This window comes from Thalassospira sp. HJ (assembly GCF_000948415.1).
Classification (GTDB): domain Bacteria; phylum Pseudomonadota; class Alphaproteobacteria; order Rhodospirillales; family Thalassospiraceae; genus Thalassospira.
This window is the reverse complement of sequence record NZ_JYII01000012.1, coordinates 401,939-459,609: the sequence shown is the minus strand read 5'-3', so window position 1 is coordinate 459,609 and position 57,671 is coordinate 401,939. Positions and strand designations below refer to the sequence as shown.

Sequence of the window (57,671 nt, the reverse complement as noted above, 5' to 3'; positions counted from 1 at the left end):
GCGCGTTTATTGATGGCTCCATGCCGTTTCGCGCCGAGACCATTCATGGCTATGTCGAAGGCATTCATCAGCTGTATTTAAGCGAGAATCTTAAACGTGATGTCGGAAGTTCTGATACCGGCCAGCCGCTGCGGATTGAAACGCGTTTTCGCTATAATCAGGATTTCAAAAGCATCTATGCCATGGTGCCGTCTGTGATTGCGCTGTTGCTGGTGTTTATCCCCGCCGTCCTGATGGCAGTCGGTGTGGTGCGCGAAAAGGAACTGGGATCGATTACCAACCTTTATGTGACGCCGGTGTCCAAGCTTGAGTTTTTGTGGGGCAAGCAATTGCCCTATGTGGCGCTTGGCCTGATCAACTTTTTCCTGATGAGTGCGATGGCGCTGTTCTGGTTTGAGGTACCGTTGCGTGGCAATGGCCTGACCCTTTTGACCGGGGCGATCCTGTTTGTTACCGCGACCACGGGCTTGGGACTTTTGATTTCGTCCTTTACCAGCACCCAGATCGCAGCCCTTTTTGGCACCGCGATTGCGACCATGGTGCCATCGGTGATGTTTTCCGGAATGATGCAGCCGGTTTCCTCGCTCGAGGGCGTCTCGGCGCTGATGTCGAAGGCGATTCCGACATCGCATTTCATGTCGATCAGTGTCGGCACATTCACCAAGGCGCTTGGCTTTGCGGAGCTTTATCCCGAACTGATCAGTCTTTTGATCTTCTTCCCGGCATTGACCCTGCTTTCGATGCTGCTTTTGAAAAAGCAGGAGGCGTAACCCATGCTTGGCAGACGGATCAGTAATATCTATCGCCTTGGCATCAAGGAGCTTTTCAGCCTCCGGCGCGACATGGTGCTGATTGCGCTTATTGTCTGGGCGTTTTCCTTTGCGATTTATAATTCGGCAACCGGCTTTTCGCATGACTTGCGGCGTGGTTCGATCGCGATTGCCGATCAGGATGGCTCGGCGCTTTCGCTTCGGATTTCGGATGCATTTCTGGAACCCTATTTCCAACAGCCCGCGCGCATTAACGAGCGCGATATTGATGCGGCGATGAATAGCGGCGCATTCACCTTTGTGCTGGTGATCCCGCCGCGTTTCGAGGCCGATGTGGTTTCGGGCCGCGATCCGGAAATGCAGCTTAATATCGATGCCACTGCGATGATGCAGGCCGGGATCGGTCAGGGCTATGTCAGCAATATCATCGCCCAGGAGGTTTCGACATGGCTTGGCGGCAAGTCGGCCTGGGCCGGGCAAAACCGCAGTGAGGCGGCGTCGATTGTGACGCGTTATGCCTATAACCAGAACGTCAAAAGCGAATGGTTTACCAGCACGATGGAGATCATCAATGCGATCACCATGCTGTCGATCATTCTGTCGGGGGCGGCGCTTATTCGCGAACGCGAACATGGCACGATCGAGCATTTGCTGGTGATGCCGCTCAATCCCTATGAGATCATGCTGGCGAAGGTCTGGGCCAATGGGCTTGTGATCCTGATTGCCTGCATGCTGTCGATGATTTTTGTCGTTCAGCTGGTGCTTGGCGTGCCGATTGCGGGATCGAAGCTTTTGTTCATGGGCGGTGTGGTGATCTATCTGTTCTTTGCCACGGCACTGGGCATTTTCCTTGCCACCATGACGCGTTCCATGCCGCAATTTGGCCTGCTGTTCATTCTGGTGGTGTTACCGTTGCGCTTGCTTTCGGGCGGCAGCACGCCGCTTGAAAGCATGCCCGAGGAGCTTCAGAACATCATGCAGTTCTCGCCCGCCACACATTTCGTCAAATATGCGCAAGCCATCCTGTTCCGGGGTGCGGGTATTGAAGTCGTCTGGCCGGAGTTTCTTCTGGTGTTTGCGATCGGGGTTGGCTTCTTTGCCTTTAGCGCGATGCGGTTCAGGAAGAGTATCGCGCAGATGCGTTAGGATGATCGGTCGATAACCTTGTGCTGATCACTACGGACAAAGTGAACGGCACCCGCCATAAGTTTGGTATCACCATATTCGATCCAGCACCTGACAACACCTTCCGCAGGCACATTGAATCCCGGGAATTTCATATCTGCAGTTAGCTTGTAACCGACAACCCCGACAACCTTCTTGTCTTTCAGCGCCTCTCGGACTTGGGCCTCTGTCAGAGAATGCGATGCCAACGGTTCGCTGAGCCAAGATGCGTCGACAACAATCCGATAGTTTCGAATTTGTGGGTCCAAACCCAAATGTAAATCTGTAACAATACAGAACAATGGCAGATTTATGGGCATCTCAGGAAAGAAAACACTTCCTCCAAGCACCCCCATCAGGCTGCGGCGTCCACCTTCTTCTGCACGAATGTCCTCACAGAACGTCGCGACAGCAAACGGGAAGCTATACTCTTTAAAGCCTTCATCCATATCCGAGACTCTCTTTTCCCGCTTAACTCAGTTTGAAAGACATGTTCTGCGTTTTGATCTCCGAATTCGCGCTAGCAACATTCACCCTTGGAGGACAGTTATCACCATGAGTGACGTCATCTTTCCGCTCAAATGTCTCAAAAACGTAGTCACGATCCATCGCCCATAGAAGCTCCAGAATAGACCTCAAAGTTAGGTTTGCCCCATCATTGATCCTACGGTTAATCACTGAGCGATTTACACCAAGCTCCTCAGCGATTTTAGCCTGACTCAACTCAGGGTCTTTTTCGCATGCTTCGACGTAGCTTTTACGTATTTCGTGGCGAAACTTTTCAACCCCATCCGAAACAAACTCGCTCTTCGGATCCAGCTCAAAAAGAAATGACATCCTGTAACTCTCCATCCACGAACTTGGGCTCACTAAGTGCCATTCGATCTCGTACAGCAACACACTGATCACGATAACCAGCATATAGATTAAATTCTTTAATACGCGAGGCATCATCAACTGCATCGCAAATGAATACATCGTAAAGTGGAAACCAACCGAACAATCGCATATCTTCGGTCTTTAGTTCCCAAACACCTAGATCTGAAGGATTGATATCTCTAATATCATTTCCATCTCCGTAACTTAGCTCATTTCCGCAAACAAACCGCTTGAACAGGGAGTATACTTGTTCATAAGGAGTGGCTTCACTCATTTGCGTTTGCGGTAACTGCGGCAAAGTTTCCACAATGTATTCATGCGCTCTCGGAGTTGCATAAAGATAACGCGATGGCGCAGAACAAACTCGAATTGGCAAATTTATAGGTACCAAAGCGTCGCTACGCACCAACTCCTGCAAATTCTCAAAAGTTGCCATTTAAGTCAACACAGTTAATAATATTAACGTTTACCGGTAAATATATACCCCTATAAAAAACATAAGAAGTTTTTTATGCAGCCGCAAATTGTGACCAGTAAGACTGGTATCTATGCGTGTTTGTGAACTAAATACAAAATACATAACAAACACAAAACCCCGCGCGGGAACCCGGCGGGGTGGGAATGGTGGGCCTAACAAGACTCGAACTTGTGACCTCTCGCATGTCAAGCGAACGCTCTAACCAACTGAGCTATAGGCCCCTATGGGTGGGAAAGATGGTGGGCCTAACAAGACTCGAACTTGTGACCTCTCGCATGTCAAGCGAACGCTCTAACCAACTGAGCTATAGGCCCGCAAATCCATCTTTCAGAAGACCAGGCCTTCGTAACCAAAAACCATGATCTGTGCCGTTTGCGTCGGCGAGGCGGTATTTATCCCAAGGCGGACCTTGGCGCAACCCCAGAAATGGTTTTTTGACAAAAAATGTTCATCAATTCCGTGGCAATTCCCATATGCTACAAGATAGTATGCGAATGGATCGCAGGAGCTTGACGAAGCGCTACACCGTATCTTGACGGTGCCATAAGGGATGGACTTTACGAAAGACAATGAACCAGTTGCCTTCGGAACTTACCACAACCGGCCCCGCCACCGTTATCCTGCCACCACGGCAAACCCTGCCTGTGGTGTTTGCATCGCCGCATTCAGGCCGCCAGTACCCGCAGGATCTGATTGACCGGGCGCGGATCGGCGCGTTTGAGCTGCGCGCATCCGAGGACGCCTTTGTCGATCAGCTGTTCACTGCCGCCCCCAAGCTTGGCGCACCGTTGCTGTGTGCGACATTTCCGCGTGCCTATGTGGATGTGAACCGGGCGGCCATGGAACTTGATCCGCGGATGTTTGATGGCGATCTTCCCGATGACAACGAGATCAATTCGATGCGTGCGCTTTCGGGGCTGGGATCGATCCCGCGCGTGGTCAGTGGCGGGGTCGAGATTTACAAGACCCGCCTGCCCGCTGAAGAAGCGCTTTCGCGGATTGATACCTATTACCGGCCCTATCACAAGGCATTGCAAAAACTGATTGATCAGACGCGGGCCACGTTTGGCTATTGCATCCTGATTGATTGCCATTCGATGCCCGGGGATTCGTGCGACAGCATGAAAAACCGCGTTGATCTGGTGCTTGGCGATTGCTATGGAAGTTCCTGCCACCCGTCATTGACGCGGTTTGTGGAAGATTGTTTTCGCGATATGGGCTTTGCGCCCGCGCACAATGATCCATATGCCGGGGGTTATTGCACACGCCATTACGGTCGCCCGCAAGAACATGTGCACAGCCTTCAGATCGAGCTTTCACGAGCGCTTTATATGGATGAAACGACAATCAGCCCGCATCGCGGCTTTGACGTTCTGCGCGACCAGATGACCGATCTGATATCGCGCTTCCATGATCTCGACGGGAACCCGTTCTAATGACTGACGCCACCACCGCCACCAGTAACGCCACCGATACCAGTGACGTTTTGAGCGATCTGGTCATTCGCGATGCCGAACCCGAAGATTTTGAACGCATCACCGAGATTTACGGCCATCACGTTTTGCATGGCCTGGCATCGTTTGAAGAACGCGCGCCCGAAATCGCCGAACTGACATCGCGCTGGCAACATGTGCGCGAACGCGGCCTGCCTTATCTGGTGGCCGATGTTGACGGCCGGGTTGAAGGCTTTGCCTATGCCGGGGCGTACCGTACACGGCCCGCCTACCGTTTCACGGTCGAGGATACGATTTACATCGCCCCCGAAGTCGTCGGTAAAGGGGCTGGCAGCGCCTTGCTTTCGGAACTGATCAAACGGGTCACCGCCCTTGGCTATCGCCAGATGGTTGCCGTGATCGGCGATAGTGCGAATGTCGCGTCGATCGGGCTGCATGCGCGGCTGGGCTTCCGGGTTGCCGGTACGCTTCAGTCGGCCGGCTTTAAAATGGGCCGCTGGGTCGATAGCGTGATCATGCAGCGCGGCCTCGGTGACGGGGACAGCGACACCCCGGATGGCAATCCCACGCGCGAGAAATAGGCGCGAAACGGCTTGCAAACATTTCAAGGGGCGTTGTCACGGCATATCGGACAGCGCCCTTTTTCTAGGCGCCTGTGTCAGATGACCATGAGTTGATTTGCGCCGCACCATTTCACCAATTCCAAATAACATCAGTTACTCATCGGCTGAGCAGATGCTTGAAACTTGTCTAATTGGCTGAATTTAGGCAAAAAAGAAGGCCGCCTGTGACAGCGGCCCAAGTCTAGGGAGGAAACGTCCAAGAAACGAGCGACAAGTCGCTCGCCGGAATGCACTGCGTCCTACCGCAGCGCACAAATGGAGATTACTGATTCGATGGGGAGGGCGCAATAGCTTTTTGACTATTTTTTTGTCAAAAATATTACTGCTTCTTTTTTGCGCATTATTTTAAGGCATTGCCCCTCAAACGCCCGAAAATTTCACATCTCGCGGCTATTTTTTGATCATCGAAGAAAACAGAATTTTCGAAATAGAGCAGAGAATCGACGCGAATCCGAACTGCTTTGAGTCGGTCTGAAGCGGATTCCGGACCCATTTTGCGTATCGATTCCACCTTTCATGCGACAGGCGCGCTATGGTGTGCGGGGCTTAGCAAGCCTGACACGCTGATGGTCCGGACTGCTCATGCAGCTGCATGAGCGAGAGCGATGTCAGGGAGATTTCAGAGAGAATGGTGGCGTGGGCTGCGGCCGCTTTGGGCGCGGCTAACCGGCAGCAGGCCGTTTAGTTGACGCTGCGGTCGACAGACGGGGCGTTTGAGGCTGACGGGGTGGCCATGGCGCTGACGGTGTTGCGGCGGCCGGAATAGCCTTGGGCGACGAGATCATCGCGATCCCGGCGTTTTTTGGCGTCATACATGCGCTGATCGGCAAGATCGATCAGGTTCTGCGGCAGAGCAATGGCATCTTCGATGCGTTCGGACAGGCCAACACTGGCGCACTGCACCTTCCCGCTTTCAAGCATTGCCAGCCCCGGCGCCATAACGCGTTCAAGCACCTCGGCCGCGCGGGTACGGTCGAGTTCCGGCAGCAGAACAAGGAATTCCTCCCCGCCCCAGCGCACGACCATATCGGAACGGCGGAAGCGATGGATCAGGTTGTTGCCGACTTCGCCCAAGATGCGATCACCATAATCATGGCCGTAGCGGTCATTGATCTGCTTGAAGTCATCAAGATCAATGAAGGCAATGGTGTATGGGACCTTTTTGCGAAGCGCACCTTCGAAACTGACGCGGATCATTTCCATGCCAAAGGCGCGGGTATAACAATTGGTCAGCGGATCAATGGCGATTTCGTGCGCCGCCGTGATGGTGCGATAAAGCTGCACAAGGGCAGACACCAATGCCAGCGGCAGCAGGAAGGCTAGCAGCATTTCAAACGGCACAAAGCCGGTTTCAAGGCCGGATTGCGCACCAATGGCAAGCAACACCACAAAGGGCAGGGAAAGCAGCCCCGCCTCGACCAGGGTGACCGGCATGATGGCAATCATCATCACCAACCCGATCAAAAGGAAGCTGTGCGAGCTGTGCATATGGTCGGTTGCCAGCGGATCATTGCCGGCAAAGACACACAGCAAACTTGCCGCGACAATCAACATCAACATCGGAAGATACGGTAAGCGCCGCCTTAAGCGCGCACTGACCGCGCGATTGGTGAGAACCGCAAGCGCAACGCCGGCGACCAGAAGGCGCAGAATGAAGGTCTGCGAGGACCACATTTCAGAGGCAAAGGACCCATCCCAGAACGGGACGGCAATCATCAGAACAATAACGAAAAGAGCGGCAAAACGGGCGGAGAGCTGAATCGATTCCTTGCGACGCAGATGCAGAAGCTCTGCATGCCGTGGCGTGTAGAGAAAATCCCGATAGCAACATCGCCAGGTCTTTTTAGGCGGGCTGCTATTTTCCTGAGGGCCTGTATCCACGCGAACCGCTCCAACCAGATGATATCAGGCCAATTTCAGCCCGTTTTTTAGCAGGTTCATCGTTCCCTTATTTGGTCGAAGACACAACTATACATTAGGGTGGCGTAATGCAGCATAAGGATCAGAATACAGTTTAAAAACGGCAAATTTCGACCGCAAGATATTGATTCGTAAACAAAAAGTTAACGCGAAACCCACCATATCTGGCGGTAAAAAAAATTTCCTCGGGTCTTTCTACCGTGAGTCGAAAAATGACGTGCGGGATTTTTTATCGCAGAAACTGAAACGGCGCACCGGGTTTGCGGTGCGCCGTCCAAATTCACCCCAATTACAGGGTGGCTATGCCGTGGTATAGCGTCGTGATCGAAGCGAAGCAGATCAGCCCCAAAGTTCGCGATCAGGCAGACCCATGACACCGTTTTTAAATGTCAGGGCATGGTCGCGGTCCTTGGCCATCCAGATCGGCCCATCGAGATCGACAATGCGCGACATCGCACCGGTGATCATGGCCGGTGCCATGGCAAGCGATGTTCCGACCATGCAGCCGGTCATCAGTTGCATGCCGGCCTTTGATGCCGCCTCTGCCAGTTCGAGCGCGCCGGTGAGACCACCGGTCTTGTCGAGCTTGATGTTGATCATGTCATAGAGATTGGCCAGACGCGGAATGTCGGCCATCGTATGAACAGACTCATCAGCACACAGAAGCACCGGGCAATCGATATCGATCAGACCACCATCCTGCCCGGCAGGCAGCGGCTGTTCGATCATCTCGACACCAAGGCCGTCAAGTTCGGCACCGATATCTTCGAGCAGATCAAGCGACCAGGCTTCGTTGGCATCAACAATGATGCGCGCCTTGGGCGAGCCTTCACGCACAGCGCGGACCGACTCAAGGACATTTTCGCCATTGAGCTTGACCTTGAGCAGCGGCGCATGGGCAATCTTGCGGGCAGCTTCGCGCATATTGTCCGGCGTATCGATCGACAGCGTTTCCGCCGTGATCAATCCTTCCGGTGCCTTGTGCCCGATCAATTCCCAAACACGACGGCCCATACGCTTGGCTTCCAGATCCCAATAGGCACAGTCGACTGCATTACGTGCAGCGCCGGCCTTCATGGCGTCCTGAAGTTCCTTGCGGGTCATGCCACGGTCAAGGGCGTCTGCCTGTGCTTCGATGTCGGCAATGACACCTTCGACCGTTTCGTTATACCGGGCATAGGGAACGCATTCCCCGTACCCGGTATGTGTGCCGTCGCTAAGCGTCACCTTGACCACATGTGCCTCGGTCCGTGCCCCGCGCGAGATCTTGAAGACCTGTGCGAGAGGGAAGACTTCGGAAATCACACTGAGTTTTGGCAACTTAGATCTCCTGGAGTTTGTCGACCAGCGGCGCGACACCGGTACGAACCGGGTCAACAGCCGGAAGACCGAATTCGGCTTCGATGTCCGCGAGAAGCTTTTTGGCTGCTGCGTCGTCAAGCGCCTTGGTGTTGATCGCGAAACCGACAACCTTGCAATCCGGGTTGGTCAGTTTTGCGTGTTGCAGGTTGACCTCGAGGCAGGTTTTCAGATCCGGCAGCTTGTAACCCGGCAGACCACGCATGTGTGCGCGGGTCGGCTCGTGGCAGACAACAAGTGCGTCCGGCTGGGAACCGTGGATCAGGCCCATGGAAACACCGGCGAAGGATGCGTGGAACAGGCTGCCCTGCCCTTCCATGACGTCCCAGTGATCGGCGTCATTGGCCGGTGCGATGGTTTCAACAGCGCCCGAGATGAAGTCGGAAATCACGGCGTCAACCGAGATGCCTTCGCCCGCGATAAAGATACCGGTCTGGCCGGTAGCACGGAAATCAGACTTGATGCCGCGCTTTTTGAATTCGGCGTCAATCGCAAGGGCGGTGTACATTTTACCAACCGAGCAGTCGGTACCAACTGCCAGAACGCGCTTACCGGAACGTTTTTCACCGTTACCGACCGGCACCTTGCCATCGAAGTGGCGAACGTCAAACAGGCTGACACCTTTGGCAGCAGCGGCTTCGACCAGTTCCGGAATGGTGGTAAGACGGGTGTGCAGACCGTTGGCGATGTCCATACCGGCATCGATTGCAGCCAGCAGGGTTTCCATCCATGCCGGGCCGATGATGCCGCCACGGTTGGCAACGCCAAGCACCAGGGTTTTAACGCCTGCTGCCTTGGCTTCGGCGATCGACATTTCCGGCAGACCAAGATCAGCCTGACAGCCCGGCAGGCTCAGCTGACCGACGCACCATTCCGGGCGCCACTGCTTGATGCCGATTGCGGTTTTTGCAGCCAGTTCGTCCGGCGCGTCACCAAGAAACATAAGATACGGATGTGCGATTTTCATAATACCTCCTTGACCAGCATCCAAACGCTGCTCTTAATATTGTGGCGGGACTATAGCGCAATCTGGTAGGATCGTTCCAGAGATATGAAACGATATCTTCGACGATCCAACCGATATTTCGTCTATAATTCTAAAAAACACGACAATAACGAAATTAAATACAATAGTCTTCGAAGACCAACATCCTTTCTTGTGAATTTGTTCGGGAATGGCCCGAAAAACGCAAGAAAATGCAATTTTGAAGGACTGGCGTGAAAGCGCCCGACTACACATGAGCACCGATCTCAAGACGTGGCTATCCGAGCGAAAAATCGAAGAAGTCGAATGCATTGTTCCGGACATGTCCGGCGTTGCCCGCGGCAAGGTTCTTCCGACACAGAAGTTCCTGAAGGGGCTGGAGGCCAAAAGCCTTGCCATCCCCGAAGCAATTTTCTGCCTGACGGTGACCGGCGGCTACCCGGAGGAGACCGATGCGTTCCTTGACCCGGCCGAAAAGGACGTGGCCATGGTGCCGGACCCGGACACCGTACGCGTCGTGCCGTGGTACGAGGAGCCAACGGCCCAGATCATCTGCGACTGTTTCCATTTTTCCGGCGAAGAAGTTTCAACGTCCCCGCGCGGCGTGCTGAAACGCGTTCTCAAGGCTTTTGAGGAACGCGGCATGAAGCCCGTGATTGCGCCCGAACTTGAATTTTATCTGGTGGCAAAGAACACCGACCCCGACAACCCGCTTGAGCCGCCGATTGGCCGTTCGGGTCGTCCGGAACGTGCATCGAACGCCTTTGGCATTGATGCGATCAACGAGTTCGATCCGCTGATTGAAGACCTTTATGACTATTGCGAGGCCATGGATATCGATGCCGATACCATGAGCCACGAGTCGGGCCCGGCCCAGCTTGAAATGAACTTCAACCATGGTGATCCGCTTGAACTGGCCGACCAGGCCTTCCTGTTCAAACGAACCCTGCGTGAAACGGCACTCAAGCACGGTGTCTATGGCACGTTCATGGCCAAGCCGATGGGCAACCTTCCGGGCAGCTCGATGCATATCCACCAGAGTCTTCTTGATATCAAAACCGGCAAGAACCTGTTTGCCGATGATGACGGGGAAAACTCCAAGCTGTTCCTGAACTATATTGGTGGTCTGCAGCGTTACCTACCGGCTGCCATGCCGCTTCTGGCACCGAACATGAACAGTTATCGCCGTTTGCAGCCCTGGTCGGATGCGCCGATCAACATGCACTGGTCGCTTGATAACCGTACGGTCGGCTTGCGCCAGCCAAACGGCCCGCCCGCAGCACGCCGTATTGAAAACCGCTTGCCGGGGGCGGATGCCAACCCGTATCTGGCGGTTGCCGCATCGCTTGCCTGTGGTCTTTTGGGGATTCTCGAAGAAGTCGATGCCACCTCCCCGATCGAAGGGTCCGGCTATGATCGTGCGCATTCTCTGCCGCGTCACATCCATGAAGCACTTGCGAAATTCCAACGTTGCAAGCCACTCAAGGAGCTTCTGGGCGAGGAATTCGCCGCCGCCGTCATCGCGGTGAAGGAGGCGGAATGGGATGCCTATCAGACCGTGATCAGCGCGTGGGAGCGTGAGCACCTACTGCTGAACGTATAAAAGACGCCTGTCGAATTTTGCGCCGGGTATTGCCGCCCAGCGCAAGAATATTGCATGTTAAATGCACAATTTTCTAATTGATGCGAAAAATGCACATTTTTCCATCTTGTATTTGACAATATCCCAAAGCATTCGAAGGATATTGACATTATCCCCGGGTTCTGGGGGAGCAGACAACAGAACCGTAAACTTTCAAACGCTGCCACATGGGAGGCTCAGCGAAATGAAATCTCTTCTTAAAACATCAAGTCTTGTTGTGTTTGCGGCAGCCGTATCCGGCTTTGCCACGAGCGCATCGGCACAGGAAGTTCTCAACGTTTATAACTGGTCGGATTATATCGGCGAGAACACGATTGCGAATTTCGAAAAGGAATACGGCGTCAAGGTCAACTATGACGTTTATGATAGCGTTGAATTGCTTGAGGCCAAATTGCTGGCAGGCAATTCTGGCTATGACATCGTCGTCCCGACCCTCGCCGATGCTGAACGCTTGATCAAAGCTAAAATGTTCCAGCCGATTGATAAATCCAAACTGTCAAACTACGGCAACCTTGATCCAGCGATTCTCAAGCAGCAGGCAAAATCCGACCCGGATAACACCTATGCAGTACCGTATTTCTGGGGCACGAACGGTTTTGGCTATAACGTTGCCAAAGTTAAAGAAGTACTCGGAGACGACGCCCCTGTCGACAGTTGGGCTCTGGTCTTCGACCCTCAATATGCTGAAAAGATATCGGAATGCGGCTTTAGCCTGTTAGATAGCGCAAGTGAGGTTGTTCCACTGGTCAATTTCTATCTGGGCAATGTGCCAGAGGGTGAACCGACGAAGGAATCGATTGAAAGCTCCTTTACACAGCTTGAAAAAATCCGCCCATATGTGACTTACTTCCATAGCTCTCAGTACATTAACGATTTGGCCAATGGCAATCTCTGTGTTTCCATCGGTTGGTCTGGTGATGTTGGTCAAGCAGCAACACGCGCCGAAGAAGCCGGCAACGGCAACGAGATCAAATATGTCATTCCGAAGGAAGGCACCCTGATCTGGTTTGATACCATGATGATCCCGGAAGATGCACCGAACCCGGATCTGGCGCACAAGTTCATCGACTATGTGCTGCGCGCCGATGTCGAGGCTGATATTGCGAATTACGTGGAATATGCCTCGCCAAATATCGCAGCTCTGCCATTAATCGACGAAGATTTACGCAATGATCCGGGCATCTACCCACCGCAGGAAGTAAAAGAACGCCTCAGGTCCAAGGTCGAGCCTGATTCCCGGTTGCTGCGCACCCGCACCCGTCTGTGGACGAAGCTTAAAACCGGTCAGTAAGATCGCCTAGGAATGTGATCTTTAATCTTTGCGAAGGGCGCGACATGGTTCGCGCCCTTTTGCTTTTACCGCTGACGTCAGCCCGCCAGTGACTCGCACTCAACGGCATCGACAGGGTACATATGAAGCCATTTCAGCGCCTGCCACTCTGCATCAGATTGCACATTTTCTGAACACTCCATACCGTTTTACTGCCAATTTAGGCATCAAATGGCGATGGATGTTCAAAATATCGCACACTACTCTTTACAGATTGCAGAATTGCTTCATCCTGTTATCAGGAAGAACCGACCTTATCAGCAGTGCAGCAACATCAAACGATTGCGCACCAGGTCATCAGGGGCTGACGTCTGGTTTAATCGGTTCATCTTGACATTGAACAAGGGGAGAATGCTGGTGTCAGAGGCGGTTTTGGAGCGCGTGCACGAGGATGTGCACAAGACGCAACCTTGGAACAATCCGGACGCGGTTCCCTATATCCGCTTTGAGAATGTGACCAAGAAATTCGGCGACTTCTATGCCGTCGATGATGTTTCCCTTGATATCTATCGCCATGAATTGTTTGCCCTTCTGGGCGGATCAGGTTGCGGCAAAACCACGCTTTTACGCATGCTGGCCGGGTTCGAAGAACCGACATCGGGCAAAATTTATATCGATGGCGTCGATATGGCCGGTGTTCCGGCCTATGAGCGCCCGACCAACATGATGTTCCAGTCCTATGCCCTGTTCCCGCATATGAGTGTCGAGCAGAATGTTGCCTTCGGCCTTGTCCAGGACGGGGTTTCGCGCAGCGAGATCAAGGAACTGGTCGCCGACATGCTTGACCTTGTGCAGATGACCAAATTTGCCAAACGCAAACCCCATCAGCTTTCGGGTGGTCAGCGCCAGCGTGTGGCGCTTGCGCGCTCTCTTATAAAACGGCCAAAAGTGCTGTTGCTTGACGAACCGCTGGGTGCGCTTGACAAGAAACTGCGCGAACAGACCCAGTTTGAACTGGTCAATATTCAGGAAAAGGTCGGCACCACCTTTGTCATGGTGACCCATGACCAGGAAGAAGCCATGACCATGGCATCGCGCATTGCCGTGATGAATGAAGGGGTGATCAACCAGATCGGCACCCCGTTCGAGCTTTATGAATATCCCAACAGCCGCTACACCGCGAACTTCCTGGGTCAGGTCAACCTGATCGAAGGGGTTCTCGTTGATGACGATGAAAAATATGCCGTCATCAAATCCGAGGAAGCCGGTTGCGATATCTATATCGACCATGCGGTTCAGGGCCATCAGGGCATGACATTCTGGGCGGCCCTTCGCCCAGAACGCCTGCGCATCACCAAGGAAGCGCCGGCAGATGCCAAATACAATTGCGTATCGGGCAAGGTTGAAGAGATCGGCTATCTTGGCGGTATTTCGACCTATCACGTACGCCTTGAGAGCGGTAAACGCATCAAGGTGACCGAGCCGAACTCCACCCGCCAGATCGAGCCACGCTATACGTGGGAAGACACGGTTTGGGTATCGTGGGAGGCCGGGGCTGCTTCGGTTCTGAACAAATGAGCAGTGACAAGCTAAGCTTAAAGCAAAAATTTGATCGCTGGATGATCAAACACGGCCGGGTGCTGGTGATCGGCATTCCGTATTTCTGGCTGTTTTTGTTCTTCCTTGTGCCGTTCCTGATCGTTCTCAAGATCAGCTTTTCCATGGCCGAATATGCGCAGCCGCCTTACACGTCGCTGTTCGAATGGATTGATGAAGGCATCACGATCACGCTTAATTTCGGGAACTATCTGTTCCTGCTATCTGACAGCCTTTATGCCACGGCATATCTGAACTCGATCCGGATTGCGGCGATTTCGACCATCATCACGCTTCTGATCGGCTATCCGATGGCGTATGGCATTGCGCGTGCGCAAGGATCGATGCGCAGTGTGCTTCTGATGCTTGTCATCCTGCCGTTCTGGACCAGCTTCCTGATCCGTGTTTATGCATGGATCGGCATTCTGGATCGTGAAGGTCTGATCAACGCATTCCTGCTGTGGGCAGGGATTATTTCCGAGCCGCTGATCATGCGTCAGACCGAATTCGCGGTCTATGTCGGCATTGTTTATACCTACCTGCCCTTCATGATCCTGCCGCTGTATTCCACACTCGAAAAGATGGATGTCAGCCTGGTCGAAGCTGCCCTTGATCTGGGCTGCAAGCCCTGGCAGGCCTTTGCCAAGATCACGCTGCCGCTTTCGATGCCGGGCATTCTCGCAGGATCGCTTCTGGTCTTCATTCCGGCCGTTGGCGAGTTCGTCATTCCGGAACTTCTGGGTGGCCCGAACACGCTGATGATTGGTCGAACGCTTTGGAACGAGTTCTTTGCCAACCGTGACTGGCCGATTGCATCGGCGGTGGCGATTGCGATGCTGCTGTTCCTTGTCGTTCCGATCATGTGGTTCCAGCATATCCAGACCAAGCAGGAGGAAGGCCAGCAATGAGCAGCAAACGTTCAACCTTCCTGATTTCGGCCTTGGTGTTTGGCTTTGCCTTTCTTTATGTGCCGATCCTGCTTGTCATCATCTATTCCTTTAACGAGGGCAAGCTGGTGACCGTCTGGGCAGGCTTTTCGACCAAGTGGTACGTGTCGCTGTTTTCCAATGACGGCATGATTGATGCCGCCTGGAACAGCCTGCGGATCGGGGTGATGTCAGCCACCCTCGCGCTTGCGCTTGGCACGCCAGCCGGGCTTGTCATGTCACGCTTTGGCAGGTTTAAGGGACGCACCCTGTTTTCGGGTATGATTGCCGCACCGCTTGTCATGCCGGAAGTCATTACCGGTCTGTCGCTTCTGCTGTTGTTTGTAACACTGGAACAAATGATTGGCTGGCCGGCGGGTCGTGGTCTTTCGACGATCACGATTGCGCATACGACCTTCTGTGCGGCCTATGTCGCGGTTGTCGTGCAGTCGCGCCTGTCGGGGATGGATACCTCGGTCGAGGAAGCGGCAATGGACCTTGGGGCAAAGCCTGCGAAAATCTTCTTTGTCATCACGCTTCCGATGATCCTGCCGGCCCTTCTGGCCGGTTGGTTGCTGTCCTTCACCCTGTCGCTTGATGACCTTGTGATTGCAAGCTTCGTTGCCGGTCCGGGATCGACGACACTGCCGATGAAGGTGTTCTCGTCGGTGCGCCTTGGCGTTTCGCCCGAGATCAACGCGCTTGCGACCCTGATCATTCTGGCGGTGTCAGTGATGATCGTGATTGCCAGCCTGATGATCCTGCGGTCGGAACGGATGCGCAGCCGGGCATCCGCCGGGGCCGAGGCACAGCCTTAAGCCCCCACACAGGCATAAGACATAAAAAAGCAGCGCCGAACACATCATTCGGCGCTGCTTTTGTTTGGGCATTTAAAGCCTTGTGATCAGCTATCCGTCTCGGCCGCGCGGCGCATCATTTCACGGCAATGCATGCCCGGTGCGGAAACCTGCCAATAGGAGACAACGGCTTCTTCGGCAGCCTCTTCGAAATCAATGATCAGATTGTTGAGCGCGTTCTGCTCCATGAGCTTTTTGACGCGATCAGGCAACTGCGACATCTGCCACAGGCCAAGAACCAGCGCATAGGATGAGCGCATCAGCTTGCTGGCATCTTCCGGCGTGATTTCATAAAGCTCTGCCAAGGCATCGGCGGTACGTTTGACCATGGATGCCAGGAAGCGGCGCTGGTTGACGACCATTTCATCGTCAGAGCCGGATTCCAGAACCCCTTGCGACAATGACGCCAGATGCAAGAACTTGTCGTTCTTGACCAGGAATTGAACGAACTGGCGAGCGACACGGGTTGAATCCCGTTCTTCCGGCCGACGCAGGGCTTCCTGATCAATGACATCAAGATTGTTCTCAAACCACTCTTTCTGGAAATGACGCAGCACTTCAAGGAACAGTGCTTCCTTGCTTGAGAAATAAAGGTAAAGCGTGCCTTTGGCGAGGTTGGCCTTGCGCGCAACTTCGGCAGCCGACGGCAACGTCCCATCGCCTTCCATATAAAGCTTGCGAGCAGCTTCCAGAATATCGGCACGACGTTTTAGTTTCTGCTCGTGACTACGAGCACGAACAAGATTGTCTTGTTCCATTTGATTAACTTCCCCCAACGTATTTTCCCCGCGCATATTATTGCATTTTAATTCACCTAAAAGTCAAACTGCAGGTTTGGAATAAATGAATAAAATCCATGAAGCATTGAAGATTCACGGTTTTTTCCACCAAAGCACCTACGTTATCAGATGAATTCCGGTCACATAAAACCAATCACGACAGAGAAAACGAACAAATTGCCGAATTTGGTACAGTTTTTCGCACGAGTCGCACTTATTGCGCAAAAGGTATAATAACCGAAATCCAAGAAAAACCGGGAATATCGCCTCATTCCGCATCATGAAATCACCAGCCCCTACTCCTTCAGACAGGTAGCTCGGTTGTGCGTTTGACTTCGCGCAGCGTGATGACGGTCTGGACGCGTTCGACGCCGGGCAGCTGGGTCAGGACTTCGCTGTGGATGCGTTCGTAGTCGGCCGTATCGCTATAGACGACATGAACGAGATAGTCGCTTTGCCCGGCCAGCAAATAACACTCGACGACTTCGGGAACCTTTTGAATTTCCTTTTCAAAGGTTTCGAGTGCCTCGCGGGTCTGGCGGGTGATCGCGATATTGACGAACGCGTTGCCCGGCTTGCCGATCCGGGCGGGATTGAGAAGCATGGTGTAGTGATCAATGAAGCCGGCTTCTTCAAGCAGCCGTACACGCCGCAGGCAGGCAGAGGCCGAAAGGTTTACCTTTTCAGCGAGTTCCGCATTGCTGATGCGACCGTCTTTCTGCAGCAAACGCAGAATCATCCGATCTCGTTCGTCCATCTCCATTCGAACAATCCTCCGACGTCACCGTCTTTCTGTTGAATTATATAGCAATGATACCATCAAATTCCCCTTGAATTGAAGATTAATTGCCCGATTTTTAGGGTATCATTCAAGAATAATGACAAAAGAGGCGGCAGCACGTTCTAACCGCCCGGGAATCCCCGGAAACGCCGTGGAGTTCCCCCGATTGCCACCGTTATTGTCGGGAGAAAACGACATGCTGATTGGTGTTCCAAAAGAGATCAAAAACCATGAATATCGCGTCGGACTGACGCCAAGTTCAGTCCGCGAACTCGTTGCCCATGGCCATAAGGTTCAGGTTGAAACCCTGGCCGGTGCCGGGATCGGCTTTGCCGATGAGGATTACGTTGCCGCCGGTGCGACGATTGCCGGCACGGCATCGGAAATCTTTGCCAGTGCGGAAATGATCATCAAGGTCAAGGAACCGCAAAAGGTCGAGTATGAGCAACTCCGCGAAGGGCAATTGCTGTTTACCTATTTGCATCTGGCACCGGACCCGGATCAGACGGCCGGTCTGGTCAAATCCGGCGTGACGGCGATTGCCTATGAAACCGTGACCGACCGATCAGGTGGCCTGCCGCTTCTGGCTCCGATGTCGGAAGTTGCCGGGCGCATGGCGCCGCAGGTTGGGGCCGCAGCCCTTCAGAAAGCCAATGGCGGACGCGGTATGCTACTCGGTGGTGTACCCGGCGTGGCGCCAGCCAAGGTCGTCGTCATTGGCGGCGGGGTTGTCGGCACCAATGCGGCGCGCATTGCCGCCGGCATGGGGGCGGATGTGATCATTCTTGATAAAAACGTCAAACGCCTGACCTATCTTGATGATCTGTATGGCCCGCGCATCAAAACCCAATATGCCACCATCGATGATACCGAGGCCTATGTGCTTGAGGCCGATATGGTTGTCGGGGCGGTTCTGGTTCCGGGGGCTGCCGCACCGAAACTGATCAAGAAAGAGCAGCTATCGCGCATGAAACCGGGATCGGTGATTGTCGATGTCGCGATTGATCAGGGCGGATGTTTTGAAACGTCCAAGGCAACGACCCATGCCGATCCGACCTATATCGTCGATGATGTCGTGCATTATTGCGTGGCCAATATGCCGGGCGCGGTTGCGCGCACATCGACCTTTGCGCTGAATAACGCCACCCTGCCCTTTGCGCTGGCCCTTGCCGACAAGGGTTGGAAGAAAGCCTGTCAGGATGATCCGCACCTGGCAGCAGGTCTTAACGTCCATGCAGGCAAGATCACCTATAAGGCCGTGGCCGACGCGCTGGGCTATGATCACTTGCCGCTGGAAAGCGCACTGACCTAAAGGCCTGAAGGCCCAAACCCGATCATGAAAAAGGGCGCCAGATGGCGCCCTTTTTGTTTGGTTGTCTGCAAAACAGATCGCAGATCAGAATTCGACCTGTGTGACGTCACGCACCGCACCCTGATCGGCACTGGTCGCCATGGCGGCATAAGCACGCAGGGCGGTTGAGACCTTGCGCTTACGTGGTTTGGCCGGACGCCATGCTTCGGGCCCTTTGGCTTCCATCGCCTGACGGCGAGCCGCCAAGGTCGCGTCATCAACAGCGATCTTGATCGAGCGGTTCGGGATGTCGATTTCGATCATGTCACCCGGCTCGATCAGAGCAATGTCACCGCCAGCGGCAGCTTCAGGGGAAACGTGACCGATCGAAAGACCCGAGGTTCCGCCCGAGAAGCGACCATCGGTGACCAGCGCGCAGGCCTTACCAAGGCCCATCGATTTCAGATAGCTGGTCGGATAGAGCATTTCCTGCATGCCCGGACCACCTTTGGGGCCTTCATAGCGGATGACGACCACGTCACCTTCCTTGACCTCGCCACCAAGAACCTTGGCAACGGCTTCGTCCTGGCTTTCGCAAATCACGGCCGGGCCGGTGAATTTCAGGATGCTTTCATCGACACCGCCGGTTTTGACCACACAGCCATTGGCGGCCAGGTTGCCAAACAGAACGGCAAGACCGCCATCCTGGCTATAGGCATGTTCGACGTCGCGAATGCAGCCTTCTTTTTCATCGAGATCAAGGTCGTCCCAATAGCGTTCCTGACTGAACGCGGTTTGTGACGGCACGCCACCCGGCATGGCACGGAAGAACTTGTGCACGGCTTCGTTGGTGGTGCGCTTGATGTCCCATTTTTCAAGGGCATCGGCCATGGTTTTCGAATGCACGGTTGACACATCGGTGTGCAGCAGGCCCTTGCGTTCGAGTTCACCCAGAATACGCATGATGCCGCCAGCACGATGGACGTCTTCCATGTGGAACATCGGATGGTTCGGAGCGACTTTTGACAGATACGGGATCTTGCGCGACAGGCGATCCATATCGGCCATGGTGAAGTCGACTTCGGCTTCCTTGGCAATGGCGAGCAAGTGCAGGACCGTGTTGGTCGAACCGCCCATGGCGATATCAAGTGCCATGGCGTTTTCAAACGCCTCAAACGTTGCGATCCCGCGCGGGGTCGCGCCGATGTCTTCTTCTTCGTAATAACGGCGTGCGAGCTTGACCGAGGTGCGGGCTGCTTCAAGGAAGAGTTCCTTACGCGCCGCATGGGTTGCCAGCACCGAACCGTTACCCGGCAGCGCAAGGCCAAGGGCCTCGGCCAGGCAGTTCATCGAGTTGGCCGTAAACATGCCAGAGCATGAACCACAGGTCGGGCATGCCGAACGTTCAACAGTTTTGACCTGTTCGTCCGAGATTTTCGGATCAGCTGCCTGCACCATGGCATCGACCAGATCCAGGTGATGTTCCTTGCCATCGAGGATGACCTTGCCGGCCTCCATCGGGCCGCCAGAAACAAACACAGCAGGAATGTTAAGGCGCATTGCAGCCATCAACATGCCCGGGGTGATCTTGTCACAGTTGGAAATGCAGACCATCGCATCGGCGCAATGGGCATTGACCATGTATTCGACGGAATCGGCGATGATTTCGCGCGACGGCAAGCTATAGAGCATGCCGTCATGGCCCATGGCGATACCGTCATCAACCGCAATGGTGTTGAATTCCTTGGCAACGCCGCCGGATGCCTCGATCTCGCGGGCGACCATCTGACCGAGGTCCTTGAGGTGCACGTGTCCGGGCACGAACTGGGTGAAGCTGTTGACGACCGCGATGATCGGCTTGTCAAAATCTTCGTCTTTCATGCCAGTGGCGCGCCAAAGGCCGCGCGCACCTGCCATGTTGCGGCCGTGTGTTGTTGTACGGGACCGATATTCCGGCATGGAAGGAACCTCTCTTTACATCACTGGTGGCGTTTCTTGCGGGCGCCAGAACCGAAGCCCTGCGCCCTCTATATATGACTGCGTTCTAGCACAGTATTCGCGCGCTTTGACAGTTTTTTGCCTGAAAATGTCGCCAAATTCCGTCATACGGTACGATTGCTACGCGACAGTAAAAACGGCCATGGTTCCGTGACGCATTTTGGGCGATGATTTCTACCCGCAGAGTTTGCGTATCATCAGGCTTCTACCAGTGCCATGGCGCGCCTTTGTGACCCAATTCACAGGTTTTGCCATAATTGGGTTCAAAACCTATCCCTAATATCCGAAAAACCACACCATTGGATAGGCGACCTTTAACCAAACAACAAATACTTTAAGGAGGATTATCGCCGCCAGGCGATTCTCCCACTCCCATTCTCACCCCGGACCCTCATACAGGTTCGGGGTTCTTTTTTGCCCGGATTTCGGGACGGAAACCACCATCTTGTAACTGCGCGCTTTAAAGGATGCTCTGAACACTTTAATGTCAGGGCAAGAACTGCTTGGGTTCAATCCCTTATCCAGACCATCAGGTGGAGATCCGCACATCCATGTCCGACCAACTCAAGACACTGTTGCGTCGTGGACTGACTGCGCATGAGGGCAATCGCCCCGAAGAAGCCGAGAAAATCTATCGCGCTGCCCTTGCCATGTCACCGGGCAATGCGGAGGTCGAGCATCTTCTTGCCACCCTTCTGAACGGGCTTGGCCGCCACCGCGAGGCGCTTGAGCTTTTCGAGAACTGCCTGTCGAGCTTTGCCGCCAACCCGGCGGTGCGATGCAATTATGCCATTGCGCTGGAAAGTTCCGGGCAGATCGACAAGGCGATTGACCAGTTCAAGCAGGCGCTGAGTTACCATGGGGATTTCCCCACGGCCCTTTATCACCTTGCCCGGCTTGAAATTCCGCGCGGCCATCTTGGTCAGGCGATGGATCTTTTGGGACGGTTGCTTGGCCTGAAACCCAATCATTACGAAGGGTTGCTGCTGTTCGGGCAGACCTTGCATGATCTGGGCCAGGAAGAAGCAGCGCTTAAGTCGCTTGAACATGCCGCCGAGGCCGCCGGCATTTCGCCAGAGATGATTTGCCGGGTGGGATCGGCGTTTTTGCGGCTTGGCTATCCGGAACTTGCGCAGAACCTGTTTCAGCGTGCGCTAAGCATTGATGCCAAATATGTTGCTGGCCTGCGCGGGCTTGGACAGTCGCTTGCCCATCAGGGGCAATACTCCAAGGCGGTTGCGATTTTAAAAACCGCGCGCCGCCTGACCAAGGAAACCGACGATATTGATCTGGTTCTGGCCGATATCACCCTGCGCTGTGGGGATCTTGATAGCACAATCAAGACACTTACCAGTCTAATTGAGACATCCCAGGATAATACGACAGCAGATGCATTGTTGATCCGGGCACGTGCCAAGCTTGGCACCACCGACGGCGCGACGCACGCCAAGGCAGCCAAGGAATGGGCCAAGCATCACATGCCGATTGCGGCCCTTCCAGCCTTTGGCAATAGCCGCCAATCGGACAAGCGCCTGCGCATCGGATGGATTTCGCCGTTCTTCTGTCAGCATCCATCCTTCGGACTTTTGAGTGCGCTTGCGCGTCATCTGAACCGGCATGAGATCGAGCTGTTTTTATATTCCGCGACCCCGCGCCCCGATGACGTCACCCGGCAATGGCAGGTGATGGCAGATGGCTGGCGCGAGGTGTGCGGGCAAGACCCGATGCAAATTGCCGATCGCATCCGCAAGGACAAGGTCGATATCCTGATTGATGTCTGTGGCATCCACCCAACCCAACCGATAGAGGTCTTTGCGCTTAAGGCAGCCCCGGTGCAGGCAAGCCTTTCCGCGATCACGACAGGCATGGCGGAAATGGATTACCTGATCGGGCACAAGGATGTGTTTGGCGGTGACCTGTCTGAGAACAAGAAGTTTTCCGAGCGCCCCTACCCGCTGGCGCTTGGCCCGTATCTTCCGGCAGAACTTGACGATGCCCTGCCACTGGCCCCGCTTCCGGCAGCGATTGGTACTGAAATCATCCGGTTTGGCTGCATCGACCGACTGGCCAATATCAGCAACGAAACGCTTAATTGCTTTGCGCGGATCCTCAACAAGGTCGGCAACAGCCGCATTGTCATTCAGGATGATGTGCTTGAAGATTCCTATGCTGCCAAGACGTTCCTTGATCGCGCCCGCCAAGCCGGGATCAAACGCGACCGGCTTGATCTGGCAGGCGCGGTAAAGCCGAAAGATCGCGCAAGCCTCTATGCCCAGATTGATATCGGGCTGGCACCGTTTCCCGCCATCAGTCTTGAGAACTATTACGAGATGCTGTGGTTTGGCATTCCGTTTGTGTCGCTGGCTGATGATCGGCCGGGTTCACGGCTTGGCCTGGCGGTGTTGAGTGATATCGGGCTTGGTGCGCTGTGTGCCGAAACCGAAAAGGGTTATGTCGATAAATGCATCATGCTGGCATCCGACCTTAAAGCGCTGGCCAGCATTCGCGAGAACATGCGCGACCGCATTCGTGGCAGCCGTGCCTTCCACGGCCCGGCCGTGGCGGCGGAGTTCGAGGAAGCCTGTCGCGAGATGTGGCAGAACTGGTGCCTAGGCAACCAGTAGCCCGGAAAACCGGACCGACGTTTAGCCCATATTGCTCAGGATGTGATCAACAGCCGCCGCCAAGTTATCAGCGATGAAATCGGCTTCCTGGGCTTCGGGCAGGATGGCTTCCTTGGCCCCGTGACCGGTTCTGACCATGATCGCACGCGCACCGGCGCGATGCCCGGCGCGGATATCATTGATGCGATCCCCGACAAGAATGCTTTCAGCCAGACTGATGGCGAAATCCTCGCTTGCGGCCAGAAGCATGCCCGGTTCGGGTTTGCGGCAAGTGCTTTCGCGGCCGTAATCGCCCTGCCCGGTTGGATGATAGGGCGAATAATAGATACCCTGCACCGATGCGTTGTGATCAGAAAGTTGGCCCAAAAGCGCCTTATGGATTTCAAGCAGCTGATCTTCGGTGAGGTAGCCGCGTGCGACACCGGACTGGTTGGTCACCACAATCACCGGGAGCCCCGCGTCATTAAGGCGTCTGATCGCCTCCCCGGCCCCCTTGATCAGTTTGAGGTCGGCAACGTCCGAAAGATAATGGACTTCCTCGTTGATCACACCGTCGCGGTCCAGAAACACGGCGGAAACCGGGTGGCGTTGATCGCGAAAGCGCGGTGCCGGATCGATCAGGTGACGTTTGACAGATTGATGGACAGAGCCGGTCATCAGGGGCCTTTTGCATGGTCAAATTTTGCCAACAATGGCGCAAAGCCATTTGCAAAAGCAAGGCTTCACAAGTCACGCCGCATTTTTCTGCAGCGCGAAAAAGAAATTGGTATTACCATTATTCACTTGCAGAGCAACTGGAAGACGTGACAATTTCCCTGCAAGTCACGCCTTGGAGCGTGATGTATTAAATCTGCTTTGCTTTGCCGAGGACATTCTTCTGTCCGGCGAGGAAAGGTCAGCAGCGCGTAGAGGATCTACGGGCAAGGACCTTGACGCTGCAGGCCAGAAGAATGCCCCGGCCCGAAGGGTTTGTTTTTGGCATCCTTTTGCTGCGTTACACCGCTTGACCGATGCACCGCATCGCTCTGCGCGCTGTGCCTAGCCAAAGGACGCCAAAAGCAAACAAAGTGAACCAGATTTAATACATCACGCTCGTAATAATAAGACCTTCAAGGAATAGCGTTCTATGTTTGCCGATATTTTTGCGATTTTGGCCCCGGTTTTTATCACCACCGGACTGGGATATTTCTGGGCCCGCGCCGGCAAGCATTTTGACACCAACCTTGTCACATCCATTGTCACCTATTTCGCAACGCCGTGCCTGACCTTTGCAGCCCTTGCGACGGTCGAGCTTGGCGGTGATACGCTGGTTCTGATGGGGACAGCCGCCCTTGCCGCGAACGTGATCTTTGCCCTGATCGGCTGGCCGGTTCTTAAGGTTTTCAATCTGTCACCGCGTACCTATCTGCAATCGCTGACCTGGCCGAATGTCGGTAACGTTGGCTTGCCGCTTTGTATGCTGGCTTATGGGCAGGAAGGGCTTGCGCTTTCAGTCGCGTTCTTTGCCGCCTATGTCGTGATCCAGCTGACCGTCGGTGTGGCGTTTGTATCGGGCAGTTTTTCGATCCGGTCACTCGCCAAGATGCCGATCATTCCCGCCACCCTGATTGCAACGGGCTTTTTGGCCACCGAAACCCCGGTGCCGGAATGGCTTTACAACACCACCAACCTGATTGGTCAGCTGACTATTCCGTTGATGCTGTTTACCCTTGGTGTGTCGCTGGCTAAACTGCGCCCGGTCAGCCTTGCGCGCAGCACGGCCCTTAGCGTGCTTCGTCTTGGCATGGGCTTCGGGGTTGGTTTCGGCCTGTCGGAAGTCATGGGGCTGACGGGCATGGAACGCGGGGTTGTGATCCTGCAATGTTCGATGCCGGTTGCCGTGTTCTGCTACCTGTTTGCGCAGCTTTATAACCGCGAACCGGAAGAAGTTGCTGGTGTTGTCATCAGCTCAAGCTTCCTGGCCGCTGTCGCGCTGCCCGCCCTTCTGTGGTACGTGCTGTAACCCGACGCACCACAGGGCACACAGCCGAAGCTTACTTGACGATCAGGCGGTATTCGCCGCCTGTGCCATCTTCCTTGTCGGCATAAAATCCGATAGCGCATTCAAACCGGCCCTTTTCAAGGTCCGGGTCGCCATGTTCAGCTGCCTGTTCCATCACGTGATCGCGGCAGTCCGCCAGATCGTCATAGGTCGCCTCGGATATCTTCACCCGGGTCGGCTGACTGACATCCGGGACGTATACCGAAGTGACATGTTCCCAAGGCGCGGCGTCATCGGGCCACAAAACATCGGCAATGTGGCGGTGCGGGTTGCCCAGACTAACCACCGCCAGTGCCGCAATCCCGGCAGCCAGAATTGCGCGCCGTAGCATTCTTGTATTCATTCGTATCCTTTATGCGCCTTTGCGGCCAAGCGCTGCGAAATCGATCCTTGGCATCGGTGCATCATATTCAAGATGGTAGTCATCCAGTGGTGGCGGCGCCTGACCGGTCACCGCCAGAAGTGCATGTACCTGCCCGCGTTGGTGGGTCTGATACACAAAGAGATGTGACAGGATATCCGCCACGGTTTCAAACGTCTTGCTGCCTTCTTCGCGGATCAGTTCGACACTGCGAATGGCGTCCTTGTCGTTCAGCTGTTCGCAAAAGGCCATCAGCCGCATGTCCGTATCGCGCTGGGCGGCGGCCAGTTTGTCGATGGCGGTAAACGGCATTTCATTGGCAAGACAATCCCGACCACGTCCACCGCCGACCAGTGCATCAAGGTAGTACCAGTCATTGGTCAGGATATGGTTCAGGGTTTCAAGAATGGAAGATGAAAACGCTGTTCGTTTGGTGTTGCGTTCGTCATCCGTCAATTTCTGACAGACACCATACAAACGGTGGTTGGACCAGGCGTTGTTACGCGCCTGATGGAAAAACGATGTGCCCGGCATACCTCAAGTGTCCCAACTTTCAGCGTCCTGTCACATTCTTGTTGAGAAACTCAACCGGTCACAGGATGCGCATGGTTTAGCGGACCGTTTCCTTTGCCAAAGTTTGGTGCGGTTCGGATGGCTTCACGAACGAAAGCCCGTGCGCGGGCAACGGAATCACTTAATCCCATGCCCTGAGCCAGCCCGGTTGCAATGGCACTTGCAAGCGAGCAGCCCGTACCATGATTATTTTCAGACGGAATGCGCGTGCCTTCGAAACCTTCGACATCGCCATCCCGGCGCCACAAGATATCGACGATTTTGTCCCCGTCTGCGTGACCACCTTTTATCAGGACGGCCTCTGCGCCCAGATCGCCAATTTTGTGCACTGCAGCAATCATATCACTTTCAGAGGTGATTTTCATACCCGATAGTACTTCTGCCTCGGGAATATTTGGCGTCAGCACACTGGCAAGCGGGATCATATGGGTGATCAGGGCTTCGACTGCGTCTTCCTGAAGCAGGCGTGAACCGCTTTGCGATACCATCACAGGGTCAACAACGACCGGAATACCGTTAGCCTTTGATTTGATAAATTCCGCCACGGCGGTGATCACCGGCACGGAATGCAGCATACCCGTTTTAAGCGCATCAGCCCCGATATCATCAATCGTAACCGTCGCCTGATGGACGATCATGTCCGGATCGATGCCAAGAACGTCGAAGACTCCGGTGGTGTTTTGCACCGTAAGTGCGGTGATCGCAGTTGCAGCATAACCGCCAAGAGCGGTCACCGACTTGATATCGGCCTGAATGCCAGCCCCGCCGGAACAGTCCGACCCGGCAATAATCAAGACACGACCCTTCATACGATCCTTCCTTATCCTGCAGATATCAGGTTTTCTTCACGCTGCCCGGTTAACCGGCGACGGCGGTGATTTCAGCAACGATGCCATCAACGATCTGTTCGACCTTGATCGCGTCGTCGCCCTCGGCCATGACGCGGATCAGCGGTTCTGTACCGGACTTGCGGATCAACACGCGGCCATCGCCGTTAAAGGCGCGCTCGGCCGAGGAAATGGCTTCAATCACGCTGTTTTGCGCCAGCGGATCGCTTCCAGCACTATAGCGCACGTTTTTAAGGATCTGCGGCAGCGGTTCGAACACGCGGCTCAGTTCCGAAACCGGGCCTTCACGGCTGGCAAGAACGGCCAGTACCTGAAGCCCGGCCAGAAGACCATCACCGGTCGATGCGAAGTCCGAGAGCACAATATGGCCGGACTGTTCGCCGCCAACATTGCAATCAAGGGCACGCATCTGTTCAACGACATAGCGATCACCGACCTTGGTGCGGATCAGGCGGACATCGTTGCTTTCAAGGTAGCGTTCCAGACCCAGGTTCGACATCACGGTCGCGACCAGCGCATTACCGCGCAGCTGACCGGTGCGCTTCCAATGGGTCGCAACAAGGCCCATCAACTGGTCCCCATCGATCAGCTGGCCTTTTTCATCACACATCTGAACGCGGTCGGCATCGCCATCAAGGGCAATCCCGACATCGGCCTTTTCGGCCAGAACACGGTCACACATGGTTTTGGTATGGGTCGAGCCGCACTGGTCATTGATGTTAAGACCATTCGGGCTGGTGCCGATTTCAATCACGTCGGCCCCAAGTTCACGCAGTACCTTGGGTGCGACGGAGTAGCCAGCCCCATGGGCACAATCGAGAACGATACGAAGGCCTTCAAGCGTGACAGAGCCCGGCAGGGATGATTTGACGGCCTCGATATAGCGGCCCGGGGCATCATCAATACGCTTGGCACGGCCAAGCGTATTGGCAGGGACCAGTTTACCCGACAGGTCACTTTCCATCAGGGCTTCAAGTTCAAGTTCGACCTCGTCAGACAGCTTAAAGCCGTCGGGGCCAAACAGCTTGATGCCGTTATCCTGAAACGGGTTGTGCGAGGCCGAGATCATCACACCAATATCAGCACGCATCGATTTGGTCAGCATGGCCACAGCCGGGGTCGGCATCGGGCCGACCAGCATGACATCCATCCCCATCGAGGTGAAACCGGCAACAAGGGCAGGTTCAAGCATATAGCCAGACAGTCGGGTATCCTTGCCAATCACGACCTTGTGGCGGTGATTGCCACGGGTGAAATAGTGGCCAGCGGCCATCCCGACTTTCAGGGCGACCTCGGCGGTCATCGGGGCCGTGTTGGCGGTTCCGCGGATACCATCGGTGCCAAAATATTTGCGGCTCATACTCTGTGTCTCTGCTTGCGTTGCGGGCATTGCTGCCCCGTCGATCAAATCTGACTGCCGGTTATATCAAAGTGACGTCGCAATGCCACTGGCAATCGGCATATTTCGCCAAGGATTGTAACGGAAAACTGGCGACCAATCCGTTAACAGGCGAACAAGGTCCTGTTCCGATAAAATCCATGACCTTCGGTCAAAAACCGGCTATCACATGGTGCATGGTTTAAAGGACTGAAACCGAGGGAATTTTGCGCAACATCCGCTTGAATATAGCCCTTCTGGCGGTGTTGATAGCAATCGCGTCGGGGCTGCTTGCCATTTATGGCAAGCAAAGCATTGCCCACGAACAGGCCAGAATACTTGTCCTGCCACCAAGCGGTGCAGCCGAAGCCATTGATCTCAATCGTTATCTACAACGATTGGTCTCTGATCGCGAGGCGGATACCCCGTTTGACGTTGTCCAGATAGACGAAACCGAATTTGCCCCGGTGTATCAGACACCCGGCCCAGGCTATACCGATCGCACGATCTGGTATCGCACCCCGGTCAGGATCGTGAACCAGCCAGATCGTATGGGCAGCAGTTCATTTATTGATATCGGGCAGGTTTACCTTAATGACATTGCCCTGAGCATCCTTTCCGAGGACGGGCGGCAGATCATCTGGCATGAGCGTGTCGGCGACCGAGTTCAAACCGCGGGAAACGAGGTACACGGCCTTTCGCATGTTGCCGAATGGCCCAAACTGGCACTGGGCAACTATTGGCTGGTGATCGGGGTCAAGACCACCAGTGCGCATGTGCTTGCGGCGGAGCTTCTGCCTGACAATGTGCTGATTTCGAAATCGGGCAGTGAAAGCTTTATCAAGGGGGCCAGCCTTGGTGTCCTTATTGTTGCGTTCGGGCTTTATTTCACCTTTGGCCTGCTGTCAGGGGACCGGTCGGTTATCTGGTATGCGGTCTACATCCTTTCGCTGTTTTTGGTTTATTTCGGCGTGACGGGATATGCACAACTGATTTTCAAACCCCTCTGGCCACTGGCTTCAGATTTTGTAACCGGCGCCGGAACTGCACTTGCACTCGGCTCCTGCGTCATGATGTGGAGCTATATCACCCGGCTTGATCAAACCAACCGTTGGCTGTTTCGGGTTATGGCTGCTTATTCCACCGTGGCGATTGCCGGTTTCGTGACGGGAACATCGGATTGGTACATCATATACGCCAAGCTGGTTTTTGGGCCGGAAATCGTTCTCCTGACTGTCTTGCTGATCAATCTGATCTATCGGGCGTATCGGGAAAAGCAAAACTGGCAAAACGGCTTCCTGATGGTGGCACTTGGCATTCCGACAGTTGCAGCGATTGCACATCTGATGCTGCTGATCGGCATTTTGCCGGTCAACGGGATGACCACAAGCATCTTCACTGCGGGTTCTATCATACAGCTTGTCATGGTGGCAGCGGCCATGGGGTACCGAAGCTATGGCCTGATTAACCGACGGGTCGATGCGCTGGCAACGAGCCAGCGGGCCAATCAGCTGGCCAGTGAGCAGCGCACCTTCATCACAATGCTGTCGCATGAATTCCGTACCCCGCTTGCCATTATTCAGCGATCCGCCGAAATTCTTGGCCTTCACCTTCAGAAGGAACCGGAAGCCGTTCTGAACCGCCTGTCAACGATCCGGTCGAACGCCGGACAGCTTTCGGGCCTTGTTGATGCGTTCCTGACCAAGGAGACGCTTGATAGCGCGACATTTGGCACCACGCGCGAGGCAGTGGCGATTGATGCGTTTCTGGGCGATCTGATTGCCCGTCGTCACCGCGAGGTGCCCGGCCAGAATATCAGCCTGATCAAATGCGACACCGCCATTGTCGAGATCGACCGCATCCTGATGGAACGCGCGATGCTCAACCTGATTGAGAATGCGCGGAAATATGCGCCGGGCGCAGCTGTGTGGATTTCAGCCGAGCGCGAAGCCAATGGCTATGTCTATATCCGGGTGGTCGATGAAGGCCCCGGCATTGCCGCCGACGATCTTCAGAATGTTCTAAATGCTTTTTATCGCGGCAAGGACGCGACAAAGACACAAGGAGTCGGACTGGGCCTGCATCTGACCAACCGGATCATTGAGGCCCATGACGGATCGCTTTCGGTCAGTGTTGGCGAAGAACGCGGCACAACCATTCTGATCAAGCTGCCCTATGACCGCGACAAGACCGTTCTGCGTGCCAGTGAAAACCGCACCCGGTCCTTGACCGGCTATCCAGATCCCCCGACAAACGGGGAGCGGGCATGATGATCAGATCGGAGTTCATTGTCACTACGCTGCGCCAGCTTGCTGCAGCGGTGCTGTTCATCGCAATGACAGTTCTTATCCTGCCCGCACATCCAGCACAGGCGCAAACGGCTGATACTGCAGCCAGTATCACGCCGGATCAGTTGGTGCTGGGCGGCGACATAGCAGAACCGCGCGAGATTACGCGCTATGTGGCATCTTATGCCGATGAGACCCGCGCGCTTGGCCTTGCAGATATTCTGGACTTGCCGGACGGGGCGTTTCAGAGATCAAACGCCATCCCGTCCTTTGGCTATACGCGCGACGTGATCTGGCATCAGGTCGACTTCAAGGTGGAGAACAAGTTTGGCAAGCGCCCCTTGCTTGAGATTGCGCCGAACTATCTGAACTATATTGATTTGTATTTGATGGCGGGCAAGGCGCGCAATCCGATGTGGCGCACGCGGCTTGGCGACCATGTTCCGGCAAACGAACGGCAGTATGGCGGCCGGACACATATTGCGGCCCTGCCCCTTCTTGAACCGGGGAACTACCGGCTTTATGTCCGATCACAAAGCAACAGTGCCAATCTGATCTGGATGACGCTTTGGCCGACCAAGGAACTGATTACGTCGCTTTCGTTCCGTCATCTGGCGACCAATGTGTTCTTTGGCTTTATCGTGACTCTTGGCATTGCTTATCTGGCACTTGGCCTGATTGCCGGGGACCGGGCGGTTATTCTTTACAGCATCTGGGTTGGTGCAATTGGTACCACGACCGCGGTTGTGAATGGCGTGATCCTGAGCGAGGTACGACCCGACACACCGTGGCTGAATGACTTTGTCCTGGGATCATTGAACATCATTACCTATGGGATAACGGTGTTCCTGTGGCTTTACATCATCGAGGCACGCAAGAACCATCCGCGCGCCTATCGGTTATGTTGCCTCTATGGCTTTGTCATTCTGGCCTTTACCGCCGGGGCGGCGACCGATCTTTATACGGTCTTTGGCACCTATATCGTGCCAAGCCATGCGCTGTTCATGGCGACCATGTGCCTGATTCTGTTCAGGTGGGCCTTCAAGGATTTCCGCAATCCAAAGCACTGGGCGTTTCTTGTTGTTCTGGCCATCCCGACCGGGGCTGCGATCATGATCCAGCTGGCCCTTTCCGGCGTGATCGAGGCGACCCGCCTTCGACTTGACCTTCATCAGTTCACCCTTCTGTTCCATCTGGTGGGCATGGGCATCATCATGACCGTGCGCCTGTCGAAAATGGACAAGGAACGGGTCACCGTGACCCAGAAGGCCGAGGAAACCACAACCCTTGTCGAAGAACAGCGCAAACTGATTTCGATGCTGTCGCATGAATTCAGAACACCCTTGGCGGTGATCCAGCGATCTTCTGAGATGCTGATGCTGCGTCTGAAGAACCACAAGGATGATGTGCTTGAACGTCTGCAACGCATCCAGTTACAGGCACAGAAACTGGCGCGACTGGTCGATATCTTCCTGACCAAGGACGGGATCGAAACGCAGGACCTGTCGCTGGCGCGTGAAACAGTTCCGGTGAACCGCTTCTTGCAGGAATTTGCCGCCCAAACCACGCGTGAAGGTGCTGAGGTGCGCGTTAGCACCCACGGGACGTCGACCGTCGAGGTCTATATTGACGAAACCCTGATGGGGCTTGCGATTACCAACCTGATCGAAACATCGCGGCGTTTTGCCCACGGGGCGCCGATCCACATCAATGTCCACCGGCAATCCGACACGCTGGTCGAGATCAGCATTCCGTGCCATGGCGATGAACTTGATGATGACGAAATTGGCCTGATTGCCGATGCGTTGTTCCGCCGCAACATGGAAACCCATGCGCTGCGTCGCGCCCTTGGTCTGCATATTTCACAACGCATTGTCGATGCCCATGGCGGGTCGATCACGCTGCGTCAAAGCCGCATGCAGAGCATTGAGCTTTGCCTGTTGTTACCGTGTGAATACCAGGACGACACTCAAGTTCGAAAAGATCAGAAAGCTTGGATCAGGAAGCCTCGGCCTCGCCCAGCACAGCGGCCGGTGAGGTAAAGGCATAGCCACGACCATAGGCCGTACGCACCGGCAATTCTTCGCCGATATCCTTCATGATCTTCTGACGCACACGCCGAATGGCGGTATCGAGGTTGCGGCAGTTTTCCGCCGTATCGGCCTTGCCAAGTGCCTCGACAATTTCCGGGCGGGTCAGCCAGGCGCCATTGGCTTCGATCAGAAGCTTGACGATGGTGCGTTCGGTCGCGGTCAGGGTCGCTTCGTTGCCTTCGGGATTGCGGAGTTTCCAGTTGAGCATATCAAGTACCCAACTATCTTCGGAAATCTGCGTTTCCGCCGCGGTATCGCTATCGGATCGCGATGCACGGCGCAGAAGCGGCTTAAGGGCGGCTTCGATCACGGAAAGCGGGCTGTCCTTGGTCAGATACACATCAGCACCGGATTTATAGCCGGTCAGGTGATTGTTCATGCCCGAAAGCGAGGTCAGCATCATGATGCCGCAATCAATCATCTTGCGGACATGCTGGGCCAGTTCGTAGCCATCGGCATCGGGAAGCATGATATCGAGGATGACGGCATCAGGTTTGCGCGCGTCAAGAGCCCGGTAAAATGCGGCACCGGTTTCACAACCGACCACATCGAAACCGCACATCTCCAAATACTCACACAGATCCTTGTTCAGGTCCGTGTTATCTTCCACGACATATACACAGTGCGTCATTGCATTCCAGCCAGACCTGACGTCACCAAGGAACAGCTGCGTCAGACCGCCAATCTCGTTCATCCAAAGACCTTCGCGTTTGCGTATTTCCAACCATCAACTGTGACTTTGGCGCCACTTTTGTTTGATCCTTATTGGTATGTGGTCATTGCATCAATTCTGCAACCCTCAACCTTCAATGGTCAGAAAATGCCAGAATCGGCCACAAATCAAACGAAGGGCGCGGAACAGGTCCAAAGCCAAGCATGAAACCGGTTCCGCGCCCCTGTTAATAAACCATGACGCTAAAATGACAAGTTATACGTGCAGACGATACGCTCAGCACACCACTATACAATGGCCGTCGAACTTGCGACCGCGATGGCCTGTACCGTTTCGGGCACATCATGCACACGAATCATCTGTACACCATGGCGCCATCCATTGACGGCTGAGGCGATGGAACCGCCCAGACGCTGCTTGGGGTCGGCCTTGGGATCGATCTTGCCAATGAAGGATTTGCGCGAGGTGCCAAGCAGGATCGGGCAGCCCAGACCATGGAAGATTGCCAGTCGCGACAACAATTCCAGATTGTGCGACAGCGTCTTGCCAAAGCCGATACCCGGATCAATGCAAATGCGATCGCGCGAGATCCCTGCCCGTTCGCAGCTTTCGATACGGTCCAGCAGATAGTCATAAACATCAAGAACCGCACAATCATATTGCGGGTTGACCTGCATGGTGCCCGGTTCGCCCTGCATATGCATAAGCATGACCGGCTTGCCGGACGCCGCGGCGACTTCCATCGAACGTTCGTCGCCCTCAAGGCCGGTGACGTCATTGATGATGGCAGCACCGGCTTCGATTGCGGCTTCCATCACACTGGCATGACGGGTATCGATTGAAACCACATGCCCCTTGGCGGCCAGTTCACGAATGACTGGCACGACGCGGTTGATTTCCTCGTCCTCGGACACGTCATCGGCACCCGGACGGGTGGATTCGCCGCCGACATCAATGATCGATGCGCCCTGCTCGACCATGGCCTCAGCACGCGCCACAGACTGCTCGGTCGTATTGTAATCGCCGCCGTCAGAAAAGCTGTCAGGCGTGACATTGACGATGCCCATGACATGGCAGGATGCCATATCAAGCCCGGCGAAATCCGGGCGCTTGGCCATCAAACGATCCAGCACGGCATTGATTTCATCCACCCGGCCACTGTTTTGCACCCAGCCTTCAAGGGCGAGCAGCGGCAGGATCATGCTTTCGGCTCCGCCACCTTCGCGGCGACGGATGATTTCAAGGGCCGAAAAGCCCCGGCGTGATCCGGCGAGTGGCAGGGTATTGGGATCATCGGCATGGTCGATGAAACCGGTCGGTGCGTAGTAAAGCGGTCCTTCAAAATCGGCAAAGCCCCGCACATCGGCGGGGCTTCGCAGGACCGATCTTTTGATCTCGTCCATCAGTCTCTTTCTGTTAGCTTCCCGGTTGCGGTTCCGGGGAAAGGTCCCCGCCACCATCACCAGGGTTATCCTTGCGGGCACCGCCGGTGCTTGGCACCGTGGAACGACGTCCGCCACCGGCATCCTTGCCGCCACCGGAAGAATGGCCCGGACGGTTAATTTCCTCGCCGCGCAGCAACGCGTCGATTTCACTACCCGACAGGGTTTCATATTCCAGAAGACCTTTGGCAAGCTTGTGCAGGTCATCAAGATGTTCGGTCAGAACGCGCTTGGCGAATTCATAAGCCTCGTCAGAGTAACGACGGACTTCTTCGTCAATCAGCTGAGCGGTTTTTTCCGAAACGTTTTTGTGCTGGGCAACGCTGTGACCAAGGAACACTTCTTCCTGGTTATCAACATATTTGACGTTACCAAGCTTGTCGGAGAAGCCCCATTCGGTCACCATCTTGCGCGCATATTGCGTCACCATGTTGATGTCCGAAGAAGCACCCGTGGTAACCTTGTCCTTGCCAAAGATGATTTCCTCAGCCACACGGCCCCCCATGGCAACCGCAAGGTCGGAGATCAGCTGTTCATAGGACTTGGAGACCTGATCACGTTCCGGCAGGCGCATCACCATACCCAGCGCACGACCGCGCGGGATGATGGTTGCCTTGTGGATCGGATCGGACGCCGGGGTATGGAGTGCGACAAGGGCGTGGCCACCTTCGTGATAGGCAGTCAGCTTTTTCTCGTCATCGGTCATGATCATGGAACGACGTTCCGCCCCCATCATGACCTTGTCCTTGGCGTTTTCGAAGTCAGCCATGGTGACAACACGCTTGCCAAGACGGGCAGCAAGCAGAGCAGCCTCGTTAACAAGGTTTGCCAGATCCGCACCCGAGAAGCCCGGGGTACCGCGTGCAACGGTGCGCAGATCAACGTCCGGTCCCAGCGGAACCTTGCGGGCATGGACACCAAGAATGTGTTCACGGCCTTCAAGATCCGGGTTCGGCACAACGACCTGACGGTCAAAACGCCCCGGACGCAGCAATGCAGGGTCCAGAACGTCCGGACGGTTGGTTGCCGCTACAAGGATCACGCCTTCGTTGGCTTCGAAACCATCCATCTCGACCAGAAGCTGGTTAAGGGTCTGTTCGCGTTCATCGTTACCGCCGCCAAGACCGGCACCACGATGGCGGCCAACGGCGTCGATTTCATCGATGAAGATGATGCAAGGTGCGTTTTTCTTGCCCTGTTCGAACATGTCACGCACACGCGATGCACCGACACCAACGAACATTTCAACGAAGTCGGAACCCGAAATGGTGAAGAACGGGACGTTTGCTTCGCCAGCAATTGCACGCGCGAGAAGCGTTTTACCGGTACCCGGAGGGCCAACCAGCAGCATGCCTTTGGGGATCTTGCCGCCAAGGCGCTGGAATTTCTGCGGGTCACGCAGGAAGTCGACGACTTCTTCAAGTTCGCCCTTGGCTTCTTCGATACCTGCAACGTCTTCAAAGGTAACGCGCCCGGATTTCTCGGTCAGCATCTTGGCCTTGGATTTGCCAAAGCCCATGGCCTTGCCGCCGCCGCCCTGCATCTGACGCATGAAGAAGATCCACACACCAATGATCAGAAGCATCGGGAACCAGCTGATCAGCGCGCTCATCAGAGGCGACAGGCTTTCCTCAGGCTGTGCGATGATGCGCACGCCCTTGTCATTCAGCTTTTCGACGAGGTTCGGATAATCCGGGGTGTAAACATTAACAGAGCGACCGTCGCGCGTTTCTGCAGTCAGGTTGTTGCCCTGGATGGTGACTTCGGAAATCTGGCCTGAATCCACTTCGGCCAGGAAGTCCGAGAATGCCAGCGACGACTGACCGGACCGTCCGGAGGGCGACTGAAACAGGTTAAACAGCGCCACCAAAAGGATGGCGATAATAACCCACAGTGCGAGATTTTTTCCCATATTCATTCCAAGCTACTGGTCGCAATTTATGTGTGCCGTGACGCAAAACTTCCTGCGCAGGGTCTGACAATCAAATAGTCATAAGCCCCGCTTACGCAAGTAGGTTGTCGGGTTTCGGTGACGATTTGAAACCACTTTCCCATAAAGGTACTTGCGGCGCAAACTGCCAACTGCCAACTGGTGCGATCTTGCCCCTGCCCAGAGGCCGCTCGCAACCGGCGGCGGATAGTACGTCGGAAAGCTTGGAAACCTCAAGCCCACCAACGGATAACAAGCCTTCTTTATCGTAGAGTGCAGGCATGGATGCAAGGGCTGCGCGCGGTAAATTACCAATAAATGGTGCAATTTCGCGCAATGCGGTCCGAAAAGACTTCGTGTGAAACACATCACAAAGACCAAGCGGCCCGATCCAAAGCCCACTTTGCGCACCCAAACCGGCGTCATCTGCCTGCCATTCAAAGCGATTATCGAAAGTCACAACCCCGGATCGCGAGGGCGATTCTGTATCAAGTGCGACCGGATCCTTCGCCATACGACCAAATTCCCGGTAAACGCAAATACCGCCTTTGCGGCCATGCAGCACACAGCCGCCCAGGCTGATCCGCGCGGTGTTATCGGAACGCAATCGATCAAGCGCGCCATCCAGTTTATCGCGTGCGGGTATATAGGAAGCCCCGCCGACGGTGCGCACCACCTGCCCCAGCGCGTGGAGCGCTGCGTCCCGATCAACATCATCGGCCAAGAGAACATCTGCATTGAGGATGGCGACGCCGTTGGTATGCAGGATCACGCCCTCGGCCAAAAGACGTCCGATGATACACTCAAGGCTGTGTCGGGCAGCGGCATCTTTTTGCGGATCGACTTCGAGTGCGGGTTCATCTGCCAGCGCATTGCGGACACGCACACGTTCGAATTTTTCATCCCGGTTTGACGGGTCTTCGATCCATGGCTGTTGGCGTGCCGTCAGCGTTGCAATGATATCCGCCTTGGCAACGCCCAGAAGCGGTCGCAGTAAACGGCCATGACGCAAAAACCGGCGCGCAGACATACCCGCCTGCCCCAGCGGGGTTGCGCCACGGTCACGGCGCATGGCGATGGTTTCGCGTTGATCCCCGCCGTGATGGGCAACCAGCAAATGGAAAATGCCGGTTTCCTGCATCAGATCATCAAAAATCTGATAGCGGGCCTGACGGGCCTTTTCCTGTAGCGCACCGGTTGGCTTTGCGCCCTGCCAGACTTTGGTGATGTGCTTAATCCCATACCGGGCAAGTTCAGCCGCAACCCAGCGGGCCTCATCCGCAGCGGCCTTGCGCAAACCATGATCGACCGTCACTGCAATCGCCTGCCCGCCGCGGGCATGACACCAGTCATGAGCCAACAGGGCAAGGGCCATGCTGTCAGCCCCACCCGAAACACCAACAAGCAGCTCGGGGGCGGTTTCAAACGGGGCGAACGCCATCATCAGCGTATCAAAGACAACGGCGTCCAGTGGTGTTCCACGGGACGCCGTATCCTGATCATATGATGACGTAACGTTGTCGATCATTGAATTTGATTACTGCGGGCAACCACGGTTCTGGCGTTCCTGACGGGCACGATCCAGAACGACGTTGGATGCGTTCGGGAAATTATCCAGCAGGTGGCCAAACGCCGTGCAAGCATCTTCGTTCTTGCCAAGATTTCCCAGCGACATACCAAGCTTCAGGAGATTGTCCGGTGCCTTGGTGCTGTCGGGATAGGTCTGGAAACCTTCGGTAAAGGCGATGGCGGCATTTTCATACTGGCCACGCACATAATAGGTTTCACCCAGCCAGTATTGTGCATTGCCCGCCAGCGGATCGTTGGGGTGGTTGCTCACGAAATTGCCAAGCGCCTGTTCGGCGGCATCAAAATCCTGACGACGCAGAAGGCCAAAGGCCTCGCGATATTGTTCTTCCGGACTGCCGGTGGTTGCCGCAGCACTCTGGGTTGGTGCGGCGTTATTGCTTGCAGCTGCACCCGTCGGGATTTGCGGCGGCTGACCTTCGCTTTCGATCACACCAAATAGCTGGGTGCCACGATTATTAAGCTGTTCGCCCGTACCTGCACCGCCCTGCCCGGCCGTCGGAGTCGGAGCCGCAGCATTGCCCTGTGCAGCAGCACCGGCAGCAGGTGCCGCGCCATTGCCAGCACCATTGGTGGACACCGCACCACCTTCAAGCTGGCTCAGGCGGAAATCGATATCGGCGACCAGACGTTCGAGACGGTCTTCCATCTTGCGTATGCGGAAGTCGAATTCTTCAAGCTGGCCGGTCAGCTGGGTGGTAGTACGTTCAAGTGCGCTGATCTGGACCTGCTGACGGGCAGCAGCCGGGGTTGATGCCCCGTCACCCGTGGATGCAGCCGCCTCGGCCGCATTACCAGTACCTTCGCGATAGACATAACGCTGCAAAAGATCGAGATCCTTGCGCAGCTGTTCGACCTGACGCGACATGTTGGCGTCTTGCGCGTGGACCGTCTGGGACCCGAGTGATGTCATGCCAAACACGGCTCCGACGGCAAGCGCCATCAGGAGGTTGCGGCCTTTGGACCGGCTTGTTGGCGAAATGGCGGTTCGAACGCGGATCATTTTCGGGTCCTTTGTCGTCAATTCAGTCTTTGAAAGGTCACTATGAAAATTCATGCCGTGACTTTCAAACATTTTCAGGCGGCAAAAATAAGGCGCCTGCCCCGAGCGGGACAGGCGCCTTGATCTTCAAGTCAGGCTTTCACCTGCACGCGCTTAACGGATAACCGATACGCCACGGCGGTTTTTAGCCCAGCTTTCTTCGTCATGGCCAAGAGCAACCGGGCGCTCTTTACCATAAGAAATGGTCTCAACGCGCGACGGGTCGATGCCCAGAGCGATCAGGTAATCTTTGACCGAGTTCGCACGGCGTTCGCCGAGTGCAAGGTTGTATTCACGGGTGCCGCGTTCGTCGGCATGACCTTCAACAACAACTTTGTACTGCGGATATTTCTTCAGCCAAGCGGCCTGCAGTTCGAGGGTGCGACGTGCTTCACCGGCAAGATCGTATTTATCGAAACCAAAGAAGACGCGGTCACCAACGTTGACAGCGAACCACTCAGGGCTGTTTTCAGCCAGAGAGGTCGAAGACGACGCGCTAGAAGAAGTGCTTGCACCGTCGCCACCAGTGGTTGCCGTGCTATCAGGTGCAGTTTCACAAGCAGCCAGAAGAGCGGCAGCTGCAAAAACGCTGAGAATACGAAGTTTCATTTAAGTTTTCCCCTTAACACCGGACGCATTCGCCCGAGGTTGGTGTTTTCCATGTCTCGCGACACCGAAAATGCCCGCGATTAAAGCGAATCGCATTCAGTGCTTCGCGATGACTATACTCTTGAGATATCAGGGAATCAAGGGCGACCATGCAGGATCCGACCCATCCGCCGGTGTAACGATCTCTCGTTCGTTATAACCGGTAAGATCAATCGAATACAAACGATAGCGATCCTTGGTCCCGTCCCTGGACGGGTGCTGGCGGTAGTACATCAAAACTCGACCGTTCGGCGCCCATGTGGGTCCCTCTACGAGATACCCCTCGGCCAGCAGCCTTTCTCCACTGCCGTCTGGCCGCATGACACCGATATAGTAACGACCTCCTTCGGATTTGGTGAATGCAATCAGGTCACCGCGCGGCGACCAGACCGGTGTGGCATAACGCCCGCCACCGAAACTGATGCGTTGTGCCCCGCCACCATCAGCATTCATCACATAAAGTTGTTGTGCCCCACTGCGGTCGGAGTTGAACGCAATGCGCGACCCGTCAGGCGAATAGGAAGGCGAGGTATCCACGGCCGGATGACGCGTCAGCTGACGTTTTTCGCGCGTACGCAGGTCGAGACCGTAAATTTCACTGTTCCCGTCAAGCGCTTGCGACATCACAACCGAGTTCCCGTCTGGCGCGAATCGGGGAGCAAAGGTCATCCCCGGAAAATCGCCCAGCAATTCCAACTCGCCACTATCAATATCAAGTACATAGACGCGCGGCTTGTCGTTAAAGTACGACATGTAAACCACTTCCTGTGCCGTCGGCGAGAAGCGCGGGTTTAGCACAAGGAACCGGCCATCAGACAGGAAGCGGTGGTTCGCACCATCCTGATCCATGATGGCCAGACGTTTGGTCCGGTTATCGGCCGGACCACTTTCAGACACATAAACAACGCGCGTATCGAAATAGCCGGTTTCACCGGTGATACGCTTATAGATTTCGTCGGCGATCTTGTGCGCGATGCGGCGCCAATTGCTTGGCTGCGTGCGATAGGCAACGCCCGACATCTGGGTTTCGGCCAGCACATCCCACAGACGGAATTCAACGCGCAGCAAGCCGTTCGCTTCGGTCACAACGCGGCCATTGACCAGTGCCTGGGCATTGATCGCGCGCCATTCCGCGAAGTTCGGGTTCACCGCCAATGACGCCGCACTCTGAATGAATGCATTTTCATTGATCGGTGAGAACAGCCCGGACCGCTCAAGATCGGCGGCAATCACCTGGGTCATGTTCTGACCGATTTCGGTTTCGGCAACGCCTTCGCCCGGGAAGCGGGTGACGGCAATTGGCATCGGTTTCAATTCGCCCCGGGTGATATCAATCCGGAGTTCCGCCTTTGCCGGCGACATGAACCCGACATTCAGGCCAGCGACAACGGCAAGGGCGCACAGTGCCGCGACACTGCCTTTAGCCCAAAATCGTTTTTTTGCGTTGGTCTTGATCGTCATCCTGCCTCGCTATTTTCCACGCGTGTTCAAGAACTTGTTTGTCAAAGGCCCAGCATTTCACGCATGTCAAAATTGAACGTGAATGTGCGCCACATTTCGTATTTATCCAGCGGCAGTTTTAGAGGGCTGCATTGCGAAAATATCGCAACTTATTTCAACGCCTACTACCATCCCTCTCTATCCGAAGAAGCAACGATCACCTCATCGGCAAAATAGACAGCTTGTTCCTTACTGCTCACCACACTTACTTCAAATCCCATTAATTCAAGTTAGTGTCCGTGTTTCATTTTTCAGTTTTTCTAACTGCGTTTTTCTCGTGCTGTCATTGGTACAATGACACGAATTGAATGCTCCAGTTCAGCTCCAGAAGTTTTTAAGAGTACTGGACTACAGTCCTCTTTTGCCACTCTGTTTAGTTCCTCAATAAACTCCGCGCGACCTTGGGCCAGACTAATGACATGTTGATCTAATACTTCTGCGACATGCACTGAACCATCTGGATCAATCAGTAAACTCACCCTCAAAGGGGTCTTCCTGTACAATGCCGAGCTAATTTTCTGAGCAACGGGAGTAAGGCACTCATGCAAGCGTGCTACCGTTGGCTGCAAATCGATCTTGGTTTCTTCCTGAGAAAAGGCGCCTTTGGATTCAACCATCCATACGGTTGCCATAAACAAAATCAAACAAGGGATTTTACAAAAAATTCCAGACAAATCGGCATCCTTTTCAACTCAGAAAACCCTATAATGCATTGTTGTAGTTTGTAAATTTTCCTCACATACAAAGACTTACAATCCGAGCATTTCGCGCATATCAAAATTGAACGTGAACGTTCTCCACATATCGTACTTATCGAGTGGCAACTTAAGCGGACTGCATTGCGGATTTAGCACTGCTCGCAGGGCACTTTCCGCAATCGTACGGCGGGAAGTATCGCCCTGAATTTCGTTCAGGTTGCTGATCCGCGCCTGACGGACGGTTCCGTCCGGGTTCGCGCTGACATGAATTTCAACCGCAAAGTTGCCGGCTTCCTTGGCCCCTGCCGGTGGGCTCCAACATCTTTCGATCTGACGTTTGACGGCATCAAGCTCGCTCATGGTCAGATTGGCATCAAGACGCGTTGCCACAACCTCGCTGGCATTTTCTTCCGGCGTTTCGTCTGGCTGCTGCTCCGGCGCGGCTTCTGCCGTTTCCTTAAGCTTGCTGACATCCTTAAGAACGCTCATGAGATCGCGTTTCTTCGGCTCTTCCTTTTTCGGCTCCGGCTTTTTGACCGGTTCCGGTTTCGGCGGCGTCGGCTTGGATTCCGGCTTTACAGCGGCAAGCTCAGTCGGCTCCGGTTTTGGCTCCGGCTCTTTTTTAACGTCAGGCGTCGGAACCGGTTCCGGCTTTGGTGTCGGTTTTGGCTCAGGCTTCGGCTCTGGCTTGGGCTCCGGTTTTGGTTCGGGCTTTGGTTCTGGCTTCGGCTCAGGCTTTGGTTCTGGCTTTGGTTCCGGTTTCGGCTCAGGCTTTGGTTCTGGCTTTGGTTCTGGCTTTGGTTCCGGTTTCGGCTCAGGCTTGGGTTCCGGCTTCGGGGTTGGCTTTGGTTTCGGTTCCTCTTTGGGTTCCGGTTTTGGCAAAGCCTTGGTCGGGGCCGCGGAAAATTCGTCCACTGTCACGACTTCAACCGAAATGGACTGCAATTCCAACGGTGTTTCGTCAAACAGATCGGGCAGCCCAAGCCACGCCACCAGAAACAGGACAGCGTGCAGACCAAGCGATATGAGAGCGTAACGCAGCATAATTCGATTACGAACCCTTTGCCGGCAATTCGGCGATCAGGGCGACTTTGGTGAAGCCGGCATCCTTGATCAGGCCCATGACCTGCATCACGCGGCCATAATCAATTGCCTTGTCACCGCGCACGAAGATGCGGGTATCGGCCTTGTTGTCGGTAATGGCGGCAAGCTTTTCGGTCAGGGTGTCCTGCGCGATTTCGCTATCCATGATGTAGATCGTGCCTTCGGCAGAGACTGAGACCACCAGCGGCTCATCCTGACCGGTCATCGGTGCGGCACTGGTTTCCGGCAGATCAACCTCGACCCCGACAGTCATCAGCGGCGCTGCGACCATGAAGATCACGAGCAGTACGAGCATAACGTCAACCATCGGGGTGACGTTGATGTCACTCATGGCAGCGCGCCGGTTCCCCCGGCGACCGCGACGGCGTCCTCCGCCAGATCGGGATGCAAGTTGAGCGCCCATAATCAGTCTCTCGTGTCATCAAGTTGGCGCGAAAGGATCGAGGAGAACTCGTCCACGAAAGCTTCGAGGCGGTTGCTGTACCGGTTCAGGTCACTGGAAATCTTGTTATAGGCAACAACGGCCGGAATGGCGGCAACAAGGCCCATGGCAGTTGCAAACAGTGCCTCGGCAATACCCGGCGCAACGACTGCAAGCGAGGTGTTTTTGGATGCGGCAATCGACTGGAACGATACCATGATGCCCCAGACGGTCCCGAACAGACCGACGAACGGTGCGGTCGAGCCGACCGATGCCAGGAAGGTCATATACCGTTCGACCCGGTCCATTTCGCGACCAAGGGTAATTTCCATGGATTTTTCAAGGCGCTGCTGAAGGCGGGCACGCATGGTGTCACCACGGACACCCTTTGCGTTCGAACGACGCCATTCACGCATGGCCGAAACAAAGATGGCTGACATCGGATCGCGCGGCTTGTCGGCGATACGGTCATACAGATCTTCAAGTGATCCACCCGACCAGAAGGCTTCTTCGAAGGTGTTTGCCTGGGCGCGCAATTTGCGCAGTCGCAGGATTTTCTCGAAGACAATCGCCCAAACCCAGACAGAAGCCAGCAAAAGACCGATCATCACTGTTTTGACGACCAGCCCAGCCTGCATGAAAAGTCCCCAAAGAGACATATCATGTGCCATGACCGACTGCCCCAGCGTTACCGCGTCGACCACTTGATTTTCCATATTCCCGTCAGTCCTTTGTCACATCAAGACAACTATTAAATACTGTTCTTAGTTCGTCGGGCAGACGTTGTGCCCGAAGTCCTTCCAACGACATGCAGGCGAGATAAATCTCGATCACCACAAGTTCGTCGCCGTCACGCATGATCTTTTGTTCAAAGCCAAGCGACGCGCCCCCAAGCTTGATCACCCGACTTTCGACCGTCAGACGGTCCTCCAAAAGAGCTGGACGTTTGAAGTCGAGCGTACAGTGTCGAACGGCTATGGCAACTTTGTGGCGTTCTGCAACATTTCGATTGGTAAAGCCCAAGAGGTTAAGCATCGCTGAACGCGCACGTTCGGCGAAGGCAAGATAATTGGCGTGATAAACCACCCCGCCTGCATCTGTATCTTCGTAATAAACAATAAGCGGATAGATATGCCGATTGCCTTCAAGGTGCCCCAAAAGGACTTCATGATTTTTTTGCGGCATCAGGAATCGTCCCCGGGCTGACCATCAAACAGATCGGAAAGCGGCATGCCGCCCGCCTGGCGTGGCGGAGTCAGACCAAGATGCTTGAAGCCCTTTACGCCCAGCATGCGCCCGCGCGGGGTCCGCTGGATCAGGCCCTGCTGCAGCAAATACGGCTCGATCACATCTTCGATGGTATCGCGTTCTTCCGAAAGGGCCGCGGCCAGCGTATCGACACCAACCGGGCCACCGCCATAGTTGCTGGCAATACAATTGAGGTAACGACGGTCCTGGCTATCAAGCCCAAGGTTATCGACCTCAAGCCGGGTGAGTGCGGCATCGGCAATAAATTTATCGACCGGTGATTTTTCCGCCACGGCCGCGAAGTCACGCACACGGCGCAACAGACGACCGGCAATACGCGGGGTGCCGCGTGACCGACGGGCAATTTCCATCGCGCCTTCTTCGGTCATGTCGAAATTCAAAAGCCGCGCACCACGGGCAACAATGCTGACCAGTTCTTCGGGCTCGTAGAAGCGCAACCGAAGCGGAATACCAAAACGATCCCGCAATGGTGTGGTCAGAAGTCCCGAACGCGTGGTGGCCCCGACCAGGGTAAAGGGTGGCAAGTCGATCCGGACAGAGCGTGCAGCCGGCCCTTCGCCGATGATCAGATCAAGCTGGAAATCTTCCATCGCCGGATAGAGGATTTCCTCCACCGCCGGGTTCAGGCGGTGAATTTCATCAATGAACAAAACGTCGCGTGGCTGCAGGTTGGTCAGAAGCGCTGCAAGGTCACCGGCCTTGGCAATTACCGGGCCGGATGTTGCGCGAAAGCCAACACCGAGTTCACTGGCAACAATTTGCGAAAGCGTGGTTTTGCCAAGCCCAGGCGGGCCAAAGAACAGGACATGGTCCATGGCTTCTTCGCGCGCACTGGCGGCCTTGATGAAGACATCAAGGTTTTCACGGACTTCTTTCTGGCCGGTAAAATCATCAAGCCGACGGGGACGCAGCGATCCATCCTGATGGTCTTCTTCACGACGCTCACCACTGAGCAGACGGTCTTCTTCTTCGCTCACGCGCTAAGCTCCTTTAGTCCCAGACGGATCAGGGTATCGATCGACTTGTCATCACCGGCCTGCTGGGCGGCCTTGCCGATCGCGCCGAATGCCTCGGAACGGCCATAGCCGAGATTGACCAGTGCGGATACGGCGTCTGCCAGAACGACGCTATCATCAACGACCGGTTCGCTTGGCGCTGTGTCCGCGCTCACATCCGCAGCCGGTTTGGTCGATTTCTTTGATTTGGTTGCGGGCTTGGCTTCATCAGCTGCCGGCGCTGCGGGGGCTGCGACCGGGCCAAGGTTGAGCTTGGCGGCCTTGTCTTTAAGCTCGCCGACAATGCGGGTCGCGACCTTGGGGCCGATTCCCGGTGCGCGGCACAATGCCGTGGTATCCTGGGCGGCCAGCGCGCGCAAAAGATCGGTCGGGGTCAGAACAGACAGCAAAGCCAATGCGACCTTCGCACCAACACCCTGAACGGTGGTGAGCAATGCAAACCATTGCTTTTCAGCGTTATCGGCAAAGCCATAGAGATGAATGTGATCTTCGCGGACATGGGTTTCGATCATCAATCCGGCGTCCCCGCCCTTGGGCGGCAGCATGGAAAGGGTCCGGCGGGAGGCAAAAACCAGATATCCGACACCGTTGACATCAATGATGACGCTGTCTTCGCCGATGAAATCCACAATTCCGCGCAGTTTGGCGATCACCTGTATTTTCTCCCGTTTCGTGTTGGCTTTACTGCCATTGAATTAGCAAGCGACCGGTTCCCGGCATGTTGCGCGTGACAGATGGCAACGGCAAGGGCGTCAGCAGCATCCGGCCCGGCAATGTCACAGCCCGGAAGCAGGGTCGAAACCATCATTTCGACCTGTTGCTTGGCGGCATGACCGGCACCGACCACAGTCTTTTTGACGGCATTGGGTGTATATTCCGTTACCGGAATGCCATTGCGTGCCGGGGCGAGTAGCGCAACACCACGCGCCTGCCCCAGTTTCAGGGTCGAGACCGGGTTCTTATTGACGAAGGTTTCTTCGACCGCGGCTGCATCGGGTGTCCAGACCTTGATGACTTCCATCAGACCGGTATGGAGCTGATCAAGGCGTTCGGCCAGGGTGAGTGACTGGGTAGATGTCACCACACCATTGGCGACATGACGCATACGGTTGTTATCAAGGTCAATGACCCCCCACCCCGTACGTTGCAGACCGGGATCGATCCCGAGCACTCTGACCACTACATCCCCCAATGAAAACCGGGTTCCAGATACAAAACACCCGCCATTCAAAAGCGAAAGGCGGGTGTTGGCAAATATTAATTAGCTGTCGAGGCCAGCAACAATTTCGTCGGTCCAGTTGACGTTGGTCCAGACATTCTGGACGTCATCGTTGTCTTCAAGAACATCAACAAGCTTCATGATGCTCTGTGCCTGATCAACCGTGATGTCGGCTTCGGTGGTGGCACGGAACACCATCTTTGCGCTTTCCGGATCGCCGAATTTCTCGGTCAGGGCTTCGCGCACGGTGTTGAGGTCTTCGATCTCGGTATCGATGATGTGGTTTTCTTCATCAGATTCCGCGTTGGCCGCACCGGCTTCAAGGGCTGCTTCGAAAATTTCGTCGGCATCGGCCTTGTCAGCCGGATAGACGATTTCGCCCAAACGGTTGAACATGAAACCAACCGAACCGGTTTCGCCAAGGTTGCCGCCATGCTTGGTGAAGGCAGCGCGCACTTCGGATGCGGTACGGTTGCGGTTATCGGTCAGTGCTTCGACGATGACAGCGACACCGGCGGTGCCGTAGCCCTCGTAACGGACTTCTTCGTAGTTGTCGCCCTCGCCGGCGCCGGTCGCCTTTTTAATTGCGCGATCGATGTTGTCCTTGGGCATATTCTGAGCACGGGCAGCAGAAATCGCCGCGCGCAGACGCGGGTTGCTGTCGATATCTTCGCTGATTTTCGCGGCAACGGTGATTTCGCGCGCGAGTTTGGTGAAGATCTTGGCGCGCTTTTTATCCTGCGCACCTTTGCGGTGCATGATGTTCTTAAATTGGGAATGGCCGGCCATAACCTAAAACCTGTCGTCATTGAACTCATTTTGGAACGGTATCGGGCGATACCTCGCCGGTCATACGGGCGTTCCCTGACAGACCAGCCCGTTCGGGCATGCACAGGGTGAGCATTCACATCTGCGACATACGCGAACGAAAATTTCGACCGCTCCTATATCCTGTTTGCTCTGCGAGGTCCAGCCATGCTTGGTAACAACGTGGAATATCGGGAAGAAACCGCAAGGTTGAAGGAGTTTAAATCACATTCAAGCCCTATCCTATCCGGGGATAGTCTTACCCTATACGCGGATAGATGTTGCAGACCACATGATATTCTTTCATTAATAAACACTGCAGTAGAACATTAAATTAAAGAAGAACACTCTCAGGGGTCCAAGCTGACGCCACCCACACGGGATTTAAAAGGATCCTGTGGCGCCAGATACAAACCGAATGGACAAAGAAGCCATACGGGAACAGCTAGGAAACAAAGGTTAGATAGAATGGGAACTAAATTCGGGGTCCAAAGCAAACTCCTTATATCGTTTGCTGTGGTTGGATTGATGGCAGTTATTTCTGCCATCGTGGGGGCTGTATCCTTCAACCAGTTCGGTAACGCGCTTAGCACCATTACCGAAGAAAAACTTCCGCCGATTGCTGCTGCGCAGGCACTGGCAACCGGTAGTGCGGAAATTGTCGCAATCGCTCCGCGTATTGTCGCCGCCAACAATCCGGAAGAAGAAACAGCCATCAACGACGAACTTGCCGTTCGCCTTGAAGAGCTCGGTGCGCAGATCGCCCAGATTGAAGCCACGGGCTTCATGCCGGCTGTGATCGCAAGCATCAATGACAATCGCGCCCTGCTTGAGGACAACCTCAAACAGCTGCACGATGTCACGCAGGAACGCTTCCAGATCAGCGACGAGAAAGCAAGCAAACTCGAAGAGTTCCAGAATCTGGCCAAACGGTACGGCGATACCCTGAAACCGGTATTGTCCTATACCCAGAATGACATCGCACAGGGCAGCGAGTATGCCGCGTCCTTTGCCGATGATCCGTCAAAGAAATACGGCGCGGACAAGGACGAGATCCTTGAGTCCTTCCAGAAATACGCAAGCGCGATTGAAACCCGCAGCCCGATCCTTGATATCGAACGTCTTGGTTCGTCGGCCGCGAACATGATTATCGCCAGCACCACGGAAAACCAGGCCGTGCGGCTGTCGATCATTCCGGTGCGTATTCGCGGGACGTATACCGAGGCGCTCAGCAAACTTGATGAACTTGATAACGATCGCCTAAAGGCATTTTATGTCGATCTGATCGGCAAGATGCAGAAGCTTTCGGTTGGCGATGGCAGCCTGCCCGACCTTCGAAAGCGTGAAATTGAAGCAACCGAAAAGAGCCAGGCACTTGTTGTTCAGAGTGGCGAATATGCCAACGCAATGCGTAACAGCGTTGCCGAGCTAGTTGCCGGCCTGAATGCCGAAGTGGATGAAGCTGCTGCCCAGGCATCGGTTGTCGAGAAACAGAGCCTGACCGCGCTGACCGCTGTTGCAGCGGTTGGCGTTGTGATCTCGCTTCTGATTTACGTTCTTTATGTCCGTGGCAACGTTTTGCGTCGTCTTGGCCTTCTGCAGCAAACCATGGTCCAGCTTGCCGATGGCAATCTTGAGGTCGCGGTTCCGGCCAAAGGCAATGATGAAATCAGCGCCATGGGCCGTGCGGTTGAGGTCTTTAAGAAGAACGCCCTTAAAGTGCAGGAAATGCAGGCCGAGGAAGAGCGTCTTAATCACGAACGCAACGAAGCGCTTCGTGATGAGCTGCTGTCGCTCGCCGATACCCTGCAGAACGAAGTTGAGAGTGCGGTGAATGAAATCGCGGCCCTTGGTGATCAGCTTCAGGGTGTTTCGGGCCAGATGACGTCGAGCGCGGAACTGGTTTCGGGTCAGACCGAAGACGTTGCAAGCTCTGCACAGGAAGCCACCGGCAATGTTGAAACGGTTGCAGCCGCGACCGAACAGCTATCGGCATCGAATGCGGAAATCAACCGTCAGATGGCGGAATCGACCCGTATCTCGAACGAGGCATCCAGCCGCGCACAGGAAACCAACGAACTGGTTCACAGCCTGTCGCTATCTGCAGATCGCATTGGCGAAGTGATCGCACTGATCACCGACATTGCCGAGCAGACCAACCTGCTTGCCCTTAACGCGACCATTGAGGCGGCCCGTGCGGGTGATGCAGGTAAGGGCTTTGCGGTCGTTGCCGCCGAGGTCAAAAACCTTGCCAACCAGACGGAAAAAGCCACCGAGGAAATTTCTGGCCAGATTTCCGGCATTCAGAAAGCCACCGGTGAGTCCGTTAATGCCATCGGCGATATTGGCCGCATCATTGAAAACATCAATGAAATCGCGACCACGATCTCAGCAGCCGTTGAGGAACAGGGTGCAGCCACCGACGAGATCACGCGCAACGTACGAGGGGCTGCGGACCGTACCCGTTCGGTGTCGGCATCGATCAACGAAGTTGCCAATGAAACCAGCAAGACCGGGGAACTTTCCGGTCAGGTTCTGGCCACGGCACAGGATGCTTCGCAGAAGGTTGAAAACCTGCGGTCGAGAATTAACGGTATCCTCGATGATCTGCGCAAGCAGGCGCATGATCGCGCAGCTTCCTGATAATTCTTATATGCTTAAAATCGAAAAGGCCCGCCATTGGCGGGCCTTTTTTGTGACTCGAACACGTAAGAACCTGCCCTCACCCATCCGGCAAGCAATACAGCCGATGAAAAAATGACCTGAATTCAACACCCATCTATATACAGACGTACAGGTTTGGCCGAAAACCCATGATTGCGGCAGGGTTGCTATGTTATAGCTGACCCTAATAATAATAAATCAGGCCCTACTTTACTTCCCGTGATCCTGTTCGGGGCAGGCATCGGGTATCCCCAAAATGTGGCTTGGCAGGGAACAAACGTTCAAACGACGTACATGCATGCGTCGGCACAAGTTGTGTTGACGCTTGTCTCTTTGGTCTATGGGGTAAGTTGAATATGGCTTTAAGTATCAAGCGCGGCGCCAAGCCGTCTTCGCCAAAAAAGAAGAACGTAAAAAAAACGAACAAAGCAGGACTGGGCGTACGTGAAAAACTGGCAGGTGCCTTTTTTCTTGTCGGTCTGATTGCAATCCTCGCCGCGGCCGTATCGGTCTTCTCTTTCACGAAATTCGGCAACCAGCTTGACAAGATTGCCTATGAGCAACTTCCACCAATGTTTGCCGCACAGCAGCTTGCCACCACAAGCGCCAAGATCGTGGCATCCGCACCGCGCATTATTGCCGCCTCGACCGTTGAAGAGGAACAGGCAGTCAAGGCTGATCTGGATGTCATGCTGGCAAATCTTGAGGAAAACCTCACTGTTTTAAGTCAATCTGGCCTGCCTGAAGAAACCCTTGCGGTGATTGAAACCAATGGCCATAGCCTTGCTGAAGCCTTACAGGAACTTCACGACACCACGATTGAGCGTTTTGAAGTTGCTGGCGAGCTATCAGACTCGCTTGGCCAGTTCCAGCAATTGACTAGTAAGTTCAATTCGATGATTCAGCCGATCCTGTCGGCTTCCCGGACCAATATTACTGCCGTCACCAGCCAGGTTCATGACCTGCGTCAGGCAGGTGCCTTCATGACCCAGGAACAGGAAAACTCGATCAAGGGGTTGCTGTTCAAGCTTGATGAATTGATGGCAGCACAGGCCCCGATCCTGGCACTTTCGAACAATGGTGCGGAAATCACCAACACGGTTCTGTCAGCAGCATCTTCGAATGATCGCATGCAGCTTCGCATCATGGGGGTTCAGGTGCGTGGTGCGGTTGGTGTTGTGGCCAACACCATTGCCGAACTGCCCAATGAGAAACTCAAGAAGTTCTATGAAGGTCTTCTGGGCGATATCAAGAAACTGTCGATGGGACGCAAAAGTATCTCGTCACTCCGCAGCAAAGAACTCAAACTTGCTGACGAACAGATCGATATCGTTGAAGACAGTGGCGAATTTGCTGCTGCCATGGAAGACGGCGTGAACACCCTTGTGGCTGATCTTCAGTCCGGTGTTGACGTTTCGGCCGATGCGGCAAGCACGCTGACCCAGCAGAGCTCGTTTGTGATGTATGGCGTTGGCGCAGCCGCAATCGTGATCCCGCTTCTGATCTATCTGGTTTATGTGCGTGGCAACCTTCTGCGTCGTCTGGCCGGCTTGCAGAAATCGATGATTTCTCTGGCTGATGGTGATCTTGAGGCTGCTGTCCCGTCGGGCGGCAGTGACGAGATTTCCGCCATGGGCCGTGCGGTTGACGTGTTCAAGGCAAACGCCATCAAGGTCCGCGACATGCAGGCCGAAGAAGAACGCCTGAACCGTGAACGCAACGAAGCCCTTCGTGACGAGTTGCTGTCACTGGCCGACACCCTGCAGGGTGAGGTTGAAAGTGCGGTGAATGAAATCGCGGCACTGGCAGAGCAGCTTCAGGGTGTGTCGGGTCAGATGACCGACAGTGCCGAACTGGTTTCGGGACAGAGTGACGAAGTTTCGAAATCAGCCGATGAAGCCACGGGCAATGTTGAAACCGTTGCTTCGGCGACCGAGCAGCTTTCAAGCTCGAACGCGGAGATCAACCGTCAGATGGCGGAAACCACCCGCATTTCGAACGAGGCTGCCGAACGTGCCCAGCACACCAACGAGCTGGTCAACAGCCTGTCGCAGTCGGCAAGCCGTATTGGCGAGGTGATCGCACTGATCACCGACATTGCCGAGCAGACCAACCTGCTGGCACTTAACGCCACCATCGAGGCGGCCCGTGCCGGCGATGCCGGCAAGGGCTTTGCGGTTGTTGCGGCCGAGGTCAAAAACCTTGCCAACCAGACGGAAAAAGCCACCGAGGAAATTTCGGGTCAGATCACCGGCATTCAGAAAGCTACCGGCGAATCTGTCAGCGCGATTGGCGAGATCGGTTCGATCATTGATAGCCTCAATGAGATTGCCACGACCATTTCGGCAGCTGTTGAACAGCAAGGGGCCGCTACCGACGAAATCACGCGCAACGTGCGTGGTGCGGCGGATCGCACCCGTGCGGTTTCGGCATCGATTGCCGAGGTTGCCAATGAAACCGGTCGCACCGGCCAACTGTCGGGTGAAGTTCTGACCACGTCGCGGTCGGCATCGGAAAAAGTCAGCGAAATGCGTACGCGTATTTCCGCGATCCTGGATGACCTGCGCCAGCAGGCCCGTGATCGCGCTGCCTGATCAAAACCACATATCTGAAACGAAAAAGGCCCGCCATCTGGCGGGCCTTTTTCTTTGATCGCATCCCTGCGGCCTTGGGTCAGGCGCTGGGCCAGCTGCCTTTGAGACGGCCACCGATACGGACCGATTCAATGCGTTTGGCAAGGCCCGTCTTGTCATCGGTTTCAACGTAAACGCCGCACACCGTCGCCGGGCCTTCTGCCGGTTCGAACCGGCCGGACGGCATTTTGGTGATGAATTTGCGGACCGAGTTTTCCTTTTTCATGCCGATGACGGAATCAAAGTCACCGCACATGCCAACATCGGTTTGATAGGCCGTGCCATTTGGCAGGATCTGGGCATCGGCGGTCGGCACATGGGTGTGCGTGCCAAGCACGAGCGACGCCCGCCCGTCACAGTGATGGCCAAACGCCATTTTTTCTGACGTGGTTTCGGCGTGGAAATCAAGGATCACGGCATCGACATTCTTGCCAAGCTTGTGTTTGGCAAAGAGCTTGTCCGCCCCTTGGAACGGGCAGGATAACGGATCCATGAACAGGCGGCCCATCATGTTGATCACACAGACCTTCTTGCCCGACTTGGTTTTGAAAACGTAATCGCCATTGCCCGGCGTGCCATCCGGGAAGTTCCACGGACGCAGCAGTTTTTCATCTTCGTCGATATAGGCGATGATTTCGCGCTGATCCCAGACATGGTTGCCTGTGGTCAGGACATCGGCACCGGCGGCATAGAATTCCTTGCAGATTTTTGCCGTTACGCCAAAGCCGTGGGCTGCGTTTTCGACATTCACCACCGCGATATCAACCGAGAGACGGTCACGTAGCATCGGGAGCGCTTCGAGCGCTGCCTTGCGACCGGATTGCCCCAGAACGTCGCCAAGATGAAGTAAACGCATTGTGCTTCCTGTTTTGCGTCAGCCAGCAGGCAGACATGTTTCGTTTGATGCACCCTGCCCCGGGACGCATGACCGGCATCACGAAATGGAAAAGGGAATATAAGCGGGAGCCACCGCTGCCGTTGGCCATTTGGTAATTCCTCGTGACCTGCAGGTGCAGGTGGGCGCCGTATAACCAGACCACGGCCTGGCAAGGGACAGCTCCCTAGAGAAATGAGCATCGGCCCCGGGAATTAGCGAACCTGACGAACAGGGCAGCCCCCTTGATGCTGGGTTCTTGATCGCCGCGAACGGCGCATCGCAAACTGTCAGCGACCGGAACTTAGTCTTCGACCATCGGAATTTCAAGTAGATTGCGCGAATTCAGGCCTTGGGAAACGCAGCCATGCAGTCGGCGAATAACCAAGTGATCAGTCTTTGTTCAGACGATCGGCAAGTGCTTCGACCCGTTCGGCCATGCTTTCGATATTGTCCGCCAGCGCATCACTTTCAGCAGCCGAAATACTTCCGGCCTCTGCCGCCGGGCTTGCCGGATTTTTCAGCTTTTCATGCGCCATGCCGAGTTCGTCAGCAATCAGAAGGCTGGTCATGACCAGAAGGCGCTGTTCACCGATCTGGCCAACCGCATCGGAGATTTCCTTGACCCGTTCGTCAACATAACCGGCAAGCGCGTGAATGCGATCTTCCTGACCGTCGTCACATGCGATGTCGTAGCTGCGACCGTTAATGCGAATGGAAACCTGTGCCATGGTTATGCCTGTTTCTTTGCGGGTTCTTCATCAAGGACGAGTTTGAGTTGATCAACAGCCCCGTCAAGGCGGTTTGAAACCGTTTCGGTCGTGCGGCTCAGCCGGTCGTAATCTTCGCGAAGCTCTGAGAGCTGTCCACGCAGGGCTTCGACCTCTGCGGTATCTGCGTTGGCGTCCTGGCTTTTGGCCTCGATCGCCGACTCCGCAACCGTTTCCAGACGTTCCAATGCTGCTTTCAGCCGATCACTTGCCTGTTGCAACCGCGACATGATCCTACCCGAATGTTTGCTGTTTACCCAAATTGCATTGCGCAGACATGACCTGTCTGCTGCGACTCATCTGATGGCGATCAGACCCATCGAAGATGTCATGATCATGGCTGATTTAACATCACAGATTCCGATCAACAACCGTTTTGCCCGATCATGATTGCATCCGAACGCCTCAAGCAGCAGGCGCACTTGGCGAAAATCAGGCGCTACGTGCCCAAACAGATCAGCAAAACCCACAACTGGACACGGCAATTGCCAGTGTGATTAATCTGAATCCGGATAACTTGGCAGTTTTTCGATAGAAGCGGTTGACGTATGCCCCCCGTAAGGGCATCTTCCGCGCGAATTCCGTTAATAAATGGAAAAGTGTTTTCATCGCCCGACCGCGAAACCCCCAGGAACCGCATCACATGACGACGCAAGCAGAACACAACCGCATGGCCAATGCCATCCGCTTCCTCTCGGCAGACGCTGTTGAGAAAGCCAAATCCGGTCACCCGGGCATGCCGATGGGCATGGCAGACGTTGCGACTGTTCTTTATACCAAATTCTTGAAATTCGATCCGAAGCATCCGAACTGGCCGGACCGCGACCGTTTCATCCTGTCCGCAGGTCACGGTTCGATGCTTCTTTATTCGCTTCTGCACCTGACCGGGTACGAAGACTTCGATCTTGATCAGATCAAGAATTTCCGTCAGATGGGCTACCGCACCGCGGGCCACCCGGAATTCGGTCACGGCGAAGGCATTGAAACCACCACTGGCCCGCTGGGTCAGGGTATTGCGACCTCGGTCGGTTTCGCCCTTGGCGAGCGCATCATGAATGCCCGCTTCGGTGACAGCGTTGTCGATCACTACACCTATGTGATTGCTGGCGATGGTTGCCTGATGGAAGGTATTTCGCAGGAAGCCATTTCGATGGCTGGTCACATGAAACTGTCCAAACTCATCGTTCTATTCGATGACAACGGCATTTCGATTGATGGCCCGACCTCGCTTTCGACCTCGGAAGATCACAAGAAGCGCTTCGAAGCCGCTGGCTGGGACGTTCAGCAGATTGACGGTCACGATCCGGCTGCAATCGAAGCTGCCATCGCCAAAGCCAAAACCACCAACACCCCGTCGATGATTGCCTGCAAAACCCAGATCGGGTTTGGCGCACCGACCAAAGCCGGTACCTCGGCAACCCATGGCGCGGCACTTGGTGCCGAGGAACTTGCTGGCATGCGCAAGAAGCTTGAGTGGGATTACGAGCCGTTCGACATTCCGGCTGATATCCGTGATGCATGGCTTGCTGCTGGCGCACGTGGTGCGGATGACTTCAATGCATGGGGCGGTCGTTTCGAGAGCCTCGAAGCAGCCCTTAAGGACGAGTTCGAGCGTCGTATCGAAGGCAAGCTTCCGGAAAACTGGATCGAAGCGTTCAACGACTACAAAAAGCAGATCACCGAAGACAAGCCGAAGGTCGCCACCCGTAAGGCATCGGAGAACGTTCTCGAAGTGCTGACCAAAGCGATCCCGGAAATGATCGGCGGCTCTGCCGACCTGACCGGTTCGAACAACACCAAGACCAGTGTTCAGGCACCGATTACCGCTGATGACGGCTATGAAGGTGCGTATATCTATTACGGTATCCGCGAACACGGCATGGCAGCAGCCATGAATGGTCTGGCGCTGCATGGTGGCGTGCTGCCTTATGGCGGCACCTTCCTGGTCTTCACCGACTATTGCCGCCCGGCGATCCGTCTTTCGGCCCTGATGAACCAGCGCGTTGTTTACGTCATGACCCATGATTCCATCGGTCTTGGCGAAGACGGCCCGACTCACCAGCCGATCGAACATGTCGCGTCGCTGCGTGCGATGCCGAACGTGACCGTGATCCGTCCGGCTGATGCGGTTGAAACCGCAGAAGCATGGGCACTGTCGATCACCAACGAAAGCGGCCCGACCGTTCTTGCACTTACCCGTCAGAACCTGCCGGTTCTGCGGACCGACTATCGTGAAGACAACCTTGTCGCACGTGGCGGTTACGTGATTTCCGATTGCGATGGCGACCGCCAGGTCACCCTGATCGCGACCGGTTCGGAAGTCGAGATCGCTGTTGACGCACAGGCCAAGCTGAAAGCAGACGGCATCAATGCTGCTGTTGTTTCGCTGCCGAGCT

At 55.0% G+C, this 57,671-nt stretch carries 50 protein-coding genes, 2 tRNA genes and 1 other RNA gene (2 of these 53 running past the window's edge); 17 read left to right on the top strand and 36 right to left on the bottom strand.

The genetic code is table 11. The features are described from left to right. Positions 1–770, top strand: partial view of a ribosome-associated ATPase/putative transporter RbbA gene (rbbA, locus tag UF64_RS11010; RefSeq protein ID WP_044828606.1) — the end only. The gene continues 1,999 nt to the left of window position 1, outside the view; only the last 770 of its 2,769 coding nucleotides appear in the window; its start codon lies off the left edge, out of view; it ends in the stop codon at positions 768–770. A 3-nt stretch (positions 771–773) separates the two neighbouring features. Beyond that, entirely contained in the window at positions 774–1,916 is a 1,143-nt protein-coding gene (locus tag UF64_RS11005; protein ID WP_044828605.1) for an ABC transporter permease, read from the top strand. Here the strand turns inward: UF64_RS11005 and UF64_RS11000 are convergent. From UF64_RS11000 to UF64_RS10985, 5 genes are all read right to left on the bottom strand, one after another. Then, complete coding sequence (locus UF64_RS11000; RefSeq protein ID WP_044828604.1) at positions 1,913–2,383, bottom strand: hypothetical protein; 471 nt, start codon at positions 2,381–2,383, stop codon at positions 1,913–1,915. The two genes, UF64_RS11005 and UF64_RS11000, sit on opposite strands and share 4 nt — an antisense overlap. Positions 2,384–2,405: 22 nt before the next feature. Continuing rightward, entirely contained in the window at positions 2,406–2,771 is a 366-nt protein-coding gene (locus UF64_RS10995; RefSeq protein ID WP_161794617.1) for a winged helix-turn-helix transcriptional regulator, read from the bottom strand. Then, positions 2,755–3,249, bottom strand: a complete 495-nt coding sequence (locus UF64_RS20545) for a hypothetical protein (RefSeq protein WP_161794616.1) — start codon at positions 3,247–3,249, stop codon at positions 2,755–2,757. The genes UF64_RS10995 and UF64_RS20545 overlap by 17 nt, the downstream gene beginning before the upstream one ends. A 186-nt stretch (positions 3,250–3,435) precedes the next feature. After that, positions 3,436–3,512 (bottom strand) — tRNA-Val (locus UF64_RS10990). Positions 3,513–3,528: 16 nt separating this feature from the next. Further along, positions 3,529–3,605: transfer RNA gene (locus UF64_RS10985), tRNA-Val, on the bottom strand. Between the two features lie 255 nt (positions 3,606–3,860). On the opposite strand from UF64_RS10985, the gene UF64_RS10980 reads away from it, so the two are divergent. Continuing rightward, positions 3,861–4,727 (top strand): N-formylglutamate amidohydrolase, encoded by an 867-nt coding sequence (locus UF64_RS10980; RefSeq protein ID WP_044828602.1) that lies wholly within the window; start codon positions 3,861–3,863, stop codon positions 4,725–4,727. Beyond that, positions 4,727–5,326 carry a GNAT family N-acetyltransferase gene (locus tag UF64_RS10975; protein WP_082049709.1) on the top strand — a complete coding sequence of 200 codons (600 nt, stop codon included), beginning with the start codon at positions 4,727–4,729 and terminating at the stop codon, positions 5,324–5,326. Before UF64_RS10980 ends, UF64_RS10975 begins: the two co-directional genes overlap by 1 nt. A 723-nt stretch (positions 5,327–6,049) precedes the next feature. On the opposite strand, the gene UF64_RS10970 is transcribed toward UF64_RS10975, so the two are convergent. The 3 genes from UF64_RS10970 to dgcN form a co-directional block, all read right to left on the bottom strand. Further along, positions 6,050–7,249 (bottom strand): diguanylate cyclase, encoded by a 1,200-nt coding sequence (locus tag UF64_RS10970; RefSeq protein ID WP_044828601.1) that lies wholly within the window; start codon positions 7,247–7,249, stop codon positions 6,050–6,052. Between the two features lie 378 nt (positions 7,250–7,627). Beyond that, the gene (gene dgcA, locus UF64_RS10965; RefSeq protein WP_044828600.1) at positions 7,628–8,608 is read right to left on the bottom strand and encodes an N-acetyl-D-Glu racemase DgcA; all 981 of its coding nucleotides are present in this window, start codon (positions 8,606–8,608) and stop codon (positions 7,628–7,630) included. Between the two features lies 1 nt (position 8,609). Next, the gene (gene dgcN, locus UF64_RS10960; protein ID WP_044828599.1) at positions 8,610–9,614 is read right to left on the bottom strand and encodes an N-acetyltransferase DgcN; all 1,005 of its coding nucleotides are present in this window, start codon (positions 9,612–9,614) and stop codon (positions 8,610–8,612) included. 271 nt (positions 9,615–9,885) lie between these two features. Here dgcN and UF64_RS10955 point away from each other — a divergent pair, with 271 nt between their 5' ends. The 5 genes from UF64_RS10955 to UF64_RS10935 all read left to right on the top strand — a co-directional run bounded on the left by UF64_RS10955 (position 9,886) and on the right by UF64_RS10935 (position 15,884). Beyond that, on the top strand, positions 9,886–11,235 hold the full coding sequence (locus UF64_RS10955) for a glutamine synthetase family protein (protein ID WP_044828598.1): 1,350 nt from the start codon (positions 9,886–9,888) through the stop codon (positions 11,233–11,235). A 223-nt stretch (positions 11,236–11,458) separates the two neighbouring features. Continuing rightward, positions 11,459–12,565, top strand: coding sequence for a polyamine ABC transporter substrate-binding protein (locus UF64_RS10950; RefSeq protein WP_044828597.1), 1,107 nt, complete (start codon positions 11,459–11,461; stop codon positions 12,563–12,565). Between the two features lie 390 nt (positions 12,566–12,955). Beyond that, entirely contained in the window at positions 12,956–14,122 is a 1,167-nt protein-coding gene (locus tag UF64_RS10945; protein ID WP_044828596.1) for an ABC transporter ATP-binding protein, read from the top strand. Continuing rightward, complete coding sequence (locus UF64_RS10940; RefSeq protein ID WP_044828595.1) at positions 14,119–15,048, top strand: ABC transporter permease subunit; 930 nt, start codon at positions 14,119–14,121, stop codon at positions 15,046–15,048. The genes UF64_RS10945 and UF64_RS10940 overlap by 4 nt, the downstream gene beginning before the upstream one ends. Further along, positions 15,045–15,884, top strand: coding sequence for an ABC transporter permease subunit (locus tag UF64_RS10935; RefSeq protein WP_044828594.1), 840 nt, complete (start codon positions 15,045–15,047; stop codon positions 15,882–15,884). Before UF64_RS10940 ends, UF64_RS10935 begins: the two co-directional genes overlap by 4 nt. 86 nt (positions 15,885–15,970) lie before the next feature. Here UF64_RS10935 and UF64_RS10930 read toward each other — a convergent pair whose 3' ends face one another. Together UF64_RS10930 and UF64_RS10925 are read right to left on the bottom strand one after the other, a co-directional pair. Further along, complete coding sequence (locus tag UF64_RS10930) at positions 15,971–16,681, bottom strand: TetR family transcriptional regulator (RefSeq protein WP_044828978.1); 711 nt, start codon at positions 16,679–16,681, stop codon at positions 15,971–15,973. A 325-nt stretch (positions 16,682–17,006) separates the two neighbouring features. Next, the gene (locus UF64_RS10925) at positions 17,007–17,459 is read right to left on the bottom strand and encodes an Lrp/AsnC family transcriptional regulator (RefSeq protein WP_249741897.1); all 453 of its coding nucleotides are present in this window, start codon (positions 17,457–17,459) and stop codon (positions 17,007–17,009) included. Positions 17,460–17,679: 220 nt separating this feature from the next. On the opposite strand from UF64_RS10925, the gene ald reads away from it, so the two are divergent. Continuing rightward, complete coding sequence (ald, locus tag UF64_RS10920; RefSeq protein ID WP_044828593.1) at positions 17,680–18,795, top strand: alanine dehydrogenase; 1,116 nt, start codon at positions 17,680–17,682, stop codon at positions 18,793–18,795. An 84-nt stretch (positions 18,796–18,879) separates the two neighbouring features. Here ald and ilvD read toward each other — a convergent pair whose 3' ends face one another. Then, positions 18,880–20,733 carry a dihydroxy-acid dehydratase gene (gene ilvD / locus UF64_RS10915; RefSeq protein ID WP_044828592.1) on the bottom strand — a complete coding sequence of 618 codons (1,854 nt, stop codon included), beginning with the start codon at positions 20,731–20,733 and terminating at the stop codon, positions 18,880–18,882. Positions 20,734–21,323: 590 nt separating this feature from the next. Here ilvD and UF64_RS10910 point away from each other — a divergent pair. Beyond that, positions 21,324–23,396 carry a glycosyltransferase family 41 protein gene (locus UF64_RS10910; RefSeq protein ID WP_044828591.1) on the top strand — a complete coding sequence of 691 codons (2,073 nt, stop codon included), beginning with the start codon at positions 21,324–21,326 and terminating at the stop codon, positions 23,394–23,396. A 21-nt stretch (positions 23,397–23,417) separates the two neighbouring features. Here the strand turns inward: UF64_RS10910 and UF64_RS10905 are convergent, their stop codons facing one another. After that, on the bottom strand, positions 23,418–24,053 hold the full coding sequence (locus UF64_RS10905) for an HAD-IIIA family hydrolase (RefSeq protein WP_052657583.1): 636 nt from the start codon (positions 24,051–24,053) through the stop codon (positions 23,418–23,420). Positions 24,054–24,522: 469 nt separating this feature from the next. On the opposite strand from UF64_RS10905, the gene UF64_RS10900 reads away from it, so the two are divergent. Further along, a complete protein-coding gene (locus UF64_RS10900) occupies positions 24,523–25,398 on the top strand; it encodes an AEC family transporter (protein WP_044828590.1) in 876 nt (291 codons plus the stop codon). Positions 25,399–25,429: 31 nt separating this feature from the next. Here UF64_RS10900 and UF64_RS10895 read toward each other — a convergent pair whose 3' ends face one another. Genes UF64_RS10895 through glmM form a run of 4 tightly spaced genes read right to left on the bottom strand, consistent with a single transcriptional unit; the run spans position 25,430 to position 28,579 of the window. Further along, entirely contained in the window at positions 25,430–25,768 is a 339-nt protein-coding gene (locus UF64_RS10895; RefSeq protein WP_152630671.1) for a hypothetical protein, read from the bottom strand. Positions 25,769–25,789: 21 nt separating this feature from the next. Continuing rightward, positions 25,790–26,332 carry a DinB family protein gene (locus UF64_RS10890; protein WP_044828588.1) on the bottom strand — a complete coding sequence of 181 codons (543 nt, stop codon included), beginning with the start codon at positions 26,330–26,332 and terminating at the stop codon, positions 25,790–25,792. Positions 26,333–26,382: 50 nt separating this feature from the next. Next, the gene (thiD, locus tag UF64_RS10885) at positions 26,383–27,180 is read right to left on the bottom strand and encodes a bifunctional hydroxymethylpyrimidine kinase/phosphomethylpyrimidine kinase (protein WP_044828587.1); all 798 of its coding nucleotides are present in this window, start codon (positions 27,178–27,180) and stop codon (positions 26,383–26,385) included. A gap of 49 nt (positions 27,181–27,229) precedes the next feature. Continuing rightward, positions 27,230–28,579, bottom strand: a complete 1,350-nt coding sequence (glmM, locus tag UF64_RS10880; RefSeq protein ID WP_044828976.1) for a phosphoglucosamine mutase — start codon at positions 28,577–28,579, stop codon at positions 27,230–27,232. A 260-nt stretch (positions 28,580–28,839) separates the two neighbouring features. Here glmM and UF64_RS10875 point away from each other — a divergent pair, with 260 nt between their 5' ends. Beyond that, positions 28,840–30,867 carry an ATP-binding protein gene (locus UF64_RS10875; protein WP_152630670.1) on the top strand — a complete coding sequence of 676 codons (2,028 nt, stop codon included), beginning with the start codon at positions 28,840–28,842 and terminating at the stop codon, positions 30,865–30,867. Further along, positions 30,864–32,927 (top strand): sensor histidine kinase, encoded by a 2,064-nt coding sequence (locus tag UF64_RS10870; RefSeq protein WP_044828585.1) that lies wholly within the window; start codon positions 30,864–30,866, stop codon positions 32,925–32,927. Before UF64_RS10875 ends, UF64_RS10870 begins: the two co-directional genes overlap by 4 nt. Here the strand turns inward: UF64_RS10870 and UF64_RS10865 are convergent. The 16 genes from UF64_RS10865 to UF64_RS10790 all read right to left on the bottom strand — a co-directional run bounded on the left by UF64_RS10865 (position 32,884) and on the right by UF64_RS10790 (position 48,316). Next, positions 32,884–33,702 (bottom strand): response regulator transcription factor, encoded by an 819-nt coding sequence (locus tag UF64_RS10865; protein ID WP_235285034.1) that lies wholly within the window; start codon positions 33,700–33,702, stop codon positions 32,884–32,886. The two genes, UF64_RS10870 and UF64_RS10865, sit on opposite strands and share 44 nt — an antisense overlap. A gap of 236 nt (positions 33,703–33,938) precedes the next feature. After that, positions 33,939–35,054 (bottom strand): dihydropteroate synthase, encoded by a 1,116-nt coding sequence (folP, locus tag UF64_RS10860; RefSeq protein ID WP_044828583.1) that lies wholly within the window; start codon positions 35,052–35,054, stop codon positions 33,939–33,941. A 13-nt stretch (positions 35,055–35,067) separates the two neighbouring features. Continuing rightward, positions 35,068–37,011: an ATP-dependent zinc metalloprotease FtsH gene (ftsH, locus tag UF64_RS10855; protein ID WP_044828582.1), complete on the bottom strand. Its 1,944-nt coding sequence runs from the start codon at positions 37,009–37,011 to the stop codon at positions 35,068–35,070. Positions 37,012–37,096: 85 nt separating this feature from the next. Further along, a complete protein-coding gene (gene tilS, locus UF64_RS19710) occupies positions 37,097–38,551 on the bottom strand; it encodes a tRNA lysidine(34) synthetase TilS (protein WP_052657581.1) in 1,455 nt (484 codons plus the stop codon). 9 nt (positions 38,552–38,560) lie between these two features. Next, a complete protein-coding gene (gene ybgF, locus UF64_RS10845) occupies positions 38,561–39,613 on the bottom strand; it encodes a tol-pal system protein YbgF (RefSeq protein WP_044828974.1) in 1,053 nt (350 codons plus the stop codon). Positions 39,614–39,766: 153 nt separating this feature from the next. Next, on the bottom strand, positions 39,767–40,261 hold the full coding sequence (gene pal / locus UF64_RS10840) for a peptidoglycan-associated lipoprotein Pal (protein ID WP_044828581.1): 495 nt from the start codon (positions 40,259–40,261) through the stop codon (positions 39,767–39,769). A gap of 129 nt (positions 40,262–40,390) precedes the next feature. Continuing rightward, on the bottom strand, positions 40,391–41,761 hold the full coding sequence (gene tolB, locus UF64_RS10835; RefSeq protein ID WP_044828580.1) for a Tol-Pal system beta propeller repeat protein TolB: 1,371 nt from the start codon (positions 41,759–41,761) through the stop codon (positions 40,391–40,393). Between the two features lie 299 nt (positions 41,762–42,060). Then, a complete protein-coding gene (locus UF64_RS10830) occupies positions 42,061–42,474 on the bottom strand; it encodes a hypothetical protein (RefSeq protein ID WP_152630669.1) in 414 nt (137 codons plus the stop codon). A gap of 75 nt (positions 42,475–42,549) precedes the next feature. Then, positions 42,550–43,542, bottom strand: a complete 993-nt coding sequence (locus UF64_RS10825) for an energy transducer TonB (RefSeq protein ID WP_044828578.1) — start codon at positions 43,540–43,542, stop codon at positions 42,550–42,552. A 7-nt stretch (positions 43,543–43,549) separates the two neighbouring features. After that, the gene (gene tolR / locus UF64_RS10820; protein ID WP_044828577.1) at positions 43,550–44,005 is read right to left on the bottom strand and encodes a protein TolR; all 456 of its coding nucleotides are present in this window, start codon (positions 44,003–44,005) and stop codon (positions 43,550–43,552) included. Positions 44,006–44,007: 2 nt separating this feature from the next. Next, positions 44,008–44,739 carry a protein TolQ gene (gene tolQ / locus UF64_RS10815; protein ID WP_044828576.1) on the bottom strand — a complete coding sequence of 244 codons (732 nt, stop codon included), beginning with the start codon at positions 44,737–44,739 and terminating at the stop codon, positions 44,008–44,010. A 7-nt stretch (positions 44,740–44,746) separates the two neighbouring features. Beyond that, on the bottom strand, positions 44,747–45,208 hold the full coding sequence (locus UF64_RS10810) for a YbgC/FadM family acyl-CoA thioesterase (protein ID WP_044828575.1): 462 nt from the start codon (positions 45,206–45,208) through the stop codon (positions 44,747–44,749). After that, entirely contained in the window at positions 45,208–46,269 is a 1,062-nt protein-coding gene (gene ruvB, locus UF64_RS10805) for a Holliday junction branch migration DNA helicase RuvB (RefSeq protein WP_044828574.1), read from the bottom strand. The genes UF64_RS10810 and ruvB overlap by 1 nt, the downstream gene beginning before the upstream one ends. Next, complete coding sequence (gene ruvA, locus UF64_RS10800; RefSeq protein WP_044828573.1) at positions 46,266–46,961, bottom strand: Holliday junction branch migration protein RuvA; 696 nt, start codon at positions 46,959–46,961, stop codon at positions 46,266–46,268. Before ruvA ends, ruvB begins: the two co-directional genes overlap by 4 nt. Then, the gene (gene ruvC, locus UF64_RS10795; RefSeq protein WP_044828572.1) at positions 46,958–47,488 is read right to left on the bottom strand and encodes a crossover junction endodeoxyribonuclease RuvC; all 531 of its coding nucleotides are present in this window, start codon (positions 47,486–47,488) and stop codon (positions 46,958–46,960) included. Before ruvC ends, ruvA begins: the two co-directional genes overlap by 4 nt. A gap of 81 nt (positions 47,489–47,569) precedes the next feature. Continuing rightward, positions 47,570–48,316 carry a YebC/PmpR family DNA-binding transcriptional regulator gene (locus tag UF64_RS10790; protein ID WP_044828571.1) on the bottom strand — a complete coding sequence of 249 codons (747 nt, stop codon included), beginning with the start codon at positions 48,314–48,316 and terminating at the stop codon, positions 47,570–47,572. A 486-nt stretch (positions 48,317–48,802) separates the two neighbouring features. On the opposite strand from UF64_RS10790, the gene UF64_RS19705 reads away from it, so the two are divergent. Next, positions 48,803–50,977, top strand: a complete 2,175-nt coding sequence (locus tag UF64_RS19705; protein ID WP_082049696.1) for a methyl-accepting chemotaxis protein — start codon at positions 48,803–48,805, stop codon at positions 50,975–50,977. A gap of 377 nt (positions 50,978–51,354) precedes the next feature. Continuing rightward, positions 51,355–53,592: a methyl-accepting chemotaxis protein gene (locus UF64_RS19700; protein ID WP_052657577.1), complete on the top strand. Its 2,238-nt coding sequence runs from the start codon at positions 51,355–51,357 to the stop codon at positions 53,590–53,592. Between the two features lie 79 nt (positions 53,593–53,671). On the opposite strand, the gene UF64_RS10775 is transcribed toward UF64_RS19700, so the two are convergent. From UF64_RS10775 to UF64_RS10765, 4 genes are all read right to left on the bottom strand, one after another. After that, positions 53,672–54,487 (bottom strand): TIGR00282 family metallophosphoesterase, encoded by an 816-nt coding sequence (locus tag UF64_RS10775; protein ID WP_044828570.1) that lies wholly within the window; start codon positions 54,485–54,487, stop codon positions 53,672–53,674. Between the two features lie 103 nt (positions 54,488–54,590). Then, positions 54,591–54,751, bottom strand: a non-coding RNA gene (gene ssrS, locus UF64_RS19930) — 6S RNA. Positions 54,752–54,897: 146 nt separating this feature from the next. Then, entirely contained in the window at positions 54,898–55,236 is a 339-nt protein-coding gene (locus UF64_RS10770; protein WP_044828569.1) for a cell division protein ZapA, read from the bottom strand. A gap of 2 nt (positions 55,237–55,238) precedes the next feature. Then, positions 55,239–55,505, bottom strand: coding sequence for a hypothetical protein (locus tag UF64_RS10765; RefSeq protein WP_044828568.1), 267 nt, complete (start codon positions 55,503–55,505; stop codon positions 55,239–55,241). A 413-nt stretch (positions 55,506–55,918) separates the two neighbouring features. Between UF64_RS10765 and tkt the strand changes: the two genes are divergently transcribed. Further along, on the top strand, positions 55,919–57,671 hold the 5' portion of the coding sequence (tkt, locus tag UF64_RS10760) for a transketolase (protein WP_044828567.1). Its footprint extends 230 nt past the window's final position; only the first 1,753 of its 1,983 coding nucleotides appear in the window; its start codon is at positions 55,919–55,921; its stop codon lies beyond the right edge, outside the window.

Excerpts from the sequence above, each read along its gene's own strand:
- UF64_RS11005 (WP_044828605.1), top strand. The coding sequence starts at position 774 with ATGCTTGGCAGACGGATCAGTAATATCTATCGCCTTGGCATCAAGGAG.
- UF64_RS11000 (WP_044828604.1), bottom strand. The coding sequence starts at position 2,383 with ATGGATGAAGGCTTTAAAGAGTATAGCTTCCCGTTTGCTGTCGCGACG.
- UF64_RS10995 (WP_161794617.1), bottom strand. The coding sequence starts at position 2,771 with ATGTCATTTCTTTTTGAGCTGGATCCGAAGAGCGAGTTTGTTTCGGAT.
- UF64_RS20545 (WP_161794616.1), bottom strand. The coding sequence starts at position 3,249 with ATGGCAACTTTTGAGAATTTGCAGGAGTTGGTGCGTAGCGACGCTTTG.
- UF64_RS10980 (WP_044828602.1), top strand. The coding sequence starts at position 3,861 with ATGAACCAGTTGCCTTCGGAACTTACCACAACCGGCCCCGCCACCGTT.
- UF64_RS10975 (WP_082049709.1), top strand. The coding sequence starts at position 4,727 with ATGACTGACGCCACCACCGCCACCAGTAACGCCACCGATACCAGTGAC.
- dgcN (WP_044828599.1), bottom strand. The coding sequence starts at position 9,614 with ATGAAAATCGCACATCCGTATCTTATGTTTCTTGGTGACGCGCCGGAC.
- UF64_RS10955 (WP_044828598.1), top strand. The coding sequence starts at position 9,886 with ATGAGCACCGATCTCAAGACGTGGCTATCCGAGCGAAAAATCGAAGAA.
- UF64_RS10950 (WP_044828597.1), top strand. The coding sequence starts at position 11,459 with ATGAAATCTCTTCTTAAAACATCAAGTCTTGTTGTGTTTGCGGCAGCC.
- UF64_RS10945 (WP_044828596.1), top strand. The coding sequence starts at position 12,956 with ATGCTGGTGTCAGAGGCGGTTTTGGAGCGCGTGCACGAGGATGTGCAC.
- UF64_RS10940 (WP_044828595.1), top strand. The coding sequence starts at position 14,119 with ATGAGCAGTGACAAGCTAAGCTTAAAGCAAAAATTTGATCGCTGGATG.
- UF64_RS10935 (WP_044828594.1), top strand. The coding sequence starts at position 15,045 with ATGAGCAGCAAACGTTCAACCTTCCTGATTTCGGCCTTGGTGTTTGGC.
- UF64_RS10930 (WP_044828978.1), bottom strand. The coding sequence starts at position 16,681 with ATGGAACAAGACAATCTTGTTCGTGCTCGTAGTCACGAGCAGAAACTA.
- UF64_RS10925 (WP_249741897.1), bottom strand. The coding sequence starts at position 17,459 with ATGGACGAACGAGATCGGATGATTCTGCGTTTGCTGCAGAAAGACGGT.
- ald (WP_044828593.1), top strand. The coding sequence starts at position 17,680 with ATGCTGATTGGTGTTCCAAAAGAGATCAAAAACCATGAATATCGCGTC.
- ilvD (WP_044828592.1), bottom strand. The coding sequence starts at position 20,733 with ATGCCGGAATATCGGTCCCGTACAACAACACACGGCCGCAACATGGCA.
- UF64_RS10910 (WP_044828591.1), top strand. The coding sequence starts at position 21,324 with ATGTCCGACCAACTCAAGACACTGTTGCGTCGTGGACTGACTGCGCAT.
- UF64_RS10905 (WP_052657583.1), bottom strand. The coding sequence starts at position 24,053 with ATGACCGGCTCTGTCCATCAATCTGTCAAACGTCACCTGATCGATCCG.
- UF64_RS10900 (WP_044828590.1), top strand. The coding sequence starts at position 24,523 with ATGTTTGCCGATATTTTTGCGATTTTGGCCCCGGTTTTTATCACCACC.
- UF64_RS10895 (WP_152630671.1), bottom strand. The coding sequence starts at position 25,768 with ATGCTACGGCGCGCAATTCTGGCTGCCGGGATTGCGGCACTGGCGGTG.
- UF64_RS10890 (WP_044828588.1), bottom strand. The coding sequence starts at position 26,332 with ATGCCGGGCACATCGTTTTTCCATCAGGCGCGTAACAACGCCTGGTCC.
- thiD (WP_044828587.1), bottom strand. The coding sequence starts at position 27,180 with ATGAAGGGTCGTGTCTTGATTATTGCCGGGTCGGACTGTTCCGGCGGG.
- glmM (WP_044828976.1), bottom strand. The coding sequence starts at position 28,579 with ATGAGCCGCAAATATTTTGGCACCGATGGTATCCGCGGAACCGCCAAC.
- UF64_RS10870 (WP_044828585.1), top strand. The coding sequence starts at position 30,864 with ATGATGATCAGATCGGAGTTCATTGTCACTACGCTGCGCCAGCTTGCT.
- folP (WP_044828583.1), bottom strand. The coding sequence starts at position 35,054 with ATGGACGAGATCAAAAGATCGGTCCTGCGAAGCCCCGCCGATGTGCGG.
- ftsH (WP_044828582.1), bottom strand. The coding sequence starts at position 37,011 with ATGAATATGGGAAAAAATCTCGCACTGTGGGTTATTATCGCCATCCTT.
- tilS (WP_052657581.1), bottom strand. The coding sequence starts at position 38,551 with ATGATCGACAACGTTACGTCATCATATGATCAGGATACGGCGTCCCGT.
- ybgF (WP_044828974.1), bottom strand. The coding sequence starts at position 39,613 with ATGATCCGCGTTCGAACCGCCATTTCGCCAACAAGCCGGTCCAAAGGC.
- pal (WP_044828581.1), bottom strand. The coding sequence starts at position 40,261 with ATGAAACTTCGTATTCTCAGCGTTTTTGCAGCTGCCGCTCTTCTGGCT.
- tolB (WP_044828580.1), bottom strand. The coding sequence starts at position 41,761 with ATGACGATCAAGACCAACGCAAAAAAACGATTTTGGGCTAAAGGCAGT.
- UF64_RS10825 (WP_044828578.1), bottom strand. The coding sequence starts at position 43,542 with ATGCTGCGTTACGCTCTCATATCGCTTGGTCTGCACGCTGTCCTGTTT.
- tolR (WP_044828577.1), bottom strand. The coding sequence starts at position 44,005 with ATGGGCGCTCAACTTGCATCCCGATCTGGCGGAGGACGCCGTCGCGGT.
- tolQ (WP_044828576.1), bottom strand. The coding sequence starts at position 44,739 with ATGGAAAATCAAGTGGTCGACGCGGTAACGCTGGGGCAGTCGGTCATG.
- UF64_RS10810 (WP_044828575.1), bottom strand. The coding sequence starts at position 45,208 with ATGCCGCAAAAAAATCATGAAGTCCTTTTGGGGCACCTTGAAGGCAAT.
- UF64_RS10790 (WP_044828571.1), bottom strand. The coding sequence starts at position 48,316 with ATGGCCGGCCATTCCCAATTTAAGAACATCATGCACCGCAAAGGTGCG.
- UF64_RS19705 (WP_082049696.1), top strand. The coding sequence starts at position 48,803 with ATGGGAACTAAATTCGGGGTCCAAAGCAAACTCCTTATATCGTTTGCT.
- UF64_RS19700 (WP_052657577.1), top strand. The coding sequence starts at position 51,355 with ATGGCTTTAAGTATCAAGCGCGGCGCCAAGCCGTCTTCGCCAAAAAAG.
- UF64_RS10775 (WP_044828570.1), bottom strand. The coding sequence starts at position 54,487 with ATGCGTTTACTTCATCTTGGCGACGTTCTGGGGCAATCCGGTCGCAAG.
- UF64_RS10770 (WP_044828569.1), bottom strand. The coding sequence starts at position 55,236 with ATGGCACAGGTTTCCATTCGCATTAACGGTCGCAGCTACGACATCGCA.
- UF64_RS10765 (WP_044828568.1), bottom strand. The coding sequence starts at position 55,505 with ATGTCGCGGTTGCAACAGGCAAGTGATCGGCTGAAAGCAGCATTGGAA.